This is a genomic window from Metabacillus litoralis, assembly GCF_007994985.1.
Lineage (GTDB): Bacteria > Bacillota > Bacilli > Bacillales > Bacillaceae > Metabacillus > Metabacillus litoralis.
On record NZ_VOQF01000005.1, the window covers coordinates 461,372 to 519,042 of the forward strand.

The 57,671-nt window shown below is 33.1% G+C and carries 53 protein-coding genes and 1 pseudogene (1 of these 54 cut by a window edge); 37 read left to right on the forward strand and 17 right to left on the reverse strand.

The window, feature by feature from the left end:
• From FS935_RS10295 to FS935_RS10305, 3 genes are all read left to right on the forward strand, one after another.
• A protein-coding gene (locus FS935_RS10295) for an iron-containing alcohol dehydrogenase (protein WP_146948201.1) crosses the window boundary here: on the forward strand, positions 1–283 show its final stretch. It extends 881 nt beyond the left edge of the window; only the last 283 of its 1,164 coding nucleotides appear in the window; its start codon lies beyond the left edge, outside the window; the stop codon is at positions 281–283.
• Positions 284–794: 511 nt separating this feature from the next.
• Positions 795–2,147: a glucose-6-phosphate isomerase gene (locus tag FS935_RS10300; RefSeq protein ID WP_146948203.1), complete on the forward strand. Its 1,353-nt coding sequence runs from the start codon at positions 795–797 to the stop codon at positions 2,145–2,147.
• A 131-nt stretch (positions 2,148–2,278) separates the two neighbouring features.
• A complete protein-coding gene (locus tag FS935_RS10305; RefSeq protein WP_146948205.1) occupies positions 2,279–2,683 on the forward strand; it encodes a YugN-like family protein in 405 nt (134 codons plus the stop codon).
• Here the strand turns inward: FS935_RS10305 and FS935_RS10310 are convergent.
• Together FS935_RS10310 and FS935_RS10315 are read right to left on the reverse strand one after the other, a co-directional pair.
• A complete protein-coding gene (locus FS935_RS10310; RefSeq protein ID WP_158638588.1) occupies positions 2,680–3,675 on the reverse strand; it encodes a potassium channel family protein in 996 nt (331 codons plus the stop codon). The two genes, FS935_RS10305 and FS935_RS10310, sit on opposite strands and share 4 nt — an antisense overlap.
• Positions 3,659–3,925 carry an atypical membrane-integrating protein (Mistic protein) gene (locus FS935_RS10315; RefSeq protein ID WP_146948209.1) on the reverse strand — a complete coding sequence of 89 codons (267 nt, stop codon included), beginning with the start codon at positions 3,923–3,925 and terminating at the stop codon, positions 3,659–3,661. Before FS935_RS10315 ends, FS935_RS10310 begins: the two co-directional genes overlap by 17 nt.
• Positions 3,926–4,102: 177 nt before the next feature.
• Here FS935_RS10315 and FS935_RS10320 point away from each other — a divergent pair, with 177 nt between their 5' ends.
• The 9 genes from FS935_RS10320 to FS935_RS24470 all read left to right on the forward strand — a co-directional run bounded on the left by FS935_RS10320 (position 4,103) and on the right by FS935_RS24470 (position 17,130).
• Positions 4,103–4,786, forward strand: a complete 684-nt coding sequence (locus tag FS935_RS10320; RefSeq protein ID WP_146948211.1) for a zinc metallopeptidase — start codon at positions 4,103–4,105, stop codon at positions 4,784–4,786.
• Positions 4,787–5,005: 219 nt separating this feature from the next.
• Positions 5,006–6,622, forward strand: coding sequence for a diguanylate cyclase (locus FS935_RS10325; protein ID WP_146948213.1), 1,617 nt, complete (start codon positions 5,006–5,008; stop codon positions 6,620–6,622).
• Between the two features lie 2 nt (positions 6,623–6,624).
• Positions 6,625–7,674, forward strand: coding sequence for a HEAT repeat domain-containing protein (locus FS935_RS10330; protein WP_146948215.1), 1,050 nt, complete (start codon positions 6,625–6,627; stop codon positions 7,672–7,674).
• Positions 7,646–9,073 carry a glycosyltransferase family 2 protein gene (locus tag FS935_RS10335; protein WP_146948217.1) on the forward strand — a complete coding sequence of 476 codons (1,428 nt, stop codon included), beginning with the start codon at positions 7,646–7,648 and terminating at the stop codon, positions 9,071–9,073. The genes FS935_RS10330 and FS935_RS10335 overlap by 29 nt, the downstream gene beginning before the upstream one ends.
• Positions 9,066–12,329 carry a hypothetical protein gene (locus FS935_RS10340; RefSeq protein ID WP_146948219.1) on the forward strand — a complete coding sequence of 1,088 codons (3,264 nt, stop codon included), beginning with the start codon at positions 9,066–9,068 and terminating at the stop codon, positions 12,327–12,329. Before FS935_RS10335 ends, FS935_RS10340 begins: the two co-directional genes overlap by 8 nt.
• Positions 12,330–12,565: 236 nt before the next feature.
• Positions 12,566–12,931 carry a response regulator transcription factor gene (locus tag FS935_RS10345; RefSeq protein WP_146948221.1) on the forward strand — a complete coding sequence of 122 codons (366 nt, stop codon included), beginning with the start codon at positions 12,566–12,568 and terminating at the stop codon, positions 12,929–12,931.
• Positions 12,918–15,797 (forward strand): ATP-binding protein, encoded by a 2,880-nt coding sequence (locus tag FS935_RS10350; protein WP_146948224.1) that lies wholly within the window; start codon positions 12,918–12,920, stop codon positions 15,795–15,797. Before FS935_RS10345 ends, FS935_RS10350 begins: the two co-directional genes overlap by 14 nt.
• Positions 15,798–16,398: 601 nt before the next feature.
• Positions 16,399–16,797 (forward strand): secondary thiamine-phosphate synthase enzyme YjbQ, encoded by a 399-nt coding sequence (locus tag FS935_RS10355; protein WP_146948226.1) that lies wholly within the window; start codon positions 16,399–16,401, stop codon positions 16,795–16,797.
• 87 nt (positions 16,798–16,884) lie between these two features.
• A complete protein-coding gene (locus tag FS935_RS24470; RefSeq protein WP_146948228.1) occupies positions 16,885–17,130 on the forward strand; it encodes a DUF2651 family protein in 246 nt (81 codons plus the stop codon).
• A 73-nt stretch (positions 17,131–17,203) separates the two neighbouring features.
• Here the strand turns inward: FS935_RS24470 and FS935_RS10365 are convergent, their stop codons facing one another.
• Positions 17,204–18,025, reverse strand: coding sequence for a protein-glutamine gamma-glutamyltransferase (locus tag FS935_RS10365; RefSeq protein ID WP_146948230.1), 822 nt, complete (start codon positions 18,023–18,025; stop codon positions 17,204–17,206).
• Positions 18,026–18,164: 139 nt separating this feature from the next.
• Complete coding sequence (locus FS935_RS10370; protein WP_146948232.1) at positions 18,165–18,971, reverse strand: MBL fold metallo-hydrolase; 807 nt, start codon at positions 18,969–18,971, stop codon at positions 18,165–18,167.
• A 169-nt stretch (positions 18,972–19,140) separates the two neighbouring features.
• Between FS935_RS10370 and FS935_RS10375 the strand changes: the two genes are divergently transcribed.
• Both FS935_RS10375 and FS935_RS10380 read left to right on the forward strand, forming a co-directional pair.
• Positions 19,141–19,446 (forward strand): antibiotic biosynthesis monooxygenase family protein, encoded by a 306-nt coding sequence (locus FS935_RS10375; RefSeq protein ID WP_146948234.1) that lies wholly within the window; start codon positions 19,141–19,143, stop codon positions 19,444–19,446.
• A complete protein-coding gene (locus tag FS935_RS10380; protein ID WP_146948235.1) occupies positions 19,443–19,811 on the forward strand; it encodes a hypothetical protein in 369 nt (122 codons plus the stop codon). The genes FS935_RS10375 and FS935_RS10380 overlap by 4 nt, the downstream gene beginning before the upstream one ends.
• A gap of 423 nt (positions 19,812–20,234) precedes the next feature.
• Here the strand turns inward: FS935_RS10380 and FS935_RS10385 are convergent, their stop codons facing one another.
• Positions 20,235–20,519 (reverse strand): hypothetical protein, encoded by a 285-nt coding sequence (locus FS935_RS10385; RefSeq protein WP_146948237.1) that lies wholly within the window; start codon positions 20,517–20,519, stop codon positions 20,235–20,237.
• On the reverse strand, positions 20,520–20,819 hold the full coding sequence (locus tag FS935_RS10390) for a DUF2089 family protein (protein ID WP_146948239.1): 300 nt from the start codon (positions 20,817–20,819) through the stop codon (positions 20,520–20,522).
• A gap of 118 nt (positions 20,820–20,937) precedes the next feature.
• Between FS935_RS10390 and FS935_RS10395 the strand changes: the two are divergent.
• The 4 genes and pseudogenes from FS935_RS10395 to FS935_RS10410 form a co-directional block, all read left to right on the forward strand.
• Positions 20,938–21,228 (forward strand): annotated as a pseudogene (locus FS935_RS10395) (transposase); the annotation flags it as partial.
• A gap of 177 nt (positions 21,229–21,405) precedes the next feature.
• Positions 21,406–21,867, forward strand: coding sequence for a MarR family winged helix-turn-helix transcriptional regulator (locus tag FS935_RS10400; RefSeq protein ID WP_146948241.1), 462 nt, complete (start codon positions 21,406–21,408; stop codon positions 21,865–21,867).
• 2 nt (positions 21,868–21,869) lie between these two features.
• Positions 21,870–24,995 (forward strand): MMPL family transporter, encoded by a 3,126-nt coding sequence (locus FS935_RS10405; RefSeq protein WP_146948243.1) that lies wholly within the window; start codon positions 21,870–21,872, stop codon positions 24,993–24,995.
• Between the two features lie 168 nt (positions 24,996–25,163).
• Complete coding sequence (locus FS935_RS10410) at positions 25,164–26,801, forward strand: diguanylate cyclase domain-containing protein (protein ID WP_146948245.1); 1,638 nt, start codon at positions 25,164–25,166, stop codon at positions 26,799–26,801.
• Positions 26,802–26,931: 130 nt separating this feature from the next.
• On the opposite strand, the gene FS935_RS10415 is transcribed toward FS935_RS10410, so the two are convergent.
• The gene (locus FS935_RS10415; RefSeq protein ID WP_146948247.1) at positions 26,932–27,480 is read right to left on the reverse strand and encodes a CBO0543 family protein; all 549 of its coding nucleotides are present in this window, start codon (positions 27,478–27,480) and stop codon (positions 26,932–26,934) included.
• Between the two features lie 270 nt (positions 27,481–27,750).
• On the opposite strand from FS935_RS10415, the gene FS935_RS10420 reads away from it, so the two are divergent.
• From FS935_RS10420 to FS935_RS10465, 10 genes are all read left to right on the forward strand, one after another.
• The gene (locus FS935_RS10420; protein ID WP_026558957.1) at positions 27,751–27,948 is read left to right on the forward strand and encodes a cold-shock protein; all 198 of its coding nucleotides are present in this window, start codon (positions 27,751–27,753) and stop codon (positions 27,946–27,948) included.
• Between the two features lie 192 nt (positions 27,949–28,140).
• Positions 28,141–28,851, forward strand: a complete 711-nt coding sequence (locus tag FS935_RS10425; RefSeq protein ID WP_146948249.1) for a response regulator transcription factor — start codon at positions 28,141–28,143, stop codon at positions 28,849–28,851.
• Entirely contained in the window at positions 28,832–30,238 is a 1,407-nt protein-coding gene (locus FS935_RS10430; protein WP_338036918.1) for a HAMP domain-containing sensor histidine kinase, read from the forward strand. The genes FS935_RS10425 and FS935_RS10430 overlap by 20 nt, the downstream gene beginning before the upstream one ends.
• 270 nt (positions 30,239–30,508) lie before the next feature.
• Entirely contained in the window at positions 30,509–31,399 is an 891-nt protein-coding gene (locus FS935_RS10435; RefSeq protein WP_146948253.1) for a peptidylprolyl isomerase, read from the forward strand.
• Positions 31,400–31,598: 199 nt separating this feature from the next.
• Positions 31,599–32,768 carry a tryptophan synthase subunit beta gene (trpB, locus tag FS935_RS10440; protein WP_146948256.1) on the forward strand — a complete coding sequence of 390 codons (1,170 nt, stop codon included), beginning with the start codon at positions 31,599–31,601 and terminating at the stop codon, positions 32,766–32,768.
• Between the two features lie 246 nt (positions 32,769–33,014).
• The gene (gene adhP / locus FS935_RS10445) at positions 33,015–34,031 is read left to right on the forward strand and encodes an alcohol dehydrogenase AdhP (protein ID WP_146948258.1); all 1,017 of its coding nucleotides are present in this window, start codon (positions 33,015–33,017) and stop codon (positions 34,029–34,031) included.
• Between the two features lie 221 nt (positions 34,032–34,252).
• Entirely contained in the window at positions 34,253–34,894 is a 642-nt protein-coding gene (locus FS935_RS10450; RefSeq protein WP_146948260.1) for a sensor histidine kinase family protein, read from the forward strand.
• An 8-nt stretch (positions 34,895–34,902) separates the two neighbouring features.
• Positions 34,903–35,559 (forward strand): response regulator transcription factor, encoded by a 657-nt coding sequence (locus tag FS935_RS10455; protein WP_146948454.1) that lies wholly within the window; start codon positions 34,903–34,905, stop codon positions 35,557–35,559.
• Positions 35,549–36,928 (forward strand): PAS domain S-box protein, encoded by a 1,380-nt coding sequence (locus FS935_RS10460; RefSeq protein ID WP_146948262.1) that lies wholly within the window; start codon positions 35,549–35,551, stop codon positions 36,926–36,928. Before FS935_RS10455 ends, FS935_RS10460 begins: the two co-directional genes overlap by 11 nt.
• 387 nt (positions 36,929–37,315) lie before the next feature.
• Positions 37,316–38,038, forward strand: coding sequence for a Crp/Fnr family transcriptional regulator (locus FS935_RS10465; RefSeq protein ID WP_158638589.1), 723 nt, complete (start codon positions 37,316–37,318; stop codon positions 38,036–38,038).
• A gap of 653 nt (positions 38,039–38,691) precedes the next feature.
• On the opposite strand, the gene FS935_RS10470 is transcribed toward FS935_RS10465, so the two are convergent.
• The 3 genes from FS935_RS10470 to FS935_RS23425 are packed head-to-tail and all read right to left on the reverse strand — an operon-like array spanning position 38,692 to position 40,963.
• Positions 38,692–40,350 (reverse strand): b(o/a)3-type cytochrome-c oxidase subunit 1, encoded by a 1,659-nt coding sequence (locus FS935_RS10470; RefSeq protein ID WP_146948266.1) that lies wholly within the window; start codon positions 40,348–40,350, stop codon positions 38,692–38,694.
• Entirely contained in the window at positions 40,350–40,820 is a 471-nt protein-coding gene (locus FS935_RS10475; RefSeq protein WP_146948269.1) for a cytochrome c oxidase subunit II, read from the reverse strand. The genes FS935_RS10470 and FS935_RS10475 overlap by 1 nt, the downstream gene beginning before the upstream one ends.
• Positions 40,821–40,837: 17 nt before the next feature.
• Positions 40,838–40,963 carry a cytochrome C oxidase subunit II gene (locus FS935_RS23425; RefSeq protein ID WP_158638590.1) on the reverse strand — a complete coding sequence of 42 codons (126 nt, stop codon included), beginning with the start codon at positions 40,961–40,963 and terminating at the stop codon, positions 40,838–40,840.
• A gap of 110 nt (positions 40,964–41,073) precedes the next feature.
• Between FS935_RS23425 and FS935_RS10480 the strand changes: the two genes are divergently transcribed.
• Positions 41,074–41,568 carry a cupin domain-containing protein gene (locus FS935_RS10480; RefSeq protein ID WP_146948271.1) on the forward strand — a complete coding sequence of 165 codons (495 nt, stop codon included), beginning with the start codon at positions 41,074–41,076 and terminating at the stop codon, positions 41,566–41,568.
• 39 nt (positions 41,569–41,607) lie between these two features.
• On the opposite strand, the gene FS935_RS10485 is transcribed toward FS935_RS10480, so the two are convergent.
• On the reverse strand, positions 41,608–41,925 hold the full coding sequence (locus FS935_RS10485) for a winged helix-turn-helix transcriptional regulator (RefSeq protein WP_146948273.1): 318 nt from the start codon (positions 41,923–41,925) through the stop codon (positions 41,608–41,610).
• Between the two features lie 254 nt (positions 41,926–42,179).
• On the opposite strand from FS935_RS10485, the gene FS935_RS10490 reads away from it, so the two are divergent.
• The 7 genes from FS935_RS10490 (at position 42,180) to FS935_RS10520 (ending at position 52,710) form a co-directional block, all read left to right on the forward strand.
• Complete coding sequence (locus FS935_RS10490; protein ID WP_146948275.1) at positions 42,180–43,127, forward strand: aldo/keto reductase family protein; 948 nt, start codon at positions 42,180–42,182, stop codon at positions 43,125–43,127.
• Between the two features lie 13 nt (positions 43,128–43,140).
• The gene (locus FS935_RS10495) at positions 43,141–43,992 is read left to right on the forward strand and encodes an NAD-dependent epimerase/dehydratase family protein (RefSeq protein ID WP_146948277.1); all 852 of its coding nucleotides are present in this window, start codon (positions 43,141–43,143) and stop codon (positions 43,990–43,992) included.
• A gap of 347 nt (positions 43,993–44,339) precedes the next feature.
• Positions 44,340–45,230 (forward strand): 50S ribosomal protein L11 methyltransferase, encoded by an 891-nt coding sequence (locus tag FS935_RS10500; protein ID WP_146948279.1) that lies wholly within the window; start codon positions 44,340–44,342, stop codon positions 45,228–45,230.
• A 227-nt stretch (positions 45,231–45,457) separates the two neighbouring features.
• The gene (locus FS935_RS10505) at positions 45,458–46,387 is read left to right on the forward strand and encodes a manganese-dependent inorganic pyrophosphatase (protein WP_146948282.1); all 930 of its coding nucleotides are present in this window, start codon (positions 45,458–45,460) and stop codon (positions 46,385–46,387) included.
• Positions 46,388–46,733: 346 nt separating this feature from the next.
• A complete protein-coding gene (locus FS935_RS10510; RefSeq protein WP_146948284.1) occupies positions 46,734–48,332 on the forward strand; it encodes a histidine kinase N-terminal 7TM domain-containing diguanylate cyclase in 1,599 nt (532 codons plus the stop codon).
• Positions 48,333–48,645: 313 nt separating this feature from the next.
• Positions 48,646–49,212 (forward strand): TetR/AcrR family transcriptional regulator, encoded by a 567-nt coding sequence (locus FS935_RS10515; RefSeq protein WP_158638591.1) that lies wholly within the window; start codon positions 48,646–48,648, stop codon positions 49,210–49,212.
• A 420-nt stretch (positions 49,213–49,632) separates the two neighbouring features.
• Positions 49,633–52,710: an efflux RND transporter permease subunit gene (locus tag FS935_RS10520; RefSeq protein WP_146948288.1), complete on the forward strand. Its 3,078-nt coding sequence runs from the start codon at positions 49,633–49,635 to the stop codon at positions 52,708–52,710.
• Between the two features lie 322 nt (positions 52,711–53,032).
• On the opposite strand, the gene FS935_RS10525 is transcribed toward FS935_RS10520, so the two are convergent.
• From FS935_RS10525 to FS935_RS10540, 4 genes are all read right to left on the reverse strand, one after another.
• Positions 53,033–53,314 (reverse strand): YkvA family protein, encoded by a 282-nt coding sequence (locus FS935_RS10525; protein ID WP_146948291.1) that lies wholly within the window; start codon positions 53,312–53,314, stop codon positions 53,033–53,035.
• A gap of 108 nt (positions 53,315–53,422) precedes the next feature.
• Positions 53,423–53,809: a sporulation protein gene (locus FS935_RS10530; RefSeq protein WP_146948293.1), complete on the reverse strand. Its 387-nt coding sequence runs from the start codon at positions 53,807–53,809 to the stop codon at positions 53,423–53,425.
• A gap of 17 nt (positions 53,810–53,826) precedes the next feature.
• On the reverse strand, positions 53,827–53,955 hold the full coding sequence (locus FS935_RS10535) for an FbpB family small basic protein (protein ID WP_146948295.1): 129 nt from the start codon (positions 53,953–53,955) through the stop codon (positions 53,827–53,829).
• 275 nt (positions 53,956–54,230) lie between these two features.
• Positions 54,231–55,157 carry a LysM peptidoglycan-binding domain-containing protein gene (locus FS935_RS10540; RefSeq protein WP_146948297.1) on the reverse strand — a complete coding sequence of 309 codons (927 nt, stop codon included), beginning with the start codon at positions 55,155–55,157 and terminating at the stop codon, positions 54,231–54,233.
• A gap of 478 nt (positions 55,158–55,635) precedes the next feature.
• Here FS935_RS10540 and FS935_RS23640 point away from each other — a divergent pair, with 478 nt between their 5' ends.
• Entirely contained in the window at positions 55,636–55,812 is a 177-nt protein-coding gene (locus FS935_RS23640; RefSeq protein WP_168714478.1) for a hypothetical protein, read from the forward strand.
• 55 nt (positions 55,813–55,867) lie between these two features.
• On the opposite strand, the gene FS935_RS10545 is transcribed toward FS935_RS23640, so the two are convergent.
• Positions 55,868–56,467 (reverse strand): response regulator transcription factor, encoded by a 600-nt coding sequence (locus FS935_RS10545; protein ID WP_146948299.1) that lies wholly within the window; start codon positions 56,465–56,467, stop codon positions 55,868–55,870.
• 11 nt (positions 56,468–56,478) lie between these two features.
• Positions 56,479–57,597: a sensor histidine kinase gene (locus FS935_RS10550; RefSeq protein WP_146948301.1), complete on the reverse strand. Its 1,119-nt coding sequence runs from the start codon at positions 57,595–57,597 to the stop codon at positions 56,479–56,481.
• Between the last annotated feature and the right edge of the window lie 74 nt (positions 57,598–57,671).

Genomic DNA, 57,671 nt, shown 5'->3' on the forward strand with positions numbered 1-57,671 from the left:
ACATAATATAGATGAAAATATTTTACGCTTTGTACAATTAGCTGTTAACGTATTTGATGTTGAAACAACAGGAAAAGATGATAAAACAATTGCATTAGAAGGAATTGAGAAACTACGCGAGTTTTGGAGTAGTATCGGAGCTCCAAGTCGATTAAAAGATTATAATATAAATGATGAGAATATAGATTTAATGGCAGACAAGGCTATGGTAAATGGTCCATTTGGTAACTTTAAAGCTCTTCAAAAAGAAGATGTTGTAGCTATATTAAAAGCTTCACTTTAAGCATAGCTGAGGGCACCAAGAGCTTGACACTACACTTAAATACAGATTTTACATTTTCTCTGATCTTAAAATAATAAGAGGCTGGGACATAACTTAAGTGATTAACAAAAATTCCGATCAAAGTAATAGCTTAGCGAATGAAAATACGTAGACTCCTGCGGGATGAAAAGCAACGGCTAGACCCCGCAGTGCGAAGCACGAGGAGGCTTGCCAGCTTCCCGCGGAAAGCGAGTATATTTCAGTAGCGTCGTAACTACACCTACAACGATTGTTCGGTTAGAATTTTGTTAAATATTTTTGTCCGAGCCTCTTTTATTATGCTAAATAATGTGAATGTAGATTAGAGCGTACTTTATGTATTTTAGTTCACTATAGTATTATTTAATAAACCTTATTACAAATTAATATAGCGTTTAAGCGTATACATTATCAACTTTGCTTGATTTAAAGGACTAGTTTAGATAAAGTGATAATAGCGATAATTTCAAGATGAAAATGGAGGGAATTTAAAATGACACATGTACGTTTTGATTACTCAAATGCATTATCTTTTTTTAGCGAGCATGAAGTTACATACTTACGCGACTTTGTAAAAGTTGCACATCATTCTATTCACGAACAAACAGGTGCTGGAAGTGACTTCTTAGGATGGGTGGATTTACCAAAGAACTATGATAAAGAAGAGTTCTCACGTATCCAAAAAAGTGCAGCGAAAATTAAATCAGATTCAGAGGTTCTTCTAGTCATTGGAATTGGTGGATCATATTTAGGTGCTCGAGCGGCTATAGAAATGTTAAACCATTCTTTTTATAATGCTTTATCTAAAGAACAAAGACAAGCTCCCCAGGTTATTTTTGTTGGAAACAACATTAGCTCTACATATATGAAAGATCTTCATGATTTATTAGAAGGAAAAGATTTCTCAATCAATGTTATTTCTAAATCTGGAACAACAACAGAACCAGCATTAGCTTTCCGTATTTTCCGTAAACTTCTTGAAGAAAAATATGGAAAGACTGAAGCAAAACAACGTATTTATGCAACAACAGATAAAGCTCGTGGTGCCCTAAAAACACTTGCAACAGAAGAAGGCTATGAATCATTTATCATTCCTGATGATGTTGGTGGTCGATTCTCAGTGTTAACAGCAGTAGGATTGCTACCAATTGCAGTTACAGGTGTTGATATTGAAGCAATGATGAATGGAGCTGCTGTGGCTAGCGATGATTTTGGTAAATCTGAATTAGAAGAAAATCCAGCATACCAATATGCAGCTGTTCGAAATGTTCTTTACAACAAAGGGAAAACAATTGAAATGCTTATAAATTATGAGCCAGGACTTCAATATTTCTCTGAATGGTGGAAGCAATTATTTGGAGAAAGTGAAGGTAAAGACCAAAAAGGAATTTATCCATCATCAGCAAACTTTTCTACAGATCTTCATTCACTAGGTCAATATGTTCAAGAAGGTCGTCGTGATCTTTTTGAAACAGTGATAAATGTTGAAAATCCACGTCATGAGTTATTTGTGGAATCAGAAGAAAATGATCTAGATGGCTTAAATTATCTAACTGGTAAATCAGTTGATTTTGTTAATAAAAAGGCATTCCAAGGAACGATGCTTGCACACACTGATGGTGGAGTTCCAAACTTAGTTGTGACTATTCCAGAAATGGATGCTTATACATTCGGATATTTAGCTTATTTCTTTGAAAAAGCTTGTGCAATGAGTGGATATCTATTAGGCGTTAATCCATTTGATCAACCAGGTGTTGAAGCTTATAAAGTAAATATGTTTGCTTTACTAGGTAAACCAGGATTTGAAGAGAAAAAAGCAGAACTTGAAAAACGATTAGAAAAATAATATTTTAGGTTTAGGGGGCCATCATCAATGTTGGCTCTCTATTCTTTTTTGTGTTGATTTCACATAGAAAATCCCTTTTAAGAATGCTTTTTCAGTTTATAGGAAAAGCTACAAAAAAGGGGGTATTTTAAGTGATTGAAATTCCGTCAGAGGTAGAAAACAAAAGCTTTCAATTATACTTTTTAGAGCAAAAGCTTAAACCATTAGGCTATGATATTGGTGGAAATTGGGATTATGATCATGGATCATTTGATTATAAGATTGATTCTGAGGTGGGGTACCAATTTTTGAGGGTTCCTTTTGAAGCGGTAGATGGACAGCTTGATTCACATAATACAACAGTTAAAATTGGTAGACCATTTCTATTATCACATAAATATCAAATTGGACTTGATGATCATGTGCACATTGGGAATTTTAGTGCATCCTTTGACCAGTTTCAGGAGCCACAAGATAAGGATGCAACCTTCCCAGAAGAATATATTGATTTAGGGAAGGCGCTTGTAAAGGAGCTTGAAGCTGAATTGATTGGTTAATGTGTGAACACAATCAATGCATCATTATGCTGGATTTGAAAGGAGAGGGGCGGATTAACTTTCGTTTCCTCTCCTCTTTTAATGCCAATTAATATAGATTCATCTTCTAAAAGCTGGTAACTTGCTTCTTTAAAGGTTTTACCAATAAATGAATTTGTCACTGGAAGTACTTTGAATACATTTCCACTGGCGGGATTTAGCTCTGAATAAAATTGAGATAAACCATTTTTCGCTAAATAACTACTCATCATAAAATGACTCGTAAGCTTATAAGTTCTAATAACTTCATCAGCACCTGCTCTGTTCGCGTTATTTGACTGTTGTTCTGTTAAGAGCTCAATCACACAGTATAATTCTGGGTTCATGCCTTTTAATGATAAAAGAATTAGGATAGATAACATATCAGCATCATGTTCATTCTTATGTTGATCCGCTGTAATTATAGCTGCATCAGCTTTAAGGATATTAGCTTTTTGGAGTGTTAGATCATTTGTTGCGTCACCGCGAATATACGTAACATTTTCGATCAAGGGTGACTCATTTAGAGAATCATCAATAAGGACAATTTGTTTGTAGGGTTTAACGACCTTAAGCGAATCAATCATTTCACTTGCCTTTTCATTCCACCCAATAATAACCACATGATTAGTTCCTTTGAATGCTACATTTCCTTCTAAATAATTATGTTGTTTTTTTATAGCTGTAGCAGAAATCGTAGCAAAGTATGCAGTAACAAAGCTTGCTCCTGCTAAAATCATGATCATAGCAATGCCTCTACCAAGATATGTTTCTGGTACGTAATCTCCAAAGCCAACTGTTGTAACTGTAACTAAAGCCCACCAAATGCCATCAAATGTAGTGGGAAACTCGTTTGGCTCTACTAATGCAATGACCTCTCCAAATGCTAAAATAATTAAAAGTACAAAAAGAGTAATTCTAAAATAGATTGGCCAACGCAACCATTGAGTGATTATTTTATTTGTTTTTGCCACTTGTCTCATCCTTTTTAGTTGGTAAAAATGATAATACTTCTTTTACAATGGTATTAATTTTTGATGTTACTTCTTCTTTTCCGTAAACTTCAATAGCTTTCTCGATGGTTTTTATCGTTTCTTCAGAAAAGTCAATAATAGCTTTATCTTCTTCAGATTCATTATAAAATCCAATAAAAGAATCTAGGCCTTCATTCATTTTATCAATGGCTTCACTTAATAATTTTTTTTCTTCTTCATTTACCTTCAAATGCACTCACCACTTTCAAAGGTTGAATATTTTCTTGCTTTAGTAGTATGTACAGTTCCTAGATAACCTTGCAAAAAAGCACAAATTGTAATAAGAAAATGTTTTTTTATGCTAGAAATCATGATATTGACCAAACTATATAATCAGTAAAACAGTTTTCAGGAGGGAAGCGTCAAAATGTTTTTTCATCCATTAGACTTTCTAATTATCATTGCATTCGCATTATCACTATGGGCTCAGTTTAAAGTAAAAGGGAACTTTCAAAAGTTTTCAAAAATAAAGGCGTCATCAGAAATGACAGGTGCTGAAATTGCAAGGAAATTATTAGATCGTAATGGTTTATATAATGTATCAGTGGAAAATGTTAGAGGGGCACTTACAGATCATTATGATCCAATTAAGAAGGCAGTTAGGTTATCTGAGAGTGTATATCCTAGTAATTCAATTGCAGCAATCTCTGTTGCGGCTCATGAAGTTGGGCATGCTATTCAGCACAGTGAAGCTTATGGTGCACTTGTAATTAGGCATAAAATGTTTCCAATAGTGAATTTCACCTCAGGAATTGCGCCGTTTCTTTTAATTGGAGGTTTCTTATTAGGAAGCTTGAATTTATTAGGCTTAGGAATAATCTTTTTTTCGGCTGTAGTTGTTTTTCAACTGATTACACTTCCTGTTGAATTTAATGCAAGCAGCAGAGCTAGGTCTTTAATGGTTTCAGAAGGAATGATTGTCAATGCGGAGGAAACTGGAGTGAAAAAAGTCCTTAATGCAGCAGCTCTAACTTATGTCGCAGCAGCTTTGCTTTCACTTCTTCAGCTACTTAAATTTATAGCTATTTTTTCGCAGGGCAATCGTGAGTAAAAGGAGATAAAACACTCTTTTAAATTTTTACAACATACTAACCAATTGATATGTAAGTACAAAATAAATTATAATTTACTTTTATGGAAAATAAACACATTTAAAAGATGAAATATGTCGTAATTTGTCTTAAAATATGCTAATAATAGTTATAAAGAAAGAGAGCGTTTAGTAGAAAAGAGATATTTTATATAAATTTGTTTATGGTAGGAGAAGCCAATGAATAAATATTTGCAAACTTTAGTAAAAAATGTACGAAAACAACTGGAATCTTGGTTAAATGAACATCAAATTATTCAGCATAGTGAACTTTATCGATTTTTGCATTCAATTTCAGGAACAGCATCTACAATTGGTTTTACAGTGGCTGGTGAAATGGCACAAAAATTAATGGATCAATTAAAAGAGTTTGAGGAGAAAGAGTGGACGAAAGAAGAACTTCAATCTTTTTTATTCCCACTAATCTCAATTTTTTATTATGAAGAATTTTCAAATCTTGATGAAGTTATAGAGAAACAAGCAGAAATTGAAGACCAAAAACTTATCCTAATTATTGATGATGACACAGCATTGCTCATGTATCTTAAGGATCAATTAGAAATGAACGGATGGGTTGTCATTGCTGTAGCTGATTCAGAAAGAGCCATTAATTCCTATTATGATCTAAATCCTGATTGTGTCATCATTGACATTCATATGAAGGATCGAAATGGATTGGATGTACTATTGCAACTAAAAGATCAAATGAATCAGCAGTTTATCCCAACAATTATGATTAGTGTAGATAAAACAAAGGAAATGAGAATGAAAAGCTATAAATTAGGTGCCGATGATTATATAGAAAAACCATTAGAAATGGATGAGTTTATTGTACGGATTAATCGCCAGCTGGAAAGAAAACAAGCAATAGATGATTTAATGTTAATCGACGAATTAACAAGGGTATATAATAGGAAATATTTGTCTCAAACTTATGAACGCTTGATTAGTCATTTAAAAAGACAATATGAAACATTTAGTATTGCTATGTTAGATCTCGATCATTTTAAACAAATAAATGATTCTTATGGACATGTTGTGGGTGACAATGTTTTAGCTACGTTCGCTGAAATTATAAGAAATGAGTTAAGACTAAATGATATAGTTATACGCTATGGTGGAGAAGAATTTATGGTTTTACTTCCTGATACAAAAGCAAAAGAAGCAAAGGTTGTACTGGATCGGGTTCTTAAAGAATTTTCTAACCACTCATTCACATCAAATCAAGGAGAACAATTTTCTTGTACATTTTCAGGTGGTATTCATGAAATTCAGCTAGATCAGTTAGATATGAAGAAAAATATTGAAATGGCTGATAGTGCGTTATATGAAGCAAAAGTTGCTGGAAGAGCACAAATGAAATTAGTACCAGTTAATAATGTAAACTATCATAAAAAACCTATCCACATCGGCATTATTGATGATGATCCGATAATCCGTACAATGCTGGAAGATTTAATCAATAAAAGTAAATACACCGAAGCATTTACCTTGGATATTCGTTGCTTTAAGGATGGAATGGAGTTTTTCGAATCAAGCTGGCATGAGCAAAATAATGAGCCTTATTTAATCATCTTAGATGGTATGATGCCTAGAATGGACGGGTTAGAAGTATTACAAAGACTTAGAGAGTCTCGTTTCCAAGAACGTATCACGGTCATGATGCTTACTTCTCGAAAAAGTGAACAAGACATTTCAAGAGCGTTGCAGCTTGGAGCTGATGACTATATTACAAAGCCTTTCAAATTAATGGAACTTGAAACAAGGCTTGGTCATTTAATAAAAAGGATGAAGTGAGAATGATTGAAGTAGGCATTGTATATTTATTCATTTTTTTCTTAGTGTTATTTTTTATTTTGTTATGTTTGTTTATTTATTTAATGATTGAAAAATATATGAATAATGAATCAAGGAAAAAAATCAATGAATTAAAAGAAACATATCGATTAGATATGTTTCATTTTTTACAAACGGGAAAAGATGATGATCTAAATCCACATGGTGGCTCCGAGAAGTTTATTGCTTTCTTAGAGCTTCTTAGTGAATACGCAAATGTGTTAGATAGTATGGAAATAAAACAGAAAATAAGTAAATATGCTAAGAAACATTTCACAAATCATGTAAAAAAGGAACTGAATAAAAGGCGTTGGAGTTTAAGGATGAATGCTTTATATATGATAGAGGATTTCCATATGGAGCACCTGAAGGATTCACTACATGAATTATATGGTAGAAACAACCTTACAATTGCTGAGAAATCTCAAATTTTAAGGATGTTTGCAAAATTTAATGACAGTAAATTGACAAGTTATATGCAAAAACTGGATCAGAGATTATCGGATTTTTCTATTTTGTCTATTTTATCCATTATGAATGAAGAAACTTTTGAAATTTTAGTAGAGGATTTTGTGAATTTAGATAAAAGAACTCAATTTATGGTTGTTGAGACAATTGGAAAAGAACAACTGATACAGTATCATCCATTATTGGCTAAACTTCTGGAAAGCAATGAAGAGGAAATGAGGATTAGAGCTCTAAAAGCATATTCAAATATGGGGGCTCCTATCGATAAAACTCAATTAGCAGAGTTTTTTACGTTTGAAAGCTGGCAAGTAAGGATGATGGCAGCGAAAGTTGTGGGTAAACAGAAGTTAACTAGTTATAAAGATAAACTAATAGAACTGTTATCTGATCAAGAATATGTTGTACGAACTGAAGCAGCAAAAGCAATTATCCAATTCAAGGATGGAATTGATATTCTTAAACAAGTGATTGATGAGACAGAAGATGACTTTGCAAGAGACATGGCTCTAGAATGGCATGAGAAGAAAAGAGTTGATTATTATTAACTGGTCTGGAATTTTAGTTTTTGTGAACTGGTTTGTTTTCATTTATATGTTAACGATCGTCATTGTTTATGGATTTATGCTATTTATATCATTATTGCAGATTAGAAGAAGATATGAGCTAGATAATGTTGAGCCTTATGAAGAGCTTCTACAATCAGAATACACAAAGCCAGTATCCATCTTAGTTCCAGCATACAATGAATCTGTCGGGATTTATGGAACAATTCGTTCACTAATAAGTATCGAATATCCAGAATATGAAATAATCATTATTAATGATGGATCTAAAGATGATACTCTCGAAAAACTTATATCGAAATTTAACTTAGTAAAAGTAAATAGAGTCATTCGTAAACAACTTGATACAAAAGAGATTAAGGGAGTCTATCAATCTGAGATTTATTCAAATCTAATAGTTTTAGATAAAGAAAACGGTGGTAAAGCTGATGCTCTTAATGCTGGAATAAATCTTTCGAAATATCCCTATTTCTGCTCGTTAGACGGGGATTCGATTATTGAACGAAATGCTTTTTTAAAAGTCTTAAAACCGATTATTGAATCAGATGATGAAGTAATTGCTTCTGGTGGTAGTGTCAGAATTGCAAATGGCTGTGATATACAAAATGGAGATCTAATAAGTGTTGGTTTATCGAATAAACCAATTGTTGTGATGCAGGTTATCGAATATCTACGTGCATTTTTAACAGGACGTATTGGATTAAGTAAGAATAATCTACTCCTAATTGTATCAGGTGCTTTTGGGGTTTTTTCGAAAAAGTGGGTAATTGAAGCAGGAGGATATGCTCATACAGTAGGTGAAGATATGGAGTTAGTTGTAAGACTTCACCGATTAAATAAAGAAAAAAAGCAAAATAAAAAGATCGTCTATGTACCTGATCCTGTTTGTTGGACAGAAGCTCCTGAGGATTTAAAGTTTCTTCGCAGACAAAGGAAAAGATGGCATAAAGGTTTATTTGATAGTCTATGGAAACATAAAAAACTAATGTTTAACCCTAGGTATGGCTCAATTGGTTTGTTTTCAATGCCATATTTCTTTTTTATCGAATTTCTTGGACCACTTATCGAGTTGATTGGTTATATTTCACTCGTTGTTTCTATTTTCGCAGGAAAGATTTATTTTGAATATGCAATTATGTTCTTCCTTCTTTCATTGATCTATGGATCGATCTACTCGATGGCTGCAGTGCTTCTTGAAGAATGGAGTATGGAAAGATATCCAAAGGTCAAGCATTTTACTATTTTGTTTTTGGTTTCATTAACAGAAACCTTCTGGTATCGCCCTTTAACAGTAATTTGGCGAGTAGAAGGGATGGTTGAAATGCTACTAGGTAAAAAAGGTTGGGGAGAAATGGTTAGGAAAGGTGTGTCAAATGACTAAAAAAAAGATTCTGTTGATAGTTTCTATTTTAGGGCTGTTCATTTTGTTTACTTCCCCGTTATGGACATGGCAATTAAAAAAGACTGAAAATATGAATGTTTTGATTGTTGATAAAACAGTACCTGATCAAACATTTCGTGAACATAAGGGCTTAATTTGGTTATTAAATAATTTGAAAATAAAAAAAGAAAATAATGAAAAATATGATGTAGTAAAAGATTATGTAGGCTTTGTACCATCTGATCAACCTCCTGAATTTCAAGTTAGAGAGTTCCCAGAAGATTTATCAACATACGATGTTCTCTATGTTGCAGATGGGTATGGTGTTTATAAGGATGAATATATAGGGGACAACGAAGAAGGTAATCGTTCAGAGCTTTTATATGGGGGCATCAAGCAAGATGAAGTAAGTGCGATAAATACTTCTTTAATTGAAAATAATCAAACATTAATAGCAGAATTCAATACATTTGGTTCTCCTACAGAGCCTGAAGTAAGAGAAAGCTTTTATCATTTATTAAATTTGAATTGGTCAGGCTGGATGGGTCGGATTTTCACTGATCTTAACAACAAAGAAGTTCCAACATGGGTGAGAGATAATTATGAAAAACAATATGGAGAGAAATATAGTTTTTCAGGAACAGGATTAATTTTTGTAAGTGAAGATGATGAAGTTCTCGTGTTTACAGAAGAAGATTTAATAAGTGAGTTTGTTTCATTTCAATATACCAAAAATGGACAAGAGCATTTCAAAATGAACGATCAAATTCAGTATAATTATTGGTTTGATATTGTCGAAGCAAGAGATGAAGAGGAAGTACAAGCAACTTTTGAACTCTCTTTGTCTGACCACGCAGAAAAAAAGCTGTCTACCTATAATATACCTTTAAAGTTCCCTGCTGTTATTCATCATCAAGATCATTTATATGATACGTATTACTTTGCAGGAGACTTTGTTGATCATGATAAAATTCCGAGTATTCATCAAATTTCGGGGTTAACATGGTGGCAAAAAATGTTTTCTTTTAATCAAAAGGGAAGAACAGATACATTTTTTTGGAAAGCGTATGTACCAATGATGGAGAAAATATTAACGGACAAACAAAACGGTACTTCTAAAACAGAGTTAACTCATCTGGAGCCTGAGGTTTTGACCAAAGATGGGATGAAATTAATAGGCTCAACAAATGACAAGTATCTTCAGATATATAAAGATGGTGCTTGGGAGGATATCCTCATTAAAGGTGTCAATATGGGGATTGCTAAACCAGGAACATTCCCAGGTGAGACAGGTATTACAAAGGAAGAATATGCAAGGTGGTTTGAGCAAATTAGTGAGATGAATGCAAATGGATTGAGGGTGTATACGATCCATCCTCCTGCCTTTTATCAAGCACTTTATGAGCATAATCTAAATCGTGAGGATCCTCTTTATTTATTTCATGGTGTGTGGGTAAATGAAGATGTATTCTTTAATGAAAAATTAGGGTCTACAGCATTTGATCCTGCAATAACAAATGATTTTAAAGAAGAAATACAACGTACTATTGACATTATCCATGGAAATGCAGATATTCCCGAGAGACAAGGTCATGCTAGTGGAAAATACCAGCATGATCTATCACCTTATTTATTAGGATGGATTATTGGGGTAGAGTGGGATCCTAATACTGTCTTACGAACAAATGATAAGCATTCAGATATAAAAAGCTATGATGGTCATTACTTTATGGCTGAAAATGTATCTCCATTTGAAGCCTGGCTAGCAGAGATGATGGATTTCACAGCTAAATATGAAGCAGATCATTATAAGTGGCAACATCCAATGAGCTTCACGAACTGGGTAACAACGGATTTGCTTGAACACCCTTCAGAGCCAAGTGAAGAAGAAGATATGGTATCGATAGATCCAAATAAGATAAAAGCAAAAGATACGTTCTATGCTGGAACTTTTGCATCTTATCATATTTATCCTTATTACCCAGATTTTTTAAATTATGAAGAAAAATATATAAATTATGAAGATCATAGAGGACAAAAAAATAACTATGCCGGCTATTTGAATGATATGGAAAATAGTCATAATATGCCTTTAATAGTAGCTGAGTTTGGTATCCCTGCCTCAAGAGGACTGACACATGAGAATGTACATGGACTTGATCAAGGTCATAACTCTGAAAAAGAGCAAGCTGAGTATATTGTGAGACTATATGAAGATATTGTGGAAGAAAACTTGGCAGGTGGTATGGTTTTCTCTTGGCAAGACGAATGGTTTAAACGAACATGGAATACGATGGATTATGATAATCCTGATAAAAGACCATTTTGGGATAATATTCAAACAAATGAGCAGCATTTTGGTTTACTTAGTTTTGATCCAGACAAAGAAGAGACTCAGCTACAAATAGATGGAGAGCATTCAGACTGGAGTGCAAGAAATTCTGAACCTAGCTATAAAGCAGAAAATAATCCAATAGAAAATGTCTACCTATCAAGTGATAGTAGAGGGTTATTTGTGCGAATCGATTATAATGAAAAGCTTTGGAACAAAGATGATTACAACACCTATCTATTACTCAATACAATAGGAAATCAAGGACAAACGACCATTCCAGAAGTTGATGGGTTCGAAGAAGAAGGAATTGATTTTCTTGTTGAATTAAAAGGTGAAGACGATTCTAGAGTGTTAATAGATAGCTACTATGACACGTATTATTATCACTATGGTCACATCTTGGAAATGATTGAGAAAAAATCATATGCTAATCAAAAAAATAATGGTATATATCATCGAATTCACTTAACTTTAAACAAAGAACTGACGATAAATAAAGAAGAAGGACAAGTTACAATCCCTTTCTCTTCCTATGAAACAGGAAAGTTACAATATGGAATCGGGAACCCAGAAAAAGAAGATTCTAATACTCTTTCTGATTTTTATATTAAGGATGGAACATTAGAGCTTCGATTACCTTGGCTATTATTAAATGTTAAAGATCCTAGCCAAAATGAAATTATGGGCGATATTTGGTCAGAAAAAGGATTGGATAGCAAACAGATCATTGATTTATTGAATGTAAAGGTAGTTTTAACAAACAACCAACAAGAGGTTATACAAACAGCACCTGAAACAAAAGGCGAATGGTTAAATTATAAATTGGAGAAATGGGATTTACCAGTTTCTCATGAGAGGCTAAAGAAGTCTTATTATGAATTACAAAAAGCTTATGAAGGTGCAAAAGTAGAAAGTGAATGACAAATGACAATAAAGCGCTCAGACTAATGGAGATTAAATGACAGTCTGAGCGTTTTTATAACAAGATAAGAAAGTATAAAATTTTTACCTAGATTAATGTCTAGCTCCAGGTGCCATCGGCTCGAGTCATAAGTCAAATAGGAACTGAAGGTAAAGAGCACCTTCTATTCCTATTCGCCTTATGCTTGTCGCAGATAGGCGGCGCCTTGCGCTTTTCAATTGAAAGGAGTTTGAAAATGCCCAAAATATTACTTGCAGAAGATGAAGAAGTGCTTCGTATGCTTGTCGTTGATACCCTAGAAGATGAGGGATATTCAATAGATGAAGCCTCCGATGGGGAAGAAGCATATAACTTAATTAAACAGAACACATACGATTTAATATTATTAGATTATATGATGCCGGTATACACTGGACTTGAGCTTATTGAAATGATTCGTGAAGATCAAAATTCAACAAAAATTATGATGTTAAGTGCAAAAAGCCAATCGTCAGATCAACAAAAAGTATTAGATGCTGGAGCGAATTATTTCATGTCAAAACCATTTAGTCCGATTCAGCTAGTAGAAAGAATTGAGGAGATTTTAGGTGAATCTGAATAAATATCTCAAAACTAGTTTAGCAAAACAATTTAGCTTATTAACAGCAATGATCATTATTGCATTTAGCTGTTTAATTATTTCACTCTTGATTTATCAAAATAAATTAACTCTTGATTTTCATGATAAAAATGAACAGTTAGAAACGAAGCTTGATTTATCATCAGATTTGGATTATGCCTTTAATTTAGCTGTTTCGGAAATGAGAGCATATTTTGCATATGAAGCGAATTCTTATTTTGAAAATGTAAAAAAACAAGAGGAAAAAATTGAAGATAAAATGGTTCTTTTACAAAAATACTCAGAAAACGAGGAAGATATCTTATTTTTACAAGAAGTTCAACGTTTTCATAGTTACTATTTTGAAAACATGATGCCTCGGTCTAAAGCACTTTTTGACGAAGGGAAAAAGGATGAAGTAAGGGCTATTGCAACAGAAAATGCTTCTGATCGAATTAGAGCCTATCAATCAAGTTTAAAGCAATATACCGAAAGCCTTCAACAAGCAGTAGAAGATAATTACTTACAGCTTGAAAAAAATATCCTCTATAGTCAAATTGCCTTTGCAGCTGCGCTTTTCCTGTTAATAATCGCAATGGTTATTTTCACACGAATGATGTTAGTTAGGATTGGGAAACCATTAAGAACACTTACACAAGCAGCAGGGCAAATTGCTGATGGAGAGACTGTCATTTTTACGGATAAAATTAACCGCCAAGATGAACTAGGTCTTTTATCGATTGCATTTGAAAAAATGACAAAAAGTATTCAAGATAAGGAACAGGACTTAAGTGCACAAAATGAGGAGCTACTTGCTCAACAGGATGAACTTCAAGCACAGCAATCAGAGCTTGAAGAAGCACTGGAAATGACACAAAAGCGAGAACTTGATTTAAAACTTCGTAATGATTTAGTAGAAGGGTTAGCAAATTCATTAGATAAACAAGCAGTATTAATGAGTATTGTTAAAACGATGTGTGATGTGATTAATGCTGACAAAGGAATCGTTGTATTGCTTGATAAAGGGCATGATCATGCATATTTCGGTATTTCTAAGCAAGAGTCAAAACAATTTATCCAAAACCTTGACTCTGGATTAATTACTAAAGTTATATTGACAAAAAAACCTTACACAATAAAAAGAGACTGCAATGTAGATGAACTTGCTTATCATACTACTAAGTCTTATTGTTTTGATATGTATATACCTGTTCTTTCTTCATCTGGAAGTGTTGAAGCTATTATGATGTATTCACGTTTTTCTGATCCGTTTGATGAATTAGAGCTAGATGAATACGAAGCTCTAAGTAAGCAGGTGGCTATTTCTTTAGATAAGATCAAAATCTTTGAACAATCAGAAGAAGAGAGATTATTAGTTCAAGATATATTTGATAATATAAAAGAAGGCATACAGCTTGTTGATACAAAGGGATCTGTTATTCAAATTAATAAAAAGCTGTCTGATATGATTCAATCTGATTCAGACTCAATCATACAGAACTCATATGAAGATTGGTTTAAAAAATTATCTGTTACAGTTGAGAATAAACATGATCTTAAGAAGTTTTTTGATCGTGTTCTAGTAGATGGGAAATTTGATGATCCGTCATTTGTTTATCATCAACAAAGTCCAACTAAAAGGGTAGTGCAGGTGTATTGTGAGCCATTAACTAGAAAAGGCGATACATTTGGTACAGTTATCGTTCACAGAGATATAACGAAGGAATATGAAGTAGATTTAATGAAATCTGAGTTTGTTAGCACAGTTAGTCATGAATTAAGAACTCCACTAGCAAGTGTGCTTGGATTTACAGAGTTAATGCTTAATAAAGAATTAAAGCCAGAAAGACAGAAAAAATATTTGACTACCATTTATCAAGAAGCTAAGAGATTAACGGCACTTATAAATGATTTCTTAGATGTTCAACGAATGGAAGCAGGCAAACAGACTTATGATAAACGATATGATGATATTTTACCACTTCTTACATCAATTGTTGAAACAAACCAAATAAACAGCCCTAATCATACATTACATGTTGACTCCAGAACCAGTAATACAATGGTTTTAGGTGACAAAGATAAGATCGGGCAAGTGTTTAATAACTTAATAAATAATGCGATTAAGTATTCACCTGATGGTGGAAATGTTTATGTGGACATATTTGAGGAAGGTCCTAATCTGAAAATTGCAATTAAGGATGAAGGCCTTGGAATTCCTGCTGATGCTATTGAAAAGCTATTTGCGAAATTTTACAGAGTAGATAACACAGATCGCCGAAGAATTGGTGGTACCGGCTTAGGTTTAGCTATTGTCAAAGAAATCATGAAAGCACATGATGGGGAGATTTCTGTCCAGTCAGAGCCGAAGGAAGGTAGTACATTTACTGTAAGTTTTCCAATTGTAATTGGCACACATAATCCATCTGAGAATTCAACTCAAGAGAATGACGATACGAAAGTAAATGTGATTATTGTTGAGGACGATAGTAGCCTGGCTCAGCTTTTACAAACAGAACTAGAAGAAAGTAACTTTCATGTAAAAGTTTATAACAACGGAGAAACTGCATTAAAAGCAATTAAAAGTGAGAAGCCAGATGCAATTGTTCTAGATATTATGCTCGAGGAAAAAGGAATAAATGGATGGGATATTATTAAGGAATTAAAGGAAATTGATACTTTACAATCTATACCGATTTTTATTTCATCGGCGTTAGATGAAAAAGAAAAAGGGCTTGCGCTAGGTGCTAATGAATATTTAGTAAAACCATATCAGCCGAGTAAGTTATCTAAGCTGATTCTTCAAACGTTGCTTAAAAAGGATTGGAGCGGACAAATTCTTGTTCCGAGTGAAAGTCATGATGATTAGTTGTAATTAGGCTAGTAAATATTCTAATTACTTCGAGGTGCAAAGAACTTAAAAAACTCTTTGAGAGTCAGGAAAATAGCAAAAATAACCACATAAAAAATGCTGTTGATTTTTAATTCAACAGCATTTTTAAATTAGGCGTTATGGCAAAAAAGTTTCTTTATACTAGTATTGTGTCGGTTGATTTCCGCTTCAGGATGCTCGCTTTCCGCGGGGCGGGCGGTGAGCTTCCTCGGCGGACAGCGCCTGTGGGATCTCACCTGTCCCGCTGCACCCGCAGGAGTCTCGCACCTTCCGTTCCAATCAACCAAGTTAGTTTACAGCTTCTAGCTAAACATAGCGTTTTTAAGTAACTAATCATTTGTTCATATTCAATTTGGAATAAAGTAGAGTGTGAATGTTTCTATATCTTTTATGAACAGAACCTGTTGCTTTTGCTAATTTAATATTAATCATTTCTTGCTTTGTTATAAAACTCAAAAAAATGTAAATAATATCTGATCTATATTTGTCTGCATTTTTAAATGATTATGTTATGTTTACAAGGTGACTGATAACGGTAATATATAAGGTATAAGTAATCGGAGAGGTGGTTGGTTATATGATAAAAAAGCATTCTATAAACACGAACATGCGAGATGAAATGATTGATATAACACATCTTGTGCAAGAGTTTGTTACAAAAGAAAATGTACAGGAAGGTGCGGTAATTGTTTATTGTCCGCATACAACTGCTGGGATAACCATTAATGAAAATGCAGATCCTGATGTTAAAAGTGATATGCTAAGAAGATTTGATGAAATTTATCCATGGAATGTTGTGAAAGATATGCATGCTGAAGGTAACACTGCTTCACATATGAAGGCAAGTACAGTAGGAGCTTCACAAACAGTCATTGTTTCAAATGGCAAACTGTTGTTAGGGGTTTGGCAAGGAATTTATTTCTGTGAATTTGATGGACCCCGAGTGAGAGATTTTTATCTTAAATCTTTAAACTAATGATTTTAAATTATTCTTACTTTTGATTTACTTTGTTTATGGTAAAATGAGTAAAAATAATCAGAACTAGTTCCTTTGAGGTGATGTATGGAATTTTTACTTATTCTTATCATATTTCCGGCTTTGATTTTGCTACTTTCAATTTTGGGATATATGTTTACAAAAAAAAGTTATGTAACACCAGCTATCATTTTTGTAGTATTTTCTTTTGTAATGCTGATCTTTTTCAATGAGACGTTTTTTATATGGGTTATCGCATATACTGTGTTGTCGGTCATTATGACATGTATCATTATTTTATTTCAAAAACTTTATTCTAGAAAAAAACATTAAAAAAAAACGAAAAACACAGCTATGAAATAACTAGCTGTGTTTTTCGTACTTAGTTAAAGGTCTAAGAATCGTGTCACAGTGTTAAGCAATTACATCCTATTTTTCCGACTATAGAATTTGTTGTGATGAAATTTAGTGCGTTATTACGTGAAGAATCACGAGAAAATTGATATAGATATTTGTCATCAATTCGTGTTACTTGAGATAATAAATGAGCAGATTCAGTTGCGTAAGAAGCTCTTCTTTTATTTAAAGCCTCTATTATCCCTTCTGCAGTTTTAATACCGATGCCATGACCAAAAAATAAATCATTTCCTAAATCGATTGCGTTTTCACCTTGCCAATGAGGAGTATTAGGATTAAATTGTGGATTATCAAAATATAAGCAATCACCAGGCAAGTAATCATTACCTCGTTTCGTATAGATAGGTAAATCTTCATCAGATTGCCAGTCTCGTAAATACAAACCTTGATATAACCGATCAAATTGTTTCCTGTCGATAGAATGCATAACAGCTGAATAAAAGATAATAACCATAGCTGTAGCACATTCAAATCCATATAATACACCATTTTCATAAATATCATTAATGGCCATTGATGGGCTTACCCCTGATTTAAGTTTAAAGCCGCCTTGAGGAGTTAAGTTCCAAAAATCTCCATTGCAATGAGCTCTCGCAAATGTTGTGAATTTTGCTTTACTGGCATACAGGTTTCTTGCCGATTTTATAATGGCTAATCGAAGCTGCAAAACAAATTGAAAATGTTCATTATTTAAAAACGAGTATTTGTTGTTATACCTGCTCATTTTTGCTATCATTTCATTTTGTTCTGAGGAAAGGGAAGATGATGTTAATTGATTTTCATTCTGAAGTTGATTTCCAATGATGATCATTTGTACCCTCCAAAATATTAGTCATTATACAGTGTATGGCTAATATTGATGAAGTAGAAACATGGATTTGAAAGAACTTACTTTGAAAAATATGAAAGGGGTCAGAATAAGAAACTGGTGTCTGACCCCAAGACATGTATTACTTACGATTTTGAGGAATTTCTTTTTCATCAAAAGTTTCAGTGAGATTTTTAAGATCTGTTAACAGTTCATCATCTGCCATAGGAAGTCCATGTCCACATACAGCAATAGTTGGATTCAATGCTGCAAGTTTTTTGACTGAAGCTGAAGCTGCATGCCAATCTGTTGTGAAATAAGCAGGGGGACCATGCATTTCCTGCTTTTGCGTTAGTACATCATATAAGGATTCCTGTTCAACAGTTGTAAATGCATCACCAACAACCAGTGCAGAATCACTGTTCCTAAACAGTGAGATATGCCCTGGTGTGTGCCCAGGAGTATGAATATACCTCCAGTCAGGTAAAGGTGGGACTATTCCATCGTCTTTAAGTAATTTTAGATGTGAGCTTATATCAATACTATGTCTTGGAAACATAGGAGACATTTTTGCTACTAAGCCTTCCACTTCTGGATTTGGAGGTGGATAATCAGATTTACCTGTTAAAAATGGTGCTTCTAATGGGTGAGCAAATACTGGTACATTCCACTGTTCTAATAAATCATGAATGGCTCCAATATGATCAAAATGTCCATGTGTTAGAACAATACTAGTTGCTTTGCAATCTTCTCCGAATCTTTTTTTTGCCTCCTTAATAATTATGTCTGCTGATCCTGGCATTCCAGCATCAATTAAGACAAATTCATTTGTTTCCTTCGGATTACCGATAAAACATACATTTACTATTTGTACAGACAAACAAAATACATCAGGAAGAACTTCAATTCCCATTCCACTCGTTATTGATGTCATAGGCATTTTTTCCATAATCAACCTCCAATTTATCGAATTACCTTGATAGTATCTCTTATTTACAACAGGAGTATGAAGAGGTTTTTGGTTTAAATAGTACCCGAAAGGTTTTAACAATAATTTAGATATTCTATAATAGTGATGTATTAGAAATTTTAGCATTATGCGTGGGGAGAGTTATTACATGTACATCGTCCATTCAACCTTCCATGTACCCTTGGAAAAGGTAGAAGAAGTTATAACCATATATCAAACTAGATCAAAGCTTGTAGACCAGTATGAGGGCTTTCAATCATTTCATTTATTGCAAAATGAAGTGAAAAAAGGAGAACTAACTGTTCAAATCATTTGGAATACTAAAAAAGACTATTTAAATTGGGTGACAAGTGATGCATACAAAAAGGTTCATGAATTAGAGCAGAATTACCCTGATCAAGAACTTGCTGCAATAAAGCCGATTGTGCAACGATTTGAAGTGGTTGCAAAATGAAGCAGGAGGATGTTGCAAAAGTAATTGAAGAGGTAGTGGAAGGAATATATAAAGCTTACCCAATGCTTGAAGAAAAGTATGGAAAGCTTGGAAGAGAAAAATGTATAGAGGATAATTATCATCATTTTAAACATTTAGATACAGCCTATACATTAAATGAATCAAAGATCTTCACAGACTATGCGATATGGTTAAATAATATTTTAACATCCCGCGGAATGAAAGAAGAACATCTTATTGATAACTTTGAGCGAATCCATGCATCTTTACAAAATTTTGATGATAAAGAAGCTAGCAGCTATAGAGAATATCTAGCTTCGGCAATAAGTGAATTACATAATGAAAAGATAAGAAAGGTAAATTAATGACAAGGATTTATGCGGAAGAGATAAACAATCTAAATAACCGATTGTTTATCTTTGAAAACAACAAAGGCATTAGCAGAAGTAATTAAATATGAGAAGCTGCTACTATTGAATAAGTAGTTCCGATCAAATGGTGAAATCCTAAAATAATCAAAAAATAGTCTATGATTAGCTCTGTAAATTACAGTCCTAATAGCAAACAAAAACGCTAGGGTAATATATGTGATACCCAAGCGTTTTTTTAGATTGTCTTGTTCAACTAACGCACCAGTTAGCAACTATTCTTATTGAACACTTCCTATAGTTGAGTATTGATTCGGCAACTCCTACATAGTTAACTCTCATAACCGTTCAATATATAATTAAATAAATGCTGCTCGTAATTCGTTTTATACTAAACTCTGACAATTGATTTTTTAACCGTTAAAGATTCTTCAACTCAATCTGTACTAATTCTTTATTTCGTTTCTTTTTTAAATATTCTCTACCATTAATCCAAATGCTACACAGAATTGCAAGTCCACCAATAGCTACTAGTATCAGTTTAACTACACTAAAATCATCATATTTATTAGGTATCCAATAGACCATATAAATCAGATACAGAAAAGGAACTATTGCACCCCATAAAGCTCTTTTTCTTCTTGATAGTAAAAATTGAATTACTAAAACGACAATGGCAATTAACCATCCATAAACTTGTTCCATTTATTTATCATCCTTTTCAGATTTATACTTTTCAATAATAACTTTTGCGACATCAAGGCTTACCCTTTCATCAATGACTAGATTTTTAATCATATTGATAAATTCAACATCTTCCTTCTTACTGTTTAATTCCACTTTCTCAATCAACTTATCAAGCTTTGCTCTAACTGTTGGATAAGAAACCTCATAAATTTTAGCAACCTCTTTAAGTGAACCAGAATTCAGTATAAATTTCCTGATGAATTCAACTGATTCCTTATCTAATGAAAGAATCCAATCAGGAACTTCTTCTCTATTCATACCACACCACCAACTTTCTATATAAATAATATTAAATTATTATTTAATTTAATTCAATAAAAAGTTAATTTTATTTATTTTTCGTAAAATAATAGCCTGCTAAATAATCTGTAATTAAGATATTGAAAAGTGTTAAATATGCCCATTTAGAGAGGGATGTTATAAAGATGGTGCTAAAAGGAAACCTACAACGTAACAATAAAATTAGATGAACATCAGAACTTTCAGGAAGACATTTACTTCAGAGAAAAGTCAAAGGAACGATATAAAATAGAGGCTAAAAATAGCGAATTAAAACACAGACACCGGTAGGAAGTTGCTTCATCCACGGGTCTAATTGGTATGTAGTAACAAGGTGCCATGGCCATAATCACTGTAAATCTAAAGAGATCTAAAGCTCCAAGGATAAGAATACACAACTGGCCCAGTCTTCCAAAAACATGGAAGACTGGGGTCTGAAAAATATCCTTTCTAAAAATTAATTTTATGAATACGATTATTTATTGACAGGAAGTTCATATCGTTTTATAGTTAAACACGTTAATAGTTAAAGTGTTTAAGTATTATAAGGTAGGTGATATCTAACATGAATGATAAACATATAGAAGAATTGATTAACCGATATCTTGTTGTATCCTTTGCTGTTACCAAAAAAGGGGAAAACCTTGTTAAAGATAGTATTGGTGATTTTATTACAAATGATCAGCATTATACATTAAGGTACATACATAAAGTTGGTACATGTACCTCAACTGAGCTTTCAGAGGAATTTGATGTAAAGCGAAGTGCGATTACAGCTATTATTAATCGTTTAACAGAAAAGGAATTAATCAAACGAACTCGCGATGAAAATGATCGACGTGTGATTTATTTAACTTTAACAGAAAAAGGAACAGAGCTTTATGTAAAAACAGAGGAAAAAATTCGTAAATTAGTAGAATCAATTATTACGAGTTTTGATGAAAGTGAGATTACATCATTTATTGAAACTTATGAAAAGTTAAATTCCTTATTAGACAATTTAAAAGAATGTAAATTGGAGGAGTAGAAGTGAATACAATTATTAAAGGTAAATGGTTTGTCATCCTTGGTTGGATTGCAGTTGTTGTTGGTTTGTTTTTTATCGCACCTAACATGGCTGACTTAGTACGTGATAAAGGGCAAATAAGTGTACCAGATGGATATTCATCTTCCTTAGCTGATGAAATATTAGCTGAAGTTCAAGCTGATGAAAGTGTAGGTGATATAACACAGGCTGCACTCGTTTTTCATAATGAAGATAAATTAACAAATGAAGAAATAAAAGAAGCAGAAAAAGCTATTGGGTTATTAGAAGATAATAAAGAACTTGATGTGACAGAAATATTAACCCATTTTAATGAGGAAAGCTTAAAAGAACAGCTTGTCTCAGAAGATGGAAAAACCATTTTAGCTTCAATTTCTATTAATAGAAATGATCGAGAAGCAAAAGAAATATCAGCCCTTTTATATGATACTATCGAAGGAATCAATGTTGAGCATTACTATACAAGCGGCTGGATGATAGATCAAGATGTTATGACAAGCTCGCAAGAAGGATTAAAGAAAACGGAAGGCATTACAGTTGTCTTTATACTAGCAGTATTGTTACTTGTTTTTAGATCATTAATAGCGCCTATTATTCCTTTAATCACGGTAGGTATTACGTATTTGGCATCACAGTCAATTGTGTCAATACTGGTTGATACATTGAATTTTCCAATTTCTAATTTCACGCAAATATTCTTAGTGGCTGTGTTATTTGGAATTGGTACAGATTACTGTATTTTATTATTAAGCCGGTTTAAAGAAGAACTTTCACATCGTGAGAGTGTAACTGAAGCTATTGTTGAAACATACAGAAATGCGGGTAGAACTGTGTTTTTCAGTGGATTAGCGGTATTAATAGGTTTTGCTGCTATTGGTTTCTCCCAATTTAAACTATACCAATCAGCTTCAGCAGTAGCAGTTGGTGTAGCTGTTTTATTAATTGCTCTATTTACGGTTGTTCCTTTCTTTATGGCAGTATTAGGTCATAAAATATTCTGGCCATCAAAAGGTAAATTAGAACATAAAGATAGTAAGATTTGGGAAGTGGCAGGTCGTTTTTCAATAGCACGACCAATTATAGCTCTTCTAATTGTTGCAGCAATCTCAACTCCATTTCTTCTTTTATATGATGGAAAGTTATCGTATAACTCTTTAGAGGAAATTGGTGGAGATGTTAATTCAATTAAAGCCTTTAATGCAATATCAGATAGCTTTGGACCAGGTGAATCCATGCCAACTGAAATCGTCATTAAAAATGATGAAGAAATGGATTCAACTGAGTATATCGCATTAGCAGAAAACATTAGTAAAGAACTGGAAAAGGTTGATTTAGTAGATTCTGTTCGATCTGTTACTAGACCAACTGGTGAAGTGATTGAAGACTTTTATGTATCAAAACAAGCAGAAAGTCTTGAAGAAGGACTTGGAGAAGGTAATGATGGGATTGTCCAAATTAGCGATGGTCTTGCTGAAGCTGAATCAGAATTATCAAAATCTAGTCCACAGTTAAAAGAAGCGACAAATGGAATTAATGAATTAATCAACGGCACAAGTGATATTAATTCAGGAATGAGTGAAATACAAACAAATTTGGCGAAAATTGAGCAAGGTATCCGACAAGGCTCTGCAGGTTCAACAGAAATTAAAAATGGTTTAGCAGAAGCAAAAGCTGGTGCTGAAGAAATGCTAGCAGGAAGTAATCAATTACTTGCTGGCTATGAAGATGCCGTGGCAAATTTAGGAACACTTAATCAGAAATATGAGGAAGTTGAAGTAGGGTTACTTGGACTTTCAAATGCACTTTCAAATTTATCATCTAATTTTGGCGCACTTGAGGAAAATGAGTCTTACGGAGATATTGAAAATGACGATAATTACAAGTTGATTAAAGGCACAGTACTTGATGTAGCTACAAAGCAACTCCCTGGTGTTGCAGGAGGGTTAGATGAACTAAATAATAATCTGACAAAGCTTACACAAGGCGTTGGTTTTGCAAATACTCAATTCACAGAATTAATCAAAGGGCAGAAGGAATTTTCCGAAGGGTTAGGACAGCTAATAGCTGGAATTGAACAACAGCAAATGGGATTAGATCAGTTAGCAAATGGTCAGGGGCAAATTGTTGGGAGTATCCCTCAGTTAACAAATGGATTGTCAGGTGTGACAGAGGGCCAAAAACAATTACTAGATGGCTTTGGTGATCTTGATGGTCAAATGTCTCAATTAACAAATGGTTTAGCAGATAGTGTTGATGGGTTAAATCAAGTATCTGAGGGATTAGGTTCAGCACAGGACTATTTAGCTGATTTATCTAAAACATCAGATTCTGCTGGTTTTTATTTGCCAGAAGAAGTGTTAGAAAGTGCAGATTTTGCGCAGGCATTGGATGGCTATTTATCTGATGATCGTAAAGTCATGACACTTAATGTGATTTTCGAAGCAAACCCATACTCTAATGAAGCGATTAATCAAATAGACGAGATTAATTCAGCAATAGAACGTGCAACAAAAGATACAAAGCTTGAAAATGCAAAGGTTGCAATCGGTGGTATCACGAGTGTGAATGCTGACTTAAATACAATGTCAAATAATGACTACTCACGTACAGTTGTATTAATGCTAGTTGGAATATCTATTATTCTAATATTCTTGTTCCGTTCGATTATTATGCCATTGTACTTGATAGGTTCATTAATTTTAACCTACTACACAGCTATGGGGATTAATGAAGTGATATTTGTTAATATTTTAGGTTATACAGGTATAAGCTGGGCAGTGCCATTCTTCGCATTCGTAATTTTAGTGGCTCTCGGTGTAGACTACAGTATTTTCTTAATGGATCGTTTTAATGAATATAAAGATTTGTCTGTAGGAGAAGCAATGTTACTATCAATGAAGAAAATGGGTACAGTTATCATCTCGGCTGCAGTAATTTTAGGTGGTACCTTTGCAGCAATGATTCCTTCTGGGATGTTATCGCTTATACAAATTGCGTCAATTATTTTAACCGGATTAATATTATATGCGCTTATTGTATTACCTTTATTTGTGCCAGTTATGGTCAAAACATTTGGTGCTGCCAATTGGTGGCCATTCAAAAGAGCGTAAATAAACAAATTATAACAGTTGATTTCATTATGAAATCAACTGTTTTTTTATTTTGTATGTCCAATATTTTGTCGTGCAAAATTTTAGAAAAAACGATATGATAAAAAAGTAATCTCTATAAATCGACAAAAAACTGCTATTTTCATTGGATAATAAGGAGTAGGTACAATGTCACGCATTAATTTACGAACTTTTTTTGCTATTTCTTTTTTGTGTTTTATTGTGTTATTAACTGCTTCTTTAACTATTGTTCTTTCTATGAAGTCAAGTAATGAAATAAAAGATGAAATTGGGGATTCCACTTCGAATATTGCTTATCAAATGTCTGATAAGCTAGATTTTTTTATGTGGTCCCGCTACAGTGAGATTGAAATGTTAAGTCAATTAAATCTATTTAAAGAAGATCAGAATAATAATGATAAAAAAGTATTAATTAATTCGTTACAAGAAAGTATTCCCGCATTTTCATGGGTAGGTTTAACAGATGCTAATGGTAATATTGTGGTTTCAACAGATGATATTTTAACAGGTGCCAATATAGCGGAAAGACCTGTTTTTAAAGAAGCAACAAAACAGCCTTTTATAGGTGACGTTCATGAAGCAGTTTTACTTGCAGAGTTATTACCCAATCCAAGTGGAGTTCCTTTAGAATTTGTTGATATAAGCTTTCCTATTGTCAATAATAACGGTGACTTTAAAGGTGTTTTAGCTACTCACCTTAGTTGGGAGTGGTCAAGGGAAATAGAGAACTCAATCATTAAGCCCTATCGAAAGAACTTAGAAAACTCAAAACAAATGGAAGTTTTTATTGTTAGTTCAAGTGATCAAACAATATTGTTGGGACCTGAAAAAATGTTAGGGAAAACACTATCTCCTAACATACTTAAAAGGGAATATGCTCTAAACAATAGTTGGGAAATTAAAAAATGGTCAGATGGGAAGGAATATTTAACTGGATATTCGATTGGTGACGGTTACTTAAACTATCCAGGATTAGACTGGACAATCATCGTTAGAATCCCTGTTGAACAGGCTTTTACCTCCGTAAAAAATTTGCAAGATTACACAATACTAATTGGGATAATAGCAGCGGTAATTTTCGCTATATTAGGATGGTTTCTCGCTAGTAAAATTTCTACACCCTTAAATGAAATCTCCAAAGCAGCTAATCAGTTAAAAGAAGGGAATAAGGTAGATATTCCGCAATTTAAAAGAATAAAAGATTTACATGTTTTATCAGTATCTTTAAGAGAGATGGTTGCAACAATAACCGAAACAAAATCCGAATTAGGTCAAATGAAGAGACTAGCACATAATGATTCTCTTACAGGACTGCCTAATCGAATTGCTCTTTATTCTTATATCGATAAAAAATTGGAAAGTGAAGCGAATGAGAAATATCTTTTCTTATTTTTAGATCTAGATGGCTTTAAAGATGTGAACGATACGTATGGACACCAAGCAGGAGATCAGCTACTTAAAGTTGTTGCTAATCGTTTACAACAATTAGCAGAAGAAGATGATTTTGTTGGTAGGCTTGGAGGAGATGAATTTATTATAATCGCTCGCTCAAAAACATCCTCTCCATTAGAAGAAGGAAAAGAATTAGGACAACAAATAATTGAGTCTATTAACAAATCAATCTCTTTAAATGAAAAAGATGAAGTTGTTATAAAATGTAGTATTGGTGGCGCAATATGGCCAGACTACTCAATTGAACCTGATGATATCATTCAATTAGCAGATGAAGCATTGTACCAGTCTAAACGTACTGGAAAAAATAAATTCACTTTTTATAAGATCTAGTTTACTGATGGGTTTTTCGATAGAATAGGTTCTCTGTAATTACTGATTGAGACCATATGTAAAGCCGAGGAAGCAAGTGCTACCTTCCCCGGGAGTTTTTGTTTGAAGTGATATTGCCATTTCCAAAAAATTAGCTGTGTCTGTTTCTTAGTACAAAATTTATAAAGAATCTAAGAGATATTCCGTATAGACATAGACCAAGAAATGAGTAGGTGTGCGTCCACCATTTTAGTTTTGTATACATATCAAACTGTTCAAAACTGACTTCTATAATATAGGAGAGAATAAAGGATAATATCACATAACGCCATATATAGGAAAACCAACTCTTTGAGTATTGATAGATAAACATTGAACAAATAGGAATGACAACAAGGTCTGCTGGTAAAAGTGGTGGAAGAACTGGTATTAACTTATCAGGATATCCCCACAGTCCTAATGTGGTACCTATTAAATCAAGAAAAGAAGCGCTAATTGCGCTGAAAAGACCAAATATCGTAATTTCTAACAGACGCTTTTTATCAACTAACCTCCACCATATAAAGTAAGGGATAACAGTAGCTAAAAGTAATACCCACCAAGTTACAGCAAATAAGTCATCTTCGAGCCAATGAACATAGCTTTTTTGGTTTAGTTTATCGCTTAATTTTTGTAACTCGTTAAAGGACGGGATATGCATAATACCCTCCTAATAATGTTTAATTATTATCATATTGTTATCAAAAAAAGCGTTTTTATGTGCATGGAAATTCATGAAAACATTTTCAATGTTTATCATTTATGATTCTTGATTTCAATAAATGATAATGTTACAATTGACTTAATTATTTTTGTTCGGATAAGACTGAAAGTAGGAATTTGCTTTTCTAAAGCACCTCTTAAAAGATCGTTGTCTAGCAAGAATAGTAATACAATGTGGATAATTATTTTCCACGTAGGAGGAAAAACAATGTTACAAGGTAAAGTTAAATGGTTTAACTCAGAAAAAGGTTTCGGTTTTATCGAAGTTGAAGGACAAGACGATGTATTCGTACATTTCTCAGCTATCCAAGGTGATGGATTCAAAACTTTAGAAGAAGGCCAAACGGTTACTTTTGAAGTTGAGCAAGGTGCTCGTGGACCACAAGCTGCTAACGTTCAAAAATAAGTATAATGCTGCCTAAGCAGCTACTATAAAGATCCCTTTTTGGGATCTTTTTTTGTTATCAAAATATCAAACTTATAAAATAGCAATAATCGGAGACTTTGGAAACAGGATAAACAACTCTTTACTTTGTACATTAACTAAAAGAAGATAAAATAATTACATATACAATTACTTATTAACGGTAGGTGCAAAATGAAGGTTCTTGTCATTGAAGATAATGTAGGTGTGTGCTCGATGATCGAAATGTTTTTTTCGAAAGAAGGAATTAGTGGAGAATTTGTTCACGATGGGCAACAGGGGTATGAAACATTTAAAACTGGTCATTGGGATTTGTTAATTATAGATTGGATGCTTCCTGGCTTGGATGGAATTTCATTATGTAGAAAAATTAGAGAAGATAATTATACGATCCCAATTATCATGCTAACAGCTAAAGATAGTGAATCAGATCAAGTATTAGGACTTGAAATGGGGGCTGATGATTATGTGACAAAACCCTTTAGTCCGCTCGCGTTAATGGCTAGAATTAAAGCTGTTACAAGAAGATATAAAGTATTAGAGCAAGAAAAAACAGAGCCAGAGGCAGATGTTTTGAAATCTGAGAATTTTATAATTAGCAAAACAACAAGAGATGTATATCGCCAAGGAGAAAAAATCACAAATCTTACTCCAAAGGAATTTGATCTTCTCTATTATTTCCTGAAAAATCCAAGACAAGTTTTTACAAGGGAGCAGCTATTAGAACATGTGTGGGGTTATTCATTTTATGGTGATGAACGAACGGTTGATGTTCATATTAAACGATTGAGAAAAAAAGTTGAAACACAAAAAAATCCATTCTTTCATACCGTTTGGGGAGTGGGCTACAAATTTGAGGAACTGAATGAAGACAATGAGAATTAAATATATTTATCAGCAATTTCTTAGTCATATTAGTGTTCTTATTGTTGCTTTTGTGATTTTAAGCTTTCTTTTTGCTCATTATGTAGAAAACGTAGTTTATCAAAATAAAGTAGATGAATTAACAAAGTATGGTGAAACAATATTAACTGATTTTGAACAAGTTGGGCAAAATCATGTATTGGTTCAATATAAGCGAGTGTTAGATGGACAGAATATTTACTTTAGTATATTTGATCAACATGGTCGAATTGTTTTTCCAATTTCAAATAGTTCACCACAAACAAGTATTACAGAGGAAGACTGGAATAAGCTTTCAAATGGTGAGAAGGTAGTGACAAAGCATAACGTAAAATGGGCTGATCAAGAGGTTTCACTAGTCGCTATACCATATATTGCGAGAGAAGGCTTAATAGGTGGAATATTACTTATTTCACCAATCAGTGGGTCAAGAGAGATGATTACTGAGGTTAACCAATACATACTATATACTGTTTTTATTGCTTTATCCATTTCCTTTTTACTTAGCTGGATTCTTTCAAAAATTCATGTTAATCGAATTAAGAAAATTAGAAGTGCTACTTCAAAGATAGCAAAAGGTGATTATAATGCACATATAGCCACAGCTGATTTTGATGAAATCGATGAAATGGCTAATGATTTTAATAAAATGGTAGATCAATTGAAGTTATCAAATGAAGAAATAGAAAGTTTAGAAATGCGTAGAAGACGGTTTATGGCAGACGTTTCACATGAACTTCGTACACCATTAACAACAATTAGTGGAGTAATAGAAGGTCTACGACATAATATGATTAAAGATGAGGAAAGAGAAAAAGGAATAAAGCTTGTAAGTGATGAAACAAAGAGACTTATTCGGCTAGTTAATGAAAATCTTGATTATGAAAGAATTCGTTCTAATCAAATAAAACTAGTTAAAGAGGAAATACAATTAAAGGAAGTATTAGAAGTAATTAAGGATCATTTGTTATATCAAGCAGAAACAAAGAATGTTGATTTATTAATTGAAGCTGAGCGAAATTGCAGTGTTTTTGCTGATTATGATCGCCTTATTCAGATATTGATGAATATAACAAAAAACAGTCTTCAATTCACACAAAAAGGCTGTGTTTGGCTAAGAGGCCGGCAAGCTCAGCAACATACAATTATTGAAATCGAGGACACTGGAATTGGCATGAATCAAGAAGAAATCGAATCGATATGGAACCGATTTTATAAAGCTGATTTATCAAGATCAAGTAATCAATTTGGAGAATTTGGGTTAGGTCTCTCGATCGTCAAGCGTTTAGTAGAATTACATGATGGAGAAATATCTGTTGAAAGTAAAAAAAATCAAGGAACAAAATTTATTATCGTTCTTCCAAGCTAACTTCTCTTATATGAAGTTAGCTTTTTTTTTACTCTGTTAAACTATGTTGTTGATTTCCGTTACAGGCATCTCCCTTTGACACGCTTCTCAAAACAGGAGTCTCATAATATTCACCTCCAATCCTAAAAATCAAAATTAATTAACATAGCCTTTTTAAAAAAAATTCTATGAACATCTACAATATTTAATGCTTTGTTCATAGTTTATTCATAATTGTAAGTTATCATTTAGAATAAGCAAATAATGATAATAGATGAAGGAGCTTTTTAAATGATAGAGAAAATTTTTTCAAGTAAAAAAACAGTGGCAGTTTTAGCTGTGCTTTTAATAGTAGTAGTAGCGGCATTTGTATTTCTTTCAACAAGAAGTGAAGTTGTTGCTAAAATTGGAAGTGAATCATTAACAAAGGATGACTTGTATACATTTTTTGTTGAACAAAATGGAGAAGCTGCTATTGACTCACTCATTACGAAAAATATAATTGAGCAGGAAGTAAACAAGGAGAAAGTGTCTGTTTCACAGGAGGAAGTAGATACCGAGATTGAGGAAGTTATTGCTTCTTATGGTGGAGAGGAAACATTTAATCAAACGTTAGCAACTAGTGGCTTAACAATGGAAGATGTTGAAGGTGATATTAAAACAAATCTTCAAATTGAGGCATTATTGAAATCTCGTATTGAGATAACAGATGAAGAACTACAAACTTATTTTGATGAAAATAAAGACTCATTTGCTAAGACAAAGCAAGTTAAAGCAAGTCATATATTAGTAGAAGATGAAGAAACGGCTAAAGAAGTAAAAGAAAAGCTTGATAGTGGAGAGGATTTCGCAGAATTAGCGAAAGAATATTCATCAGATACTGGTTCAGCTGAGGCTGGTGGAGATGTAGGCTACTTTGGTGCAGGTAGTATGGTTGCAGAATTTGAAGAAGCTGCTTTTGCGATGAAGGTAGATGAGCTTAGTGAACCAGTGAAATCGGAATATGGCTATCACCTTATTAAAGTAACAGATATACAAGAAGCAGAAGAAGCCACATTAGAAAATAGTAAGGAAGAAATTGAAGGCATTCTTTTCGATGAAAAGCTGGCAACTGAATACTCAACATGGTTAGAAGAGAAAAAGGAAGAATACAAGGTGAAAAATTATCTTGCAGCAGAATAACAGGTAGAAACAACTTGTATAGCAACTTATTAAACAAAAAAGTTGTAATAAAGGGCATGAACTAAGAACTCCACTTGTGGGTTCTTTTCTTTATTTCCGTTTTATTTACCTATTATTAGACATGCATATGATCATAAATACATGATATAATTCATCTATTCAGAATATTTAAGTTTCTAGCAGAGGAGAGATTAGGGAGATGACAAATAGTACAGTAGAAAAAGGTTATTTCGGTGAATTTGGAGGTAGTTTTATACCACCTGATTTGAAAAATGTATTAGGGGTTTTAGATGAGAATTTTGAAAAATATAAGGATGATCCTGAATTTATAGAAGAATTTAATTATTATATGAAAGAATATATTGGACGTGAAAATCCGCTAACATATGCTGAGAATTTAACAAGGCAAGTTGGAGGAGCAAAAATTTACTTAAAGCGTGAAGATTTAAATCATACTGGAGCACATAAAATAAATAATGCAATTGGACAAATACTATTAGCAAAAAGGATGGGGGCAACACGAATCATTGCTGAAACAGGTGCAGGTCAGCATGGAGTTGCCACTGCTACAGCCTGCTCGATCATCGGTGGAATGGATTGTATCATATACATGGGAAAAGTAGATACAGAAAGACAAGCATTGAATGTTTTCCGCATGGAGCTTTTAGGTGCAAAAGTTGTTTCTGTAGATAAGGGACAAGGTAGATTAAAGGATGCGGTAGATGCTGCTTTAGATGATTTAGTAGAAAACTATCAAAGCACATTTTATCTTTTAGGCTCTGCTGTAGGCCCACATCCATTTCCAACAATGGTTAAGCACTTTCAATCTATTATTAGTGAAGAATCAAAAAGACAAATACTAGAAAAAGAAGGCAAGCTACCAAGCGCTGTTGTTGCTTGTGCTGGAGGAGGTAGCAATGCAATTGGTGCATTTGCACACTATATCGAAGAAGAGTCAGTAAGATTAATAGGAGTTGAACCAGCGGAGGCACCATCCTTGACACAAGGTGTTCCAGCTATCATTCATGGATTTAAATGTTTAACCCTCTTAGATGAAAATGGAGAACCAATGCCAACATACTCGATTGCTGCAGGCTTAGACTATCCAGGTGTTGGGCCTGAACATAGCTATTTAAAAACAACGAAACGAGCAGAGTATGTCATAGTAACTGGTCAAGAAGCACTTGAAGCATTTCAGGTTCTTTCAAAGATAGAAGGAATTATTCCTGCCTTAGAAAGCTCACATGCTGTTGCATATGCTATGAAATTAGCAAAAGAATTAAAGAAAGAAGATTCCATCATTGTTAACCTTTCAGGTAGAGGTGATAAAGACGTAGAACAGGTTTTTAATATGCTGAAATCTAAATAATGTAAGTAAACGAATGCATAAAAAAGGTTATCATATCCTTTTTTATGCATTTTTTTATCATTGTTCATTATTGAATGGACAGGAAGTGGATGATACCGTAAGAGTAGGTAGGCAATCCTATTCATACACCAATGTTGATAAATTTATTTAGTTGTGAGTTTTATCACATCTTAATAAGCCTTCTCCTATTAATCTATAGATAAGGAAATGATCATTTTCACTAACTTTTTTATAGGGGGAAGTAGAGTGAAAGCAGCAGTAGTAAATGAATTTAAACAATCATTAGCTATACAAGAGATTGATGTGCCACAAATAAAGCATGGAGAAGTTCTTGTTAAAATTAAAGCCTGTGGAGTATGTCATACAGATCTACATGCGGCACATGGAGATTGGCCAGTAAAGCCGAAGCTTCCATTAGTTCCAGGTCATGAAGGTGTAGGTATTGTAACAGAAGTAGGAGAAGGTGTTACACATATCAAAATTGGTGATCGCGTTGGAGTACCTTGGTTGTATTCAGCTTGTGGTCAATGTGAGTATTGTCTGAGTGGTAAAGAAACCCTATGTGAATCACAGCAAAACTCAGGCTACTCTGTTGATGGAGGCTATGCAGAATACTGTAAAGCAGACGCAAATTACATTGTGAAAATACCTGATCAATTAACATATGAAGAAGCAGCACCAATTTTTTGTGCTGGAGTAACAACATATAAAGCGTTAAAAGTCTCTGGTGTTAAGCCAGGAGAATGGGTAGCAATCTATGGTGTTGGTGGGCTTGGGCATGTTGCTGTTCAATATGCAAAAGCAATGGGGATGAATGTAGTAGCAGTTGATTTAGGGGAGGAAAAGCTCCAATTAGCTAAAGAATTAGGTGCAGATTTAGTTGTTAATCCGGGTGAAGAAGATCCAGATCAATTTATTAAAGCCCGAACTAATGGTGTGCATGGTGCTGTAGTTACAGCAGTATCAAAGCCTGCGTTTCAAGCAGCATTTCAATCTGTTCGCAGAGGTGGGACTTGTGTGCTTGTAGGATTACCTCCAGAAGAAATGCCGATCCCAATTTTTGATACTGTTTTAGGTGGTATTAGTATTATTGGTTCAATTGTTGGTACTAGAAAGGACCTTCAAGAAGCACTTGAGTTCGCCGCAGCAGGAAAAGTGAAAACAATCATTGAAGTTCAACCTCTAGAAAAAATTAATGAAGTCTTTGATCGAATGGTAAACGGTGACATTAACGGCCGTATTGTTTTGAGCTTAGAAGATTAAGAATAGAGTAAAGTGTGATAACTTATCATTAATTTTGAATTAGTGGTAAGTTATCTGCTTGTAGTAAAGAAATGAAGTTAATTTGAAATTTCGATAAACAATTTAAATACCTTTCTGAAAAACGTTTTTTAAAACTATCTTAATAGTGTATTTTCTTCAACTGTCCTATCAAAATGACTCCAATACTTTTTTCCAATGATTAATCAACAAAGGTGGATCACATGAATATTCAAATCAAACAGAAACAAGTGATAACTCATATTATTGAAGAGTATGAAAATGAGTTGAAAGAAATTTCTATGTTTCTTCATGAAGAAATAGCTCAAAATTTATATGCAGTTTTTAATCATTTGCAATTTTTACAACAGCGTATGGACAAGCAAGATAGAATGACAATAAATAACATGATAAAATTAACAAAGAAAACAATTGAAGACACAAGGCAATTATCAACTAAAATTCACCCATTTGTTCATAAAGAACTTGATGGAGCTTTAGCCACATTTATTGCTGACGCTAGAAAAAAAACTCGAGTTGAAATACAGTATGTAGACTATAATGGACCAAGAAGGATACCGTTATTTACAGAATTAATGATATATAGAATCGTAAAGGACATAATTACAGCTTATACTGATCATGGTAACGTTCAACATATTCTTGTTGAAACAATATGGGAGGAAGAACTCAAGGTGAAAATAGATATAGCAGAAGTTGAAAAAACTCCAATGGAAATCAACGGATTTTCAATGTTATATCAAGGTATAGAGCAAAGAATCATTTTATTAGGTGGAAGAGTCAATGTGATAAATCCATGTGAAATGCAAACAGTCATAAATCTTATTATTCCGAATGTGAGGTGAGTGAGTTGATAACATCAATATTATTAGTTGATGATCATGCAGTTGTACGAACAGGGTTAAAAATGTTATTAAATGATTTAAGTGATATGGAAGTAGTTGGTGAAGCTTCTGAAGGGGAAGAAGCAATTAAGAAGGTAGAAGAGCTTCAGCCAAGGGTTGTGTTAATGGATCTTAGCATGCCACATGGAAAAGACGGACTATCAGCAACAGTTGAAATAAAAAAAAGATGGCCGGAGGTTCAAATTTTAATTTTAACGATGCATGATGATGAGGAATATTTATTTCGCGTTATTCAAGCAGGGGCATCAGGCTGTATATTAAAAAGTGCTCTTCATCATGAACTCATTCATGCGATTTCTGTTGTTGCAGAAGGCTCAGCTTATTTGTATCCTACTGCAACAAAGAAATTAATGGAAGATTATTTAGAGCGTATGAAAAGTGGGAAAGATTCTGACACATATTCTCTACTAACAGATCGTGAAAAAGAAGTATTAACCTTAATAGCCAAAGGTTTTTCAAATAAAGAAATAGGTGAAAAGCTTGTGATCAGTGTTAAAACAGTTGAAAACCACAAATCAAATATTATGGAAAAACTAAAACTGAAAACAAGGCCAGAGCTTGTTGAATATGCGTTAAAAAAGGGATTATTAGGTTATGGAATATAGCAAACCAATAAAAGCGGATAGAAAGGAACAGATGGTGAACAAAGAGAATGCTCCACTGATTATTGTCAATAACAATGGTAACATTGAATCCTTAAATATAGCTGCTGAGGATCTACTTGGGTACAGATTAATTGATATCAAGAACAGAGACGTTTCCTCTATTTTCACGAATATAAATAGCAATGACTTATTGAATTCAACAGAAAAAATAATGGAAACAATGTTAAATGTAGAAAATACCCAAAGATCTGTGAATGTGCATTCTGAAATCGTTGAACTGTTGGGCCAATCACTCACCTTTATTTATATTGAAGAACAAATTGAACAACAGCACTATTTTCAAAAAATCGAAACAGAGCTACAGGAATCTTTATCTGAATTGATTGACTTGAAATTTGCCTTAGATGAATCATCTATTGTTGCGATTACAAATCAAAAGGGGATTATTACATATGTTAATGAAACATTTTGTACGATCTCTAAATATACAAATGAGGAACTTATAGGTAATAGTCACAAAATTATCAATTCAGGTTACCATTCTAAAGAGTTTTTCAGAGATTTATGGAACACTATTTCTTCTGGAAAGGTGTGGAAAGGAGAAATACGAAATAAAGCGAAAGATCATACTTATTATTGGGTAGATACTACGATTGTTCCGTTTTTAGATAAGACAGGAAAGCCATATCAATATTTAGCTATTCGTAATGAGGTTACAGCTCGTAAACGTGCAGAAGAAGAATTGCAGCGAATGATGTCAAAACTAATTGGTATCCAGGAGGAAGAAAGAAAGAATATCTCTAGAGAGCTGCATGATGGGATTGGTCAGAATCTGTACAGTCTTCTTATCATGATCAATCGTTTAAGAACAAATTCAAATCCAGATATAATTGAACAGATAGAAGTGGAAATCTCTACGATTATTGAAGAAATTAGACAAATTTCTTGGCAGCTAAGACCTTCTATACTTGATGATCTTGGGTTAGTTCCTGCTATCCGTTCTTTTGTAAATAAGTTTTCTGAGCATTATGGTTTTAAGACAAATTTTACATATAAATTGCAAAAACGACTTTCATCTGAAGTAGAAACAAGTATTTATAGAATTATCCAAGAAGCAATGACAAACATAAGGAAATATGCGGAAACAAAGGATATTTTCCTTTCATTATTTGAGGAAGAAGATTATTTATTTGTCCAAATTAAAGATGATGGAATCGGTTTTGATCCAAATATAAAAAGAAATGGTGTCGGGTTATTTAGTATGGAAGAAAGAGCACGTTCAATAAGAGCGAAAATAGATATTCAATCAAAAATAAATGGGGGAACAACAATAGTAGTAAAAGTTCCTTTTCATAAGGCTCTTTTCTGAACGATTGTTGCTATGTAACCAAAATTTGAAGTGAAAACAATATTTTTTCACTATAAGGGTACTATTTTATGAAGAAAAGATGCCACTAGACTTAATACAGTGCTCATTGGTTCGGGTATTTAAAAGCAACAAAGTTTGAGAAAACAGCCTTTCATAATTATGAAGAAGAGCATCAGATCTAACATCTGATTGCTCTTTTTTATATGCAAATAAATTTCGTGTATTACTAAGTAAAACGACTTAGATGAATTGCCACAATTTCATTCTTTTATACATAATAGGGGATATTCCCTAAAGAAATAAGGGAATTCCCTGATAACAATTTTTGTATTTATTTTCTACAATGGAGATAAGATAAAAATTTATGATTTTGGGATGTGGATGAAAATGCCAACAACTATAAACCGAAAAACAAATCAAAAGGTAGCAAATACTAATATTTTTTCAATAGATAGCATGAACTCTTTAAGAAATAAAATGAAAAGAATTACTGTAAAGAACGATGATCATTTATATTATGAGGGAGATAAGGTTGATAAACTTTATTATTTAATTGAGGGAACCATTACTTTATATAAAAGTACAGAAGATGGAAAAGTATTAACATTAAATTATTATGAAGCTGATGATCTGTTTGGGGAGTATCATGCAAACGAAATGCGGGGAGCTATGGAGAATGCCAAAGCACAGGGTGATTCAGTGATTGGTATCATTGATAAAGAGGATATTGAGATGCTGATTTGGCAAAATCGTCAATTTTCTTTAGAATTTACAAAATGGATTAGCTTCACGCAACAGCTTACACAAACAAAGCTTCGTGATTTAATGTTTTTTGGAAAGAATGGAGCACTTGCATCAGTAATTATTCGAATGACTAATACTTATGGTGTTCAAAAGGGTGATGTGTGGGAAATTTCAAAGAAATTCACACATGATGAAATTGCTTGTTTAATAGGTACACCAAGAGAAACGGTCACACGTATGCTTAATCAATTAAAAAAAGACGGACTTATTGATAATCAAAAAGGCTTTATAACAGTTTATGATCTTCCGGGTCTTCGTCAAATCTGTCGTTGTGAAGCTTGTCCATTACAAGTTTGCAGACTTTAAAACAAATAAAGAGGTTGATTTATTTGATAAAAAGTTACGATTTGGGGTGCAAACCAGTCAATTGCCATAAGTGTGAATTCAAATATGAGTTCACGCTTTTTTAAATTTATAAGTCTACGTTTTTGATTTTTTAAAAATTCCTTTAATATTTCACAAGCAGTTTCTAGGTGTTACAATACTTAATAAGCAAAATAATTTAGGGTTGAATGGAGCGGAAGGTGCGAGACTCCTGCGGGAGCAGCGGGACAGGTGAGATCCCACAGGCGCTAAGCGCCGAGGAAGCTCACCGCCCGCCCCGCGGAAAGCGAGCATCCTGTAGCGGAAATCAACCATCACAATACTTCTTATAAAGCAACAAATTTTGTATACTAGCCTAAATTAAAAGCGCTGTTGAATTCAAAATCAACAGCGCCTTTTTATGGTTAATTCCTTTGATGTCCAAAGAGGAAAGATACCCTTTGAAACAGTCTTTGTTATTTGTGAATTTTGATATCTTGCTCTAGGTGCCTCCAGTAGTGAAGGGTATAGTCACCGAAAGGTAAGCTTATATTTCACATTAATCCTCATTCGTTGTGAAATCAACAACCATTGCCGTTAAAACAGTTGTGACAAGTAGTAAAGCACAAACTACTGAAAACATATCAATCATCTCCCTACCATGTTTTAAATCCAGAAGAACCAGGAGGTGCATGTTCAATCATTTGAATCAATGGAATCGTGTAGGCAATAGCAATTAAAGCAATAGCAATGCCAATCCAAATCCACCAATTTTCCAAGAATTTAGGTGTACCAGACATATCACTTTTAGCCATTGGAAATTCTACTTGTTCTTCTATTGAATTAGCTTTAGGTGAAGCAAGTAATGTGTAAAACACAATATAGATTAAAATCATAGCAGATAGAAAGAGAATTGTTCCTCCAATTGCCATAGTGACGTGATTGGAAAGAATTCCTTGGAACCACACTAAAGCATTGGGATCATCCATATAACCTGCATATGCTGTTCGTCTTGGTGCACCTAGTAAGCCTAAAATATGCTGTGATGTACTCATAAGTAGCATCCCTATCGACCAAGTGATCACTTGAATAAACGCAAGTTTTTGAATTGCTTTTGTTAGTTTTCTACCAGTTAAATAAGGAATCAACCAAAATGTTAAGCCCATAAAAGTCATCGCTACAGGAGTTCCAACAGTTATATGAAAATGCCCAACAACCCATAATGTATTATGAATCACTTCATTTAGTTGAAAACTAGCATTAATAATTCCCCCGGCACCACCTGGAATAAAGAAAAACATAGCAATAAATAAAGAAGTAAATCGAATATCCTTCCAAGGTAATTTAAAGAACCATCCAAATAATCCTGTTGCCCCTTTATCTCTACCTGTTTTTTCAAATGTTCCAAACATTGAGAAAGCAGTCATTAGAGAAGGAATGATTACCATAAAAGTTAAAACTGTTTGTAGGAATTTCCAAAAGCTTGATATACCAGGCTCTGTTAATTGATGATGAAATCCTACAGGAATAGAAAATAAAATAAACAATACAAACGATAAGCGAGCTAATGAATCACTAAATACTTTTCCACCGATGATCTTTGGTACAATCACATACCAAGCAATGTAAGCCGGTAATAGCCAGAAATAAACGAGTGGATGACCAAAATACCAGAACAATGAGCGACTTAACTCAACATTAATTGTATCAACCCAACCAAATGCCCAAGGAATAAACTGAAATAATACAGTTGCAACTACTCCTAAACAAGCAATAATCCACAGGATAAGCGTTGCAATTGTCATAAAAGCAAATAATGGGCTTAATTGGCCTTTATTTTGCTTTTTCCATTTTACATAGTGACCGATTAAAGCAAAGCTGTATATCCATGTACCTACTACAAAAAGTGCTAAGCCAACATAATACCAGCCGCTTGCTTGTAATGGAGCATAAAATGTATAAAGAACAGAAGCTCTACCTGCAATGATTTCAACAATGGCGAGTAATGTCCCAGCTGTTGTTACAATAAAACCGATCCATGAAAATAAATGAACTTTAGGTCCAAATGAACCAAGTGAATAACTCATACCAGAAATAAGAAAACCAAATATAAAATAAGTAGTGAATATAAGTGCAAGTAATACACCGTGTGCTGTGAGAATTTGATAATAGTCAAGCCATGGTGGTAATGTTAGTGCATCATTACGTATAAAAACCTGAAGTAAACCACAAAACGTACCAATCAAAAATGCGATGTAAGCAAAAATAATATTGGTTAACGCTAATCTTTTGTCTGCCAAACTAATTTGTTTCATTACTCAATCACCTCAATCGTTGTCTTCATAAAATGATGACCTGTTCCGCAATATTCGTTACAGATTACTAGATACTCACCAGGTTTATCAAAGGTATATTCTTTTGTATTGATTTGGCCAGGAACAACCATCATATTTACATTTGTGTTAATAATTGAAAAACTGTGAGTAACATCTGTACTAGTAACCTTAAAGATTATTTTCTTTCCAACAGGAACCTTTATTTCAGGAGGCTCATAGCCGAAAGCCTTTGCAACAATAATCACCTCATACGTATCATCATTGATTTTATGAGTACCTGGATTATCAAATGGTGCAGTTTCATGTACTTTCTCAGGATCAATTGTTTCTAAGCCTCCAGAAGGCTGGTGATTAAATGCAAAAGCAGTTACACCAATAATGCTTAAAAATAATAGTAAAGATAAAATTCCAAAGCCTAACCAAATTTTTTCAAACTTATGAAAATGCATCTGAATGCCCCCCTTAATTAACGTGTAATATAAAAGAAATAAACACTAAACCACATAACCAAGATTAATAATCCGATAGAAAATACACTAATCAATGTTCCTTTAAGCTCGCTATTGTCTTCACCTTTGAATTTTTTGCTCACTATGATCCCCCCACGTTTTACTTTCCTTAATGTAAGGGTAAAGGGAATTTATAAAAATAGATGTGATAAATCTCACGAAATGAACTGGAAAGATAAGAGGAGGAAAAAGAATGGCTGTAGAAAGTAAATCAGTGTTTCTTAAAAAAGGTGAAAAGATTCCAAATAACGAAGAATTACCAGTTGTTATTTATCAACAAGTTAATAGTAAGGATATCGAAAAGTTATTTCATCAACATAATTGGTTGAACAGTTGGACAAATGGAGTTTACAGCTATCATCATTTTCATAGTAATACTCATGAGGTGCTAGGTGTGGTAGCCGGTGAAGCAGTCATTTTACTTGGAGGAGACACAGGGGAGAGCATTGATGTTTCTTCTGGAGACGTACTTGTCTTACCTGCAGGAACAGGTCATAAAAAGGTGTCATCTTCAAGTGATTTTAAAGTTGTAGGAGCCTATCCGTCTGGGATGGAACCAGACTTAAAGAAAGAGGATGTACATTGTGAAAGGTTTAGAAAAGATATTAATTCTGTACCATTGCCGAATCAAGATCCTATATTCGGGTATCATGGTCCTTTAATAGAATACTGGAATATAAAAAAGTGAACTTCATTTTTTGAAGTTCACTTTTTTTATAGGTCGCATTTACCCCCATTGTGCTCCCCATTTTTTCATTTCTTTTAGCATCATATGAAGGGAATGTCCTTTTTCTGTTAATGTATATTCAACAGTTACAGGTACTGTCGCAAAGGACTCACGAGTTAGAACTTCATTACTTTCCAAGTGGCGGAGTGTATCAGTTAATGCTTTAGGACTAATTTTTGGGATCGCTTTTTGTAATTCACCAAATCTTCTTGTTCCGTCAAAAAGTTGTTTGATAACAAGAAAAGACCATTTTCCACCTATAATATTTAGTGCCTTTTCAATAGAGCACTCGATATGTACCTCGTTCAGTTTTTCCATAGTATCCTCCTTGTAGCTACTATAAAAAATATAGTAGATTATTTATTTTTTATTATATCAATAATATTTCAGTACTTGTATACACTTATTGAAATATCTATAATTTATAAATGTAAACGATATCATAAATGGTATGGATACTTTTAAAGAACTCTTTAAAAATAAGTAGTTTTGACAGCTAGGTCTGAAAGGGGATACAGGTTTCCTAAGATCCGGTATTCTTAACAGAACTTTATAAATGGGAGATGTTAAAGATGAAATATAGACGTTTAGGAAGATCAGGGTTAAAAGTGAGTGAAGTGAGCTTAGGAAGCTGGCTTACTTACGGAGCTTCTACAGAAAAAGAAAAAGCTATTAGAACAATCGAAACAGCTTATGATATTGGAATCAACTCATTTGATACAGCAAATGTGTACGCAACTGGAGAGTCAGAAAAAGTAGTGGGAGAAGCACTTGCAAAGTATAGTCGCGATTCTTATGTGTTAGCAACGAAGGTTTTTTGGCCAATGGGAGAAGGTCCAAATGATAGTGGTCTTTCAAGGAAACATGTATTTGAGCAGCTTCATAGTAGCTTAAAACGTTTAAATACTGATTATGTCGACATCTATTATTGCCACCGTTATGATACGGAAACACCAGTAGATGAAACATTAAGAACAATTGATGACCTTATTCGCCAAGGAAAAATTTTATATGCTGGTGTAAGTGAATGGACAGCACAACAAATTCAAGAAGCAGTTGGAACAGCAGATAAATATTTATTGAATCGAATTGTCGTGAATCAACCAAACTACAATATGTTTCATCGTTACATTGAAGAAGAAGTTGTCCCAGTTAGTGAGCAGCATGGTATTGGTCAAATTGTATTCTCTCCTTTAGCACAAGGTGTCTTAACTGGGAAATATAGTTTAAGCAATCGAGCGCCAGAGGGCAGTCGTGCGACAGATCCTAATTCAAACATGTATATGAATCAATTTTTAACTGATGAAACTCTTGCAAAAGTGGAGAAATTAGGAGGGGTAGCAAAAGAGTTAGATATTAGCTTATCTCAATTAGCAATTGCTTGGATTCTACGTCTACCGAATATTGCGAGTACATTAGTTGGAGCGACTAAACCAGAGCAAATTATAGAAAATGCTAAAGGCTCTGATGTTATTTTAACAAACGATATCATTACACAAATTGAAGAAATCTTAAAATAAGGTGTGAAAATTCATGAAAAAAGTGGTAGTAACTGGTGGAAGTGGTCTTCTTGGTCATTCCGTTATAAAAGAATTTCTTGATAACGGATATGAAGTATTAAATGCAGATATGAAACATCCAGAGGATCCAATCTGTAAAACAGTGATAACAGATTTACAAAACTTAGGTGAAGTATATGGAGTGTTAGCTGGTGCAGATGCTGTTGTTCATCTTGCAGCCATTCCTGTTGCTTATTCACATCCTAATGAAGTCACTTTCCAGAATAATGTAATATCTACATATAATATATTAGAAGCAGCAGGAACTCTTGGAATTCAAAAAGCGGTTATATCATCGAGTGAGTCATCTTATGGTTTGGTCTTTGCCTTGAAAGAGCTAATGCCTCATTATGTTCCACTTGATGAAGATCACCCACAGATACCAGAGGACAGCTACGGCTTATCTAAAATAGTGAACGAGCAAACAGCTGACATGATTCATCGTCGAACAGGGATGCAAGTTGTTTCCATGAGATTAGGTAATATCATTGCTCCTCATATGTATGATAACTTCCCTCAATTCATCAATGATCCAGAGCAGCGAAAGGTTATTATGTGGAGTTATATTGATGCAAGGGATGCAGCAGTTGCCTATCGGTTAGCTGTTGAGGCTGATGGTTTAGGCTCAATTGCATTAAACATTGCAGCTGATGAAACAAGCATGAACATTGAAAGTCAAAGTTTGATGGAAACAGTTTATCCTGCTGTTGAAATTCGTAAATCACTACAAGGATATGAAACACTATTTTCTAATGAAAAAGCAAAAAAAGTACTAAATTGGCAGCCTCAACATAAATGGAGAGATTATGTGAAGGTTGAGAAATAATTGATGATCACGAGGACCTAGTGAGTTACTGGGTCCTTTTTTACGAGGTAAGAAAGAAATAATATACTGAAATACCAAGAACAAAAGAATGTGTAAAATCCAACAAGTAGGTTTAATATAACTAAAAACAATTTGCTATCTTAATTCAATTTATATTAAACTGTGAAAGGACAATAGGAAATCTCTTTTTACATAAAGTCATATACGTACATAAACTTTATTACGTGATGATTAATATTTGAAGTAAAACATATTTTATGAATTTAATGGTGTTTTTTAAAGCATAATTAAGTAATTAGCAAGTAATTTGCAAAAAAAGAGTCTTACACAAAGAGAGGGAAGAATCGATGTTACATGAATTTTCAATAGATGTACCATTCAAAGAGATCGAGGAAGTTACTGATCTCCTAAATGCAGCAGGAATTTATAATTTATATTACGAATCGCCTATCGAGATTATCAAGGTTCAAAATGGTTATGGGTATGAAGAAAGAGAAGATCAGCATGTAGAATTAAAAATATATGCTAGTGATTTAGAGGTTGAAAATCTCCCTGATGCTTATTATCCTTTATTACAATCAACATTATCAATATCAAGAGACAGTATTACACATATTGCACATGAAGAAACAGACTGGGAGCAAACCTACGATTTCCAAGATATTGACCTAGGAAATAATTGGGTTATTCAGTATCCTTCTTCTAACGAAATTTACGAGAATAAAAATGTATTAAAATTCGATCCTTTAGCTGCATTTGGGACAGGTCTTCACGAGACAACTCAAGGCTGTTTACGAATGATCGTAGATAAAGATTTTACTGGAAAAACAGTTCTTGATTTAGGAACAGGATCTGGTATGTTAGCAATAGCTGCTTCATTAAAAGGTGCCAGCAAGGTAGTTGCAGTAGATTATGAGGATGTCGCAAGAGAGCTCTATCATAATGCAAAATTAAATGAGTTAGAAAATGATTTACAGGTAGTGCAGGCAGATTTAATTACTGGAGATTATACAATTGATGCAAATTACGATTATATCTTTATTAATATTGGTGCAAATGAAACGATGAGTATCTTAAAAAAACATACATTATTAAATAACAGTAATGAATTTATCATTTCAGGTCTTGTTGAATGGCATATTGATCAGTTGATAGAAATGTTCCAAATTGATGGTTTTTCAATTAAAGAAAAACAGCAAACAAATGAATGGGTAACAATTCATTTTACAAAGGCGTAATATCCTACACGATCGGTTTAACTTAGAGTAGGGGAATAGTGGATAGATTGAGATGTATTGTGAAAGATAAAGTGATTTTAGAGCCTAGAGGTAATTATTTTCAACAATTCCCAGTGTAATGATTGCTTTTATTTCCTTCTATTAAGTTGGTAATTTTGGTATTTTCTTAATTTATAAATTAAAATTATGATATGATAGACTATATTTCATTTATAAAGGAGATAGTTATGGAAAAAGTACTTGTTTTTGGTCATAAAAATCCTGATACAGATACAATCTGTTCTGCGATTGCCTATGCTGAATTAAAAAATAAAATTGGTCAGAATGCTGAACCTATTCGTTTAGGTGAGGTTAGCGGTGAGACTCAGTTCGCCCTTGATTACTTTAAGAAAGATGCGCCACGTCTTGTAGAAAAAGTAGCAAGTGAAGCGAGTAGTGTAATTTTGGTGGATCATAACGAACGCCAACAAAGTGCTGATGATATTACTGAAGTACGTGTACTTGAAGTAATTGATCATCACCGAATTGCAAATTTTGAAACAAGTGATCCATTATATTATCGAGCTGAACCAGTTGGTTGTACAGCAACTATCTTAAACAAAATGTATAAAGAAAATGGAGTGCAAATTGAAAAAGAGACAGCTGGTTTAATGCTATCAGCGATCATTTCTGATTCACTATTATTCAAATCTCCAACATGTACTCAAGAAGATATTGATGCAGCAAAAGAATTGGCTGAAATTGCTGGTGTAGATGCACAGGTTTATGGTTTAGATATGCTTAAAGCTGGAGCAGATTTAAGTGATAAATCAGTACAACAATTAATTTCACTTGATGCAAAAGAATTCCAAATGGGATCTAGTAAAGTAGAAATTGCTCAAGTAAATGCAGTTGATACAAATGATGTACTTAAACATAAAGCTGAAATTGAAGCAACACTTGCTAAAGTGGTAGAAGATAAACAATTAGATTTATTTTTATTCGTGATTACTGATATCTTAACAAATGATTCTGTTGCTGTAGCAATTGGAAATGAAACAGCTAAAGTTGAACAAGCTTTCAATGTTTCACTTGATAACAATGAAGCAGTACTTAAAGGTGTAGTATCTCGTAAAAAACAAATTGTTCCTGTATTAACAGAAGCATTTGCAAAATAAATAAGAAAAAGCCACAAATCTTTCATAAGATTTGTGGCTTTTATTTTTGGCTCAGATTTTATCGCTTATGAAGTAAATATTTATGATTGGAAAGTAGAAGCAAATGTTTCCATAAAATTTAATATTCCATTGAAATGGTTAGGCTTAAAGTTAATGTTTTATTAAGCACATTATAAATAGAAAAATATCTCCATATTACAGGTTTATATGGTAATATTTAACTAGGTAAAAGATAATAGGATTTTTATACATTACAAAGTAGAAGTCTGTTCCTTTCGCTTTTATACTTTAAGCAAGAATAATAAAAATCGTAAAAAACAAATAAGCAGTGGAGTTATGATAAAAAATGCCCTCAGATATCTTTATTTATATTGTTTTAATGTCTGTTGCAGGTGTATTAAATATTTTCATAGGTATTTATGCATATGCAAAGCGCAGAAGCTTTTTAGGCAGTCATACATTTATTTTTATATCGTTTTTTTCTTCTATATACACTTTTGGACATGCATTTGAGCTTTCGAGTCAATCGTTAGAGATGATTGTTTTATGGACTTATTTTCAATATCTTGGACTGCCTTATATAGCTCCTTTAAGTTTAATGCTAGTTTTACAATATATTAGAAAAGATAAGTATTTAACAAGCAGAAATCGCTTTTTCCTACTTCTTATACCAATTATTACAACAATGCTGGTTTTAACTAACCATCTTCATCATCAATTCTACCAAACTGTTTACTTGAGAAATGATGGAACACCGATGATTGATTTTGTGATCGGACCATGGTATATCGTTCATGGTAGCTATACATTTGGCTGTTTACTAGCAGGTGGAGTTTTGTTACTAAGTTATTGGAAACAAACAAAATCAACGTATTGGAAGCAAATTTTTGTATTACTTTTAGGACTTTATCTACCAATGATCTCATCATTTCTTTATTTATTAGGATATACTCCATACGGCATGGATCCTGTACCGATTGTGATGAGCGTAACATCTTTCTTGTATATATGGGCATTTATGTCTACTAATATACTTGAATTAGCCCCAATAGCTAGAGGACTTATTTTTGATAGCATGAGAGACGGTGTATTAGTTTTAGATCCTAGTCAGCGTATTGTCGACTTTAATGATGCAGCAAAGAGAATAATAGGTGACAAATTAAATGATAAAAAGATCGGGGAAAACATTCATTCTTTATGGCAGGAAAATGAGTTGAATACATTTTTGTTTCCATCAATTGATCATCTGAACCATAAGGAAGAATTTGAACTAGAGTGGTCAGGCTTAAACTCCTATTATCAAATTCGTTCAACACCAGTTAAGAACAAATCAGGCTTTATTGTTGGAAGTACAATTGTTATCGCTGATATAACAGAACAAAGACAGCTTTATCAAAAGTTAGAGCAACTTGCCTATACTGATGGTTTAACGGGTATTTTAAATCGCAAAACTTTTATTGACCGTAGTAATACCATCATAAAGCAAATGCATAAAGACGGAATTTCTAGCTCACTAATTATATTTGATATTGATCATTTCAAAGCTATAAACGATAAATATGGTCATCGAATGGGAGATGAAGCCATTTGTCACGTTGTATCGATTTGTCAAAAGTTTTTGCAGCCAAGTGATTTGTTTGGGCGTTATGGTGGTGAGGAATTCGTTATTTGTTTACCTTCAACAACACTTCATGAAGCTGGTGAATATGCTGAAGCAATTCGACGAAGTATCGAGAATACACCATTTGAACGAGAAAATAAAAAAATCCCTATCACGGCTAGCTTTGGTGTTACACATGCTAATAAAGATATTGTAATAGAAGACTTATTGAGTTATGCAGATAAAGCATTATATAAATCTAAGCATAGTGGTAGAAATATAGTACATCTTGCGCAAACGAATATAGTATACCATCGCGGTGATCAATTAATGATAAAAACATAAACTAAGGCTATTTTCGTAAACTATGTTGCTTTTACAATCCTGATGGAAATGACTCTGTATAAAGTCTTGTGGCATCTTTTCTTCTACAAATCGCACCTTTTATGCGATAATACACTGGATCTAACAGATAAAGGCATCAAATAGCAACAATCGTTCAGAAAAGAGCCTACACTAAAGACAAGAAGCCACTTACGTTAAATACAGCCAGTGGCTTTTTGATTACTTAAAAAACACATTGAAATTTGACGTTAGAAAAAATCAGTTCTATATTTACAATATCGGAGAATAAATTTCTTAGAAGAGGAGGATTGCATTGACAAGAGGAGAAGATCAAAAAGTTAAAATACTTAAAGCTGCAAAACAAATCTTCGGTAAAAAAGGGTATTATGATACGAAGATGCTAGAAATTGCTGAACAAGCCGGAGTATCAAAAGGAACAATCTATTTATATTTCTCCTCTAAGGATGAACTGTATATTGAAACACATGAACAAGGATTTCGCCAATATCTAGTGATGCTTGAAAAAGAAGTAAATAAATTTACTACCTTTAAAGAAAAATTAATCTGTATTGCCGAGAGACAATTAGCTGTTTTTTATAATGACAGACATAGACCTAATAAATACCTTCAAGCTTATAACAATGACCCAAAAATGATTCAATGTCTACATAACTTTCTTGATAACTATCACAAATATGTTGTGTCTATTATGGAAGAAGAACAAATCGAAAATCCGAGTGAACATGCAAAAGCATTTATTGGTATACTTGAAAATTATAAAAGAGATATTTTTTTTAATAAAGATTATGATTATGCAATGTTACTTCAAACTGTATTGTTCGTTGTCGATTTATTTATACATGGTTGTAAAAAAGGATGATTGTATTTGAGGAAATTCCTCATGCTCGTTTAGTACTCACTGGTCATTATTTGTAGTGTTAAGTTTTATTAAAATTAGGTTTTGTTTGTTTATTGAGTACCTGTTGGTCATTTTGTGTTTTTAAGATTTTGTCTTAAATTGTCTAATCGATGATAAATCCAAATAATCGATGATAAATTTCCAGAATCGATGATAAATCTGAAAAATCGTTGATAAATTCGCAAAATCGTTGATAAATTCGAAAAAACCGAAACGAAGTTTGTCTTTTAGAAGCATCATATAATGAGTGATTTACTATTATATGAGCAGTTACCCAGTATTTATTTAAAACATTAGACTATTTTCACAATTGAATTTTTTAAAAAATTATCTGGTTTATTGAATAGATTAAAATGTTTAAAAAACGGAGGTTATCATATTATGTTTGATTCGTTAATAAAAAGACCGAAAGTCACCTTAACATTTTTAGTATTATTAGTTATTGTTGGTGGCTTAACAGCATTGCAGCTTTCTAAGCGGGAAATTCCAGAAATCTCGGTTAATGTTGGGACTGTGACAACGATTTATCCTGGAGCAGTTCCTGAAATGGTTGAAAGAACCATTACAAATCCTTTAGAAGGAGAGCTTGAGTCTATAAAAGGCATTGAGAAAATCACCTCGGTTTCTGGAGCGGGTATTTCAAATATTGTTCTAGAAGTAGCAGATAACGAAGATAGAGATAAAGTGTTCCAAGAAGTACGTCAAGCTGTTTCAGACACGAGTAAATCTTTTCCAGAAAATGTACTGAATTCAACAGTAAATTCAGATATTCAAACAGGAGCTTTATCTTCATATCATTTGTTAAGTGATGATCGGGAATTATTACAAAGTCAAAGAGACATGATGATGACTTGGAAGCAGGAACTGGAGAAAATCGCCGGTGTACGAAAAGTAGCATTTAAGGGGATTAGTGAGGATGAATATTTACTAACTCTACAACAAGAGAAAATGAAAGAGTATGGAATTATTTTACCTGATATTATTAATGCAATTAATAATGAGGTTGAAATAACACCACTAGGTACTCAAGAAATAAATAGTGAGAAAAAGCAGCTTTCTCTAGAACATATAGAAAATATTGAGCAAGTTGAGAAAATCTTTGTTACACAAGTTAATGATGAAGCAGTCTTTATTGGTGATCTTGCAGAATTAACGTTGGTTCCAAAAGAGAAGCCGAGTCTTGTTAATTATAATGATTCACCAGCGATTTCAATGACGATTTTGCAAGAAAAGGGAGTAGATATTCCTTCGCTTCATGATCAAGTTGACAAAAAAGTAAAGCAGCTTAGTAAGGATTTACCACAAGATATTACCCTAGATATGTATTATACACAGGACACAATTGTTGGGAAGATTTTCAAGGATTTAGGAACTTCATTTTTCATCTCTATCCTAGTTGTTGTTTTAGTTACTTTATTAGGATTAAACTTCAACTCAAGCTTATTAGTAGCGATTGCCATTCCATCTTCAATTGCATTAGGATTGATTCCTCTTCCTTATATGGGGGTGGATTTAAATCAAATATCGATTATCGGTATGATCATTGCACTTGGTATTCTTGTTGATGATGCTATTGTTATTAATGATAATATCCGCAGAAGATATCGTTTAGGTGACAGTCCATTACAAGGAGCCTTACAAGGTGCCAAGGAAGTTAGAGTATCAATAATTACGTCAACATTAGCTATTGTATTCACTTTTCTGCCATTACTATTTATAGGTGGTTCGAGTGGAGCGTTTATAAGAGCATTACCTTCTGTTTTAATCACGACGATAATTGGCTCAACGATTATTGCCTTAACTGTAGTACCTATCTTTCTAGTATGGAGACAAAAGGTCTTTGAAAAAAACAAAAAAGCTACACAAAAAGATGGATTACTAGGAAAGCCGTTAGAAGCATTAGCAAGCTGGTATAGTCAGAAAGTATTGAAAAAAATAGTGAAATTTCCCATGAGAATTGGTTTGAGTGTCTTACTATTTTGTACCCTTGTTTATGGGTTAGTGCCATTTATTCCAGTTGTCTTTTTCCCTAGTGCAGATCGTGAAGAAGTGACAATAACTGTAACACTACCACCAGAGCAAACACTATTAAATACAGAGAAATATTTAGAAGAAATGAGCTCTTATTTACAAAAAAATGATCCTGCTATATATGAAGTGACAATGTTTGCTGGTACAAGTGAACCTGGGTTGTTTGGAAGTGTTGTCTCAAATCCTGGAGAAAACATAGGTCAATTGGTGCTTAGGGTGGACAGAGAATCTCAGACTGCATCTGAAACAATTGATAAATGGCAGGATCAATTAAGAGAAATCTATTCTGAAGCAATAATTTCCATGTCAACAATTGAAGCAGGACCTCCAGTTGGAGCACCGATTGCGGTAACTGTTAAAGGAGAAAAATTAGATGAATTAATGAATGCTGTAAACGATATAAAAGGAGAGATAAGTAACCTAGATGGCAGTGGTGCTGTTTTAGATGATGTGGGAAGATTACGTCCAACTATAACTTATAGTCCAATTAGAGAAGAACTTCAGAAACATTCAATTACCACTAATGAAATTAGTCAGCAAATAAGATTAATCACTGATGGAATTCCAATGGGATCTTATGATAATGGGATAACCAGCCGTGACTTCACAATTAAACTAGATGGTGTTGCAGAAGGGGCGAGTATAAATTTAGAAGAAATCCAGTTACCTTCAAAAGCAGCTATTCAAGAGGGACCACCTATACTTGTTCCTTTATCAGATCTTGTTAATGTGAATGAAGGAGAAGAAATCCAATCAATTCCACATATAAACGGTGAACGAACTATTACCATAAGAACGTATCCAAAAGATGAACAAAAAGCTGCAGTAGAATCTGAAATTAAAGAGATTGCTGAAAACTATACATCTGATTCAATCTCGGTTTCTGTTGGTGGTGAATCATCAGCACGATCTGATTTCTTTGTTGAAGTCGGAAAACTATTTATTATTGTGATTTTCTTAATTTATCTCTTAATGGTTGTTCAATTCAACTCATTACGAATTCCATTACTCATTATGAGCTCTGTGTACTTAGCGATATCTGGAGCTTTAATAGGTCTATTCATTACACAAACTGGTTTAGGGTTTATGGCAATGATGGGAATTGTATCCTTAGCAGGTATTGTTGTAAGAAATGCTACAGTATTCATTGAATTTATGGAGCAACGAATTCAAGAAGGAGCTAGCTTAGTAGAAGCGGTAGTAGAATCAGGTCAGGCAAGATTACGTCCTGTTATCTTAACAGCTGTAACATCCATGGGAGCTTTACTTCCTATTGCTTTTAGTGGTGACGTATTATTTACTCCACTAGCCATTTCAATTATATCTGGTATCTTTTTCTCAACAATTTTCACATTATTATTTGTGCCAGCTTTTTATATAATCATTAAAAGAAAAAAAGCAAACAACCAGGAAACAGCTGTTAATTAAAATGGAATTTACTATGAAATATTTCGAAGTTGTTTTTAAATGACATAAAAAAGAGGTTAATCCATGTACCATGATTATTGGCACAGGTTTAACCTCTTTTTTTCTAGACTTTTGCTAAGACTCTTTTCTAAAGGATTGTTGCTAATAGACGTCATTATCTGTTGTAACCAGTGTGATATCGCATAAAAGTTGCAATTTGTAGAAGAAAAGCTGCCACTAGACTTTATAAAAAGTTGTTTCCATCATGATTCTAAAAACAACAAAGTTTACGAAAACAGCCTTTGCTAAACACTGGAACAAAAAAAGTTAAGATAAAACTATATTATTCCTTATAAAGTCCATGCTTTTCTTTTAGAGAATCTGGAGCCATCTTAATCATTCTTTCTAAGATAAACGTTGCAATAACAATATCATCCACAATTCCAAACAAAGCTAAAAAGTCTGGAATTATATCAAATGGAAAGAAGGCATACGTGATAATGAATAAAACACCAAGTAGTTTCTTATGACCTTGTACTTCGTTCGTAAAAAAGAAATCCTTCAAAAAGGGGATGAACTTCCAAAATTTAAAGATAAACTTTATTCTCTTAAAATATCTAAACATCTAATCACCCCTAGTCATGTATGATTGTATAGAGTTGTATGGAAGAACAATAGCTTGATGTAATCTAGGGAGATATTTGATAGATTTTTTACCTTCAATTTTCTCCGATTAAACGACTTGAATAATATCTTGATCTCTACTTTCCACACCTTCATTAAAGGTTAATCTAGTTTTGAATCGGTAGGATATATCATCAGATGATGGTGGAATATCCTCTGGCAGTTTGAAAGTGAATGATATTTTATTTGCTTCTTGAGCATTAATTAATTTTGTAGACAAAATTGTTGTACTATCTATTACTTTTTCAACATTAGTAGATTTATCGATTAAAACAAGATCACTATCTATTCTTCTAAGCTGTTGTTCAATTGTTCCACCTTTAATATAAAAATGGCCGCTAATAAGTTCACCTTTACAATATCTATCTTTAGGTAATATGAGGTCAATGATCGCAGAACCTATACCTAAAAGTGACATGTATTTTCTAAGTAACATCATTGATTTCCTCCTTATTATTTGTTTTGAATACTATATTTTTCATCAATACGTTTTTCAATTTTTTCTAGTTGTTGTTTATCTTTAAGAAGTTCTTCTTTATTCTTTTTAATTAAATCTACCATTGCAGTCTTTTTAGAAAACATAATCATTCTCCTTTTTAAATCGTTCTCCAAATGTTAAAGGTGAATAACAAAGAAAAAACCTTTACCAATGAGGTAAAGGTTTTTTTTAAAAAATAGACCTTTACCAAATAGTAAAGGTCTTGCTAACAACTTTCGTTGCCAACAAAGCCGAGAGCAATTAGCTCTGTAGTGACGACTCTGTTGTAAAAGCTACTCCCCTTTAGGAGACCGATTCAGTTATTTAAATTAATAATATGATACTTTTATTTAAACGTCAACATTATTTTGAAAAGTATTTATTTTTTTATTTTAATAGTTTGAAGAATGTCAATCATTTGTGGAGTTATTTCTTCTGATTCCTCTTTATTCAAATAATGAATGGTAAATCGAATAAGCACATCATCAACCTTTTTAACGACAATAGCTGTTTGTGTTTTATTTGTGTAACCATGAAGAAAGAATGCAGCATTACGGTAAAATTCAAGGGAATCATTGTTTATAGGTATTTCCTTTATTGTATTTCCTTTTAAATATGCTTTTGAATTCTCTTTAATCTCAGGTAATTTTGTCTGAGAATCTAACACTTCTACTCTAGAAAAATAGGCATCTTGATCCGTATATTGAAGTAGATATCTCCGAGGTTCTTCTGCATCAAAAGTAAAGTCAGAGCTGAGCTTAACAGATAATTCTACGTGTGAAGCATCATAATGATGATTGGAACGAGTTTTTGCTGCTACATTAAGCAATTGTCCAACCTTAATGGTATTTGAAGATAAATAGTTTAGTGATTTTAATTCTGAAACTGATAACCCATAATTTCTAGCTATACTATATAGAGTATCACCTTTTTTGACAGTTACATTTGTTGGAATAATAAGCTTTTGCCCTTTATAGATCATATTAGATGATAATTGATTGATATGCTTTAATTGGGAAACAGTACTGTTGTATTTTTTCGCAATGCTATACAAAGTATCTCCATGAATGATGGTTATTGTAGAGGGGATCGATAATGTATGACCGGAATAAATCAACGAAGAAGTTAGATTGTTAAGCTGCTTTAACTGCGCAACGGTTACATCATTTTTTTGAGCTATATTGTATAGAGTATCACCTTGTTGGATTTCATAAGGTGTTGATGCTTCTACTTGGTTTATCCCAAATAAACATGTCAAACCTAAAGCAAGGGCAAATGGTTTATAGATAAAGCTTTTGTGTTTCATAACTGGACCTCCTTTTTATTTTTAAACTGCTAAACTACACTATTAGCTACAGAAACTAAAATAGAATGATGGAGCCGTTTCTACGGATTGAGAGAAATATGAACATTTTTTAGTGAAATCAATTTTATTATTCCGTATTACTTTATTTGACGTATTATAATCCTTAATGTTTCATAGAGATAAGCCTATTTTAAAGGTTTAAGCTAAAAGGTGAAAATTGGAGAAATTTGCAGATTTTTTTATAGGAATTAAAAAGTGTTTTAATGAGACTTTTTTGGTCTATAGAGTTATAATTTTGAATATAATAATTTTCACTAATGAACTTTGATTTTATTAAGTGAAACATGTAACATAAGGTAAAATTTGCAGTCTATGTTTAGTGTTTGCTCTAGGTGACTTGCTTATTTCTTATGTGTTTCACATATACACAGCAAAACTAAAAAGCCTAATATATTGGTAGAAGGGTGTGTGTAATAACATGGAAGCTAAAATCAAAAATAATATTACAGTTAATTCAACAATTTCTTTAAAAGGTATAGTCAAAGCAATATTTCAAGATACAGTTCATGTACAAATCGGTGGGAAAATTATTACCATGCCTATAGCCGATTATAATCTTTTAAAAGGTGATCAGACATCTAAGAGTGAGTCATAAAAAAATCGCGACGTGTTTATACACGTTGCGATTTTTACGTTTGACATGATTAGCTCTATTTAAACCAACCTTTTTCCTTTGATTGAGTAATAGCTTCGATTCTATTCTTTACATCTAGCTTTTCTAATATCGTTGATATATAGTTTCGAACTGTTCCAGTTTTTAGGCTAAGTTGATCAGCGATCTCTTTCGTATTTAAGCCATCTGCCACAAGTTCAAGTACTTCCTTTTCCCGATCTGTTAATGGGTTTTCTTCACTATACACATCATCCATTAATTCAGGTGCATAAATACGTCTCCCTGCCATAATATCTCGTATAGAGCTGGCTAACTCGTCGCTAGGACTGTCTTTTAGAAGATAGCCTTTTACACCTGCTTTTAAGGCTCTTTGGAAATATCCAGACCTGGAGAAGGTTGTAAGAATAATAACTTTACATTCAATATCCTTGAGCTTCTCAGCTGCTTCTAGACCAGTCATACCTGGCATTTCAATATCCATTATACAAATATCAGGCTGATGCTGAGTGACAAGAGCTAGAGCTTCTTTCCCGTTACTAGCTTTTCCGACTACTTCCATATCATCTTCTAAATTAAGTAATGATCCTAATGCACCTAAAAGCATTTGTTGATCTTCCGCAATAACAATTCTAATCATAAGAGCCCCTCCTAATCGATCTGTTTTACGACATTAGGTACTTTTATGACTAGCTTTGTACCATCTTCCGTAATAATTTCAGAATTTCCATTAACAAATTCTAGACGTTCCCTCATTCCAGCAAGTCCGTTACCTTTTGAGAAATCAACAGCTTCACAACCAACTCCGTCATCCTTTACGATCATTTTCACTTCATTTTCAGTTTGTTCTAATGAAATAAAACAAGTTGATGCTTTACTATGACGGACAACATTTGTAACTGCTTCTTTTAAACACATACTTAAAATATTTTCATTTAGTAATGGTACATTTGTTAATGATATTTGTTCATTCATGACTAATTTGATTTCGGCAGCATTTAGAATTTGTTTTACATGAATTAATTCATCTTTTAATCGTATTCCTCGCATCTGAGACACAATCTTACGTACTTCATTCAGTGCAGTTCTCGCAGTTTGCTGCACATCCTTCATTTCAGTTTTTGCTTGCTCTGGATCTTTGTGAATGAGTTTTCTAGCCAAATCACTTTTTAAACCAATCATTGATAGCTTTTGACCTAACGTATCATGAAGATCTCTTGCTATTCGCTGTCTTTCTTCTATTATGACTAATTCTGATATTCTTTTATTAGCGTCCTCAAGCTTTTCCTGAAGTTGATCACGTTCTTTGCGACTATGAACACTAAACGGTAGCAAGACAACACTAAGGGAGCTTATAATAACAAAAGGTAATTGTTTTAATAATAAATCCTCGTGTAAAACAATACTAAAATTGATGGCGATTGCCGTAATAACTAAATGCACAATATAAATCGTCATAAAAGGTATGCGTTCCTTTATATTTCCAATAAAATAAGCAATATAAAAGGAAAAGTAAAAATAATTAAAAAGATATGTTGATGTAAAGGAAATGCTAATTAAAATGAATGCTAATAAATAAACTCTCCACTTCTTAGCAATAAAGGCATATCGAAAAGTGATGAAAAATACAATAGTTAATAAAATTCCGACAATAATTTCTGCCGTAGAAGAGGACTGAAAAATAAAATAAAAAGGTAAAATGCTTAAAAATGCCCATATATATGGGGATACTCCATTACCCTTTTGGAGAATTGTTAACTTTTTCTTCATAAATTAGGCCTTCTTTTGGTGGATTGACTTAGTATAATTTCAGTGATATTTTACCATATTTCTCTATTTTATGC

Bases quoted from the DNA above. Each gene is read 5' to 3' on its own strand.
- FS935_RS10300 (WP_146948203.1), top strand. From the start codon at position 795: ATGACACATGTACGTTTTGATTACTCAAATGCATTATCTTTTTTTAGC.
- FS935_RS10320 (WP_146948211.1), top strand. From the start codon at position 4,103: ATGTTTTTTCATCCATTAGACTTTCTAATTATCATTGCATTCGCATTA.
- FS935_RS10325 (WP_146948213.1), top strand. From the start codon at position 5,006: ATGAATAAATATTTGCAAACTTTAGTAAAAAATGTACGAAAACAACTG.
- FS935_RS10330 (WP_146948215.1), top strand. From the start codon at position 6,625: ATGATTGAAGTAGGCATTGTATATTTATTCATTTTTTTCTTAGTGTTA.
- FS935_RS10335 (WP_146948217.1), top strand. From the start codon at position 7,646: ATGAGAAGAAAAGAGTTGATTATTATTAACTGGTCTGGAATTTTAGTT.
- FS935_RS10340 (WP_146948219.1), top strand. From the start codon at position 9,066: ATGACTAAAAAAAAGATTCTGTTGATAGTTTCTATTTTAGGGCTGTTC.
- FS935_RS10345 (WP_146948221.1), top strand. From the start codon at position 12,566: ATGCCCAAAATATTACTTGCAGAAGATGAAGAAGTGCTTCGTATGCTT.
- FS935_RS10355 (WP_146948226.1), top strand. From the start codon at position 16,399: ATGATAAAAAAGCATTCTATAAACACGAACATGCGAGATGAAATGATT.
- FS935_RS24470 (WP_146948228.1), top strand. From the start codon at position 16,885: ATGGAATTTTTACTTATTCTTATCATATTTCCGGCTTTGATTTTGCTA.
- FS935_RS10365 (WP_146948230.1), bottom strand. From the start codon at position 18,025: ATGATCATCATTGGAAATCAACTTCAGAATGAAAATCAATTAACATCA.
- FS935_RS10370 (WP_146948232.1), bottom strand. From the start codon at position 18,971: ATGGAAAAAATGCCTATGACATCAATAACGAGTGGAATGGGAATTGAA.
- FS935_RS10375 (WP_146948234.1), top strand. From the start codon at position 19,141: ATGTACATCGTCCATTCAACCTTCCATGTACCCTTGGAAAAGGTAGAA.
- FS935_RS10380 (WP_146948235.1), top strand. From the start codon at position 19,443: ATGAAGCAGGAGGATGTTGCAAAAGTAATTGAAGAGGTAGTGGAAGGA.
- FS935_RS10385 (WP_146948237.1), bottom strand. From the start codon at position 20,519: ATGGAACAAGTTTATGGATGGTTAATTGCCATTGTCGTTTTAGTAATT.
- FS935_RS10390 (WP_146948239.1), bottom strand. From the start codon at position 20,819: ATGAATAGAGAAGAAGTTCCTGATTGGATTCTTTCATTAGATAAGGAA.
- FS935_RS10400 (WP_146948241.1), top strand. From the start codon at position 21,406: ATGAATGATAAACATATAGAAGAATTGATTAACCGATATCTTGTTGTA.
- FS935_RS10410 (WP_146948245.1), top strand. From the start codon at position 25,164: ATGTCACGCATTAATTTACGAACTTTTTTTGCTATTTCTTTTTTGTGT.
- FS935_RS10415 (WP_146948247.1), bottom strand. From the start codon at position 27,480: ATGCATATCCCGTCCTTTAACGAGTTACAAAAATTAAGCGATAAACTA.
- FS935_RS10420 (WP_026558957.1), top strand. From the start codon at position 27,751: ATGTTACAAGGTAAAGTTAAATGGTTTAACTCAGAAAAAGGTTTCGGT.
- FS935_RS10425 (WP_146948249.1), top strand. From the start codon at position 28,141: ATGAAGGTTCTTGTCATTGAAGATAATGTAGGTGTGTGCTCGATGATC.
- FS935_RS10430 (WP_338036918.1), top strand. From the start codon at position 28,832: ATGAAGACAATGAGAATTAAATATATTTATCAGCAATTTCTTAGTCAT.
- FS935_RS10435 (WP_146948253.1), top strand. From the start codon at position 30,509: ATGATAGAGAAAATTTTTTCAAGTAAAAAAACAGTGGCAGTTTTAGCT.
- trpB (WP_146948256.1), top strand. From the start codon at position 31,599: ATGACAAATAGTACAGTAGAAAAAGGTTATTTCGGTGAATTTGGAGGT.
- FS935_RS10450 (WP_146948260.1), top strand. From the start codon at position 34,253: ATGAATATTCAAATCAAACAGAAACAAGTGATAACTCATATTATTGAA.
- FS935_RS10460 (WP_146948262.1), top strand. From the start codon at position 35,549: ATGGAATATAGCAAACCAATAAAAGCGGATAGAAAGGAACAGATGGTG.
- FS935_RS10465 (WP_158638589.1), top strand. From the start codon at position 37,316: ATGCCAACAACTATAAACCGAAAAACAAATCAAAAGGTAGCAAATACT.
- FS935_RS10470 (WP_146948266.1), bottom strand. From the start codon at position 40,350: ATGAAACAAATTAGTTTGGCAGACAAAAGATTAGCGTTAACCAATATT.
- FS935_RS10475 (WP_146948269.1), bottom strand. From the start codon at position 40,820: ATGCATTTTCATAAGTTTGAAAAAATTTGGTTAGGCTTTGGAATTTTA.
- FS935_RS10480 (WP_146948271.1), top strand. From the start codon at position 41,074: ATGGCTGTAGAAAGTAAATCAGTGTTTCTTAAAAAAGGTGAAAAGATT.
- FS935_RS10485 (WP_146948273.1), bottom strand. From the start codon at position 41,925: ATGGAAAAACTGAACGAGGTACATATCGAGTGCTCTATTGAAAAGGCA.
- FS935_RS10490 (WP_146948275.1), top strand. From the start codon at position 42,180: ATGAAATATAGACGTTTAGGAAGATCAGGGTTAAAAGTGAGTGAAGTG.
- FS935_RS10495 (WP_146948277.1), top strand. From the start codon at position 43,141: ATGAAAAAAGTGGTAGTAACTGGTGGAAGTGGTCTTCTTGGTCATTCC.
- FS935_RS10500 (WP_146948279.1), top strand. From the start codon at position 44,340: ATGTTACATGAATTTTCAATAGATGTACCATTCAAAGAGATCGAGGAA.
- FS935_RS10505 (WP_146948282.1), top strand. From the start codon at position 45,458: ATGGAAAAAGTACTTGTTTTTGGTCATAAAAATCCTGATACAGATACA.
- FS935_RS10510 (WP_146948284.1), top strand. From the start codon at position 46,734: ATGCCCTCAGATATCTTTATTTATATTGTTTTAATGTCTGTTGCAGGT.
- FS935_RS10520 (WP_146948288.1), top strand. From the start codon at position 49,633: ATGTTTGATTCGTTAATAAAAAGACCGAAAGTCACCTTAACATTTTTA.
- FS935_RS10525 (WP_146948291.1), bottom strand. From the start codon at position 53,314: ATGTTTAGATATTTTAAGAGAATAAAGTTTATCTTTAAATTTTGGAAG.
- FS935_RS10530 (WP_146948293.1), bottom strand. From the start codon at position 53,809: ATGTTACTTAGAAAATACATGTCACTTTTAGGTATAGGTTCTGCGATC.
- FS935_RS10535 (WP_146948295.1), bottom strand. From the start codon at position 53,955: ATGTTTTCTAAAAAGACTGCAATGGTAGATTTAATTAAAAAGAATAAA.
- FS935_RS10540 (WP_146948297.1), bottom strand. From the start codon at position 55,157: ATGAAACACAAAAGCTTTATCTATAAACCATTTGCCCTTGCTTTAGGT.
- FS935_RS23640 (WP_168714478.1), top strand. From the start codon at position 55,636: ATGGAAGCTAAAATCAAAAATAATATTACAGTTAATTCAACAATTTCT.
- FS935_RS10545 (WP_146948299.1), bottom strand. From the start codon at position 56,467: ATGATTAGAATTGTTATTGCGGAAGATCAACAAATGCTTTTAGGTGCA.
- FS935_RS10550 (WP_146948301.1), bottom strand. From the start codon at position 57,597: ATGAAGAAAAAGTTAACAATTCTCCAAAAGGGTAATGGAGTATCCCCA.